The organism is Odoribacter laneus YIT 12061, from assembly GCF_000243215.1.
In the GTDB taxonomy this organism is placed as follows: Bacteria; Bacteroidota; Bacteroidia; order Bacteroidales; family Marinifilaceae; genus Culturomica; species Culturomica lanea.
In genome coordinates, this window is record NZ_JH594596.1 from 453543 (window position 1) to 511213 (window position 57671).

The 57671-nt window shown below is 42.1% G+C and carries 47 protein-coding genes (2 of these 47 cut by a window edge); 33 read left to right on the forward strand and 14 right to left on the reverse strand.

The features are described from left to right. Window positions 1-288, forward strand: partial view of a chaperone modulator CbpM gene (locus HMPREF9449_RS01890; RefSeq protein ID WP_009135534.1) — the 3' portion only. Its footprint begins 24 nt before the window's first position; 288 of the gene's 312 nt are visible here — the last part of the coding sequence; its start codon lies beyond the left edge, outside the window; it ends in the stop codon at window positions 286-288. A gap of 131 nt (window positions 289-419) precedes the next feature. Beyond that, window positions 420-971, forward strand: a complete 552-nt coding sequence (locus tag HMPREF9449_RS01895; RefSeq protein WP_009135535.1) for a DJ-1 family glyoxalase III — start codon at window positions 420-422, stop codon at window positions 969-971. A 165-nt stretch (window positions 972-1136) separates the two neighbouring features. On the opposite strand, the gene HMPREF9449_RS01900 is transcribed toward HMPREF9449_RS01895, so the two are convergent. After that, a complete protein-coding gene (locus HMPREF9449_RS01900) occupies window positions 1137-4331 on the reverse strand; it encodes an ATP-binding protein (protein WP_009135536.1) in 3195 nt (1064 codons plus the stop codon). Between the two features lie 284 nt (window positions 4332-4615). Beyond that, complete coding sequence (locus HMPREF9449_RS01905; RefSeq protein ID WP_040611530.1) at window positions 4616-5320, reverse strand: peroxiredoxin; 705 nt, start codon at window positions 5318-5320, stop codon at window positions 4616-4618. A 272-nt stretch (window positions 5321-5592) separates the two neighbouring features. Between HMPREF9449_RS01905 and HMPREF9449_RS01910 the strand changes: the two genes are divergently transcribed. From HMPREF9449_RS01910 to HMPREF9449_RS01925, 4 genes are all read left to right on the forward strand, one after another. Then, on the forward strand, window positions 5593-6198 hold the full coding sequence (locus tag HMPREF9449_RS01910; RefSeq protein ID WP_009135538.1) for a MarC family protein: 606 nt from the start codon (window positions 5593-5595) through the stop codon (window positions 6196-6198). Between the two features lie 85 nt (window positions 6199-6283). After that, a complete protein-coding gene (locus tag HMPREF9449_RS01915; protein ID WP_009135539.1) occupies window positions 6284-7438 on the forward strand; it encodes a M20 metallopeptidase family protein in 1155 nt (384 codons plus the stop codon). Between the two features lie 227 nt (window positions 7439-7665). Continuing rightward, entirely contained in the window at window positions 7666-8037 is a 372-nt protein-coding gene (locus tag HMPREF9449_RS01920) for an MmcQ/YjbR family DNA-binding protein (protein WP_009135540.1), read from the forward strand. A 170-nt stretch (window positions 8038-8207) separates the two neighbouring features. Next, window positions 8208-10241: a M13 family metallopeptidase gene (locus tag HMPREF9449_RS01925; protein WP_009135541.1), complete on the forward strand. Its 2034-nt coding sequence runs from the start codon at window positions 8208-8210 to the stop codon at window positions 10239-10241. A gap of 233 nt (window positions 10242-10474) precedes the next feature. On the opposite strand, the gene HMPREF9449_RS01930 is transcribed toward HMPREF9449_RS01925, so the two are convergent. Then, window positions 10475-11842: an MATE family efflux transporter gene (locus HMPREF9449_RS01930; RefSeq protein ID WP_040611531.1), complete on the reverse strand. Its 1368-nt coding sequence runs from the start codon at window positions 11840-11842 to the stop codon at window positions 10475-10477. 379 nt (window positions 11843-12221) lie between these two features. Here HMPREF9449_RS01930 and HMPREF9449_RS01935 point away from each other — a divergent pair, with 379 nt between their 5' ends. Further along, window positions 12222-13412: an OmpA family protein gene (locus HMPREF9449_RS01935; protein WP_009135543.1), complete on the forward strand. Its 1191-nt coding sequence runs from the start codon at window positions 12222-12224 to the stop codon at window positions 13410-13412. A gap of 134 nt (window positions 13413-13546) precedes the next feature. Here the strand turns inward: HMPREF9449_RS01935 and HMPREF9449_RS01940 are convergent, their stop codons facing one another. The 4 genes from HMPREF9449_RS01940 to HMPREF9449_RS01955 all read right to left on the reverse strand — a co-directional run bounded on the left by HMPREF9449_RS01940 (window position 13547) and on the right by HMPREF9449_RS01955 (window position 16385). Continuing rightward, window positions 13547-14530 (reverse strand): PCMD domain-containing protein, encoded by a 984-nt coding sequence (locus tag HMPREF9449_RS01940; protein ID WP_009135544.1) that lies wholly within the window; start codon window positions 14528-14530, stop codon window positions 13547-13549. Between the two features lie 79 nt (window positions 14531-14609). Beyond that, on the reverse strand, window positions 14610-15806 hold the full coding sequence (locus tag HMPREF9449_RS01945) for a dicarboxylate/amino acid:cation symporter (RefSeq protein WP_009135545.1): 1197 nt from the start codon (window positions 15804-15806) through the stop codon (window positions 14610-14612). A gap of 49 nt (window positions 15807-15855) precedes the next feature. After that, the gene (locus HMPREF9449_RS01950; RefSeq protein WP_009135546.1) at window positions 15856-16062 is read right to left on the reverse strand and encodes a hypothetical protein; all 207 of its coding nucleotides are present in this window, start codon (window positions 16060-16062) and stop codon (window positions 15856-15858) included. Window positions 16063-16070: 8 nt separating this feature from the next. Beyond that, window positions 16071-16385 (reverse strand): cupin domain-containing protein, encoded by a 315-nt coding sequence (locus HMPREF9449_RS01955; RefSeq protein ID WP_009135547.1) that lies wholly within the window; start codon window positions 16383-16385, stop codon window positions 16071-16073. A 250-nt stretch (window positions 16386-16635) separates the two neighbouring features. On the opposite strand from HMPREF9449_RS01955, the gene HMPREF9449_RS01960 reads away from it, so the two are divergent. The 23 genes from HMPREF9449_RS01960 to HMPREF9449_RS15720 all read left to right on the forward strand — a co-directional run bounded on the left by HMPREF9449_RS01960 (window position 16636) and on the right by HMPREF9449_RS15720 (window position 45156). Next, window positions 16636-17250, forward strand: coding sequence for a TetR/AcrR family transcriptional regulator (locus HMPREF9449_RS01960; RefSeq protein ID WP_009135548.1), 615 nt, complete (start codon window positions 16636-16638; stop codon window positions 17248-17250). 43 nt (window positions 17251-17293) lie between these two features. Next, window positions 17294-18343 carry an efflux RND transporter periplasmic adaptor subunit gene (locus tag HMPREF9449_RS01965; protein WP_009135549.1) on the forward strand — a complete coding sequence of 350 codons (1050 nt, stop codon included), beginning with the start codon at window positions 17294-17296 and terminating at the stop codon, window positions 18341-18343. Between the two features lie 9 nt (window positions 18344-18352). Beyond that, window positions 18353-21397 carry an efflux RND transporter permease subunit gene (locus HMPREF9449_RS01970; RefSeq protein ID WP_009135550.1) on the forward strand — a complete coding sequence of 1015 codons (3045 nt, stop codon included), beginning with the start codon at window positions 18353-18355 and terminating at the stop codon, window positions 21395-21397. A gap of 73 nt (window positions 21398-21470) precedes the next feature. After that, window positions 21471-22748 carry a TolC family protein gene (locus HMPREF9449_RS01975; RefSeq protein WP_009135551.1) on the forward strand — a complete coding sequence of 426 codons (1278 nt, stop codon included), beginning with the start codon at window positions 21471-21473 and terminating at the stop codon, window positions 22746-22748. Window positions 22749-22918: 170 nt separating this feature from the next. Then, window positions 22919-25102 carry a patatin-like phospholipase family protein gene (locus HMPREF9449_RS01980; protein ID WP_009135552.1) on the forward strand — a complete coding sequence of 728 codons (2184 nt, stop codon included), beginning with the start codon at window positions 22919-22921 and terminating at the stop codon, window positions 25100-25102. Window positions 25103-25798: 696 nt separating this feature from the next. Next, window positions 25799-26209: a type IV pilin protein gene (locus HMPREF9449_RS01985; protein WP_009135553.1), complete on the forward strand. Its 411-nt coding sequence runs from the start codon at window positions 25799-25801 to the stop codon at window positions 26207-26209. Window positions 26210-26212: 3 nt separating this feature from the next. Continuing rightward, the gene (locus HMPREF9449_RS01990) at window positions 26213-26665 is read left to right on the forward strand and encodes a hypothetical protein (protein WP_009135554.1); all 453 of its coding nucleotides are present in this window, start codon (window positions 26213-26215) and stop codon (window positions 26663-26665) included. Window positions 26666-26669: 4 nt separating this feature from the next. Further along, on the forward strand, window positions 26670-28088 hold the full coding sequence (locus HMPREF9449_RS01995) for a GspE/PulE family protein (RefSeq protein ID WP_009135555.1): 1419 nt from the start codon (window positions 26670-26672) through the stop codon (window positions 28086-28088). A gap of 70 nt (window positions 28089-28158) precedes the next feature. Then, window positions 28159-30045: a type II secretion system protein GspD gene (locus HMPREF9449_RS02000; RefSeq protein ID WP_009135556.1), complete on the forward strand. Its 1887-nt coding sequence runs from the start codon at window positions 28159-28161 to the stop codon at window positions 30043-30045. 57 nt (window positions 30046-30102) lie between these two features. After that, on the forward strand, window positions 30103-31101 hold the full coding sequence (locus HMPREF9449_RS02005; RefSeq protein WP_009135557.1) for a PilN domain-containing protein: 999 nt from the start codon (window positions 30103-30105) through the stop codon (window positions 31099-31101). After that, window positions 31094-31594: a hypothetical protein gene (locus tag HMPREF9449_RS02010; protein ID WP_009135558.1), complete on the forward strand. Its 501-nt coding sequence runs from the start codon at window positions 31094-31096 to the stop codon at window positions 31592-31594. The genes HMPREF9449_RS02005 and HMPREF9449_RS02010 overlap by 8 nt, the downstream gene beginning before the upstream one ends. 26 nt (window positions 31595-31620) lie before the next feature. Further along, a complete protein-coding gene (locus HMPREF9449_RS02015; RefSeq protein WP_009135559.1) occupies window positions 31621-31998 on the forward strand; it encodes a hypothetical protein in 378 nt (125 codons plus the stop codon). Window positions 31999-32033: 35 nt separating this feature from the next. Further along, window positions 32034-32459 carry a hypothetical protein gene (locus HMPREF9449_RS02020; protein WP_147640003.1) on the forward strand — a complete coding sequence of 142 codons (426 nt, stop codon included), beginning with the start codon at window positions 32034-32036 and terminating at the stop codon, window positions 32457-32459. A 25-nt stretch (window positions 32460-32484) separates the two neighbouring features. After that, window positions 32485-33711: a hypothetical protein gene (locus tag HMPREF9449_RS02025; RefSeq protein WP_147640005.1), complete on the forward strand. Its 1227-nt coding sequence runs from the start codon at window positions 32485-32487 to the stop codon at window positions 33709-33711. Continuing rightward, complete coding sequence (locus tag HMPREF9449_RS02030; RefSeq protein WP_147640007.1) at window positions 33699-34046, forward strand: hypothetical protein; 348 nt, start codon at window positions 33699-33701, stop codon at window positions 34044-34046. The genes HMPREF9449_RS02025 and HMPREF9449_RS02030 overlap by 13 nt, the downstream gene beginning before the upstream one ends. Continuing rightward, window positions 34043-34597, forward strand: coding sequence for a type II secretion system protein (locus tag HMPREF9449_RS02035; protein ID WP_009135563.1), 555 nt, complete (start codon window positions 34043-34045; stop codon window positions 34595-34597). Before HMPREF9449_RS02030 ends, HMPREF9449_RS02035 begins: the two co-directional genes overlap by 4 nt. Window positions 34598-34609: 12 nt before the next feature. After that, window positions 34610-35656 (forward strand): type II secretion system F family protein, encoded by a 1047-nt coding sequence (locus HMPREF9449_RS02040; protein ID WP_009135564.1) that lies wholly within the window; start codon window positions 34610-34612, stop codon window positions 35654-35656. Window positions 35657-35771: 115 nt separating this feature from the next. Continuing rightward, window positions 35772-38687, forward strand: a complete 2916-nt coding sequence (locus tag HMPREF9449_RS02045) for a YD repeat (two copies) (RefSeq protein ID WP_009135565.1) — start codon at window positions 35772-35774, stop codon at window positions 38685-38687. A gap of 11 nt (window positions 38688-38698) precedes the next feature. Then, window positions 38699-42835 (forward strand): DUF6443 domain-containing protein, encoded by a 4137-nt coding sequence (locus HMPREF9449_RS15715; protein ID WP_009135566.1) that lies wholly within the window; start codon window positions 38699-38701, stop codon window positions 42833-42835. 9 nt (window positions 42836-42844) lie between these two features. Continuing rightward, window positions 42845-43159 (forward strand): hypothetical protein, encoded by a 315-nt coding sequence (locus HMPREF9449_RS02055; RefSeq protein WP_009135567.1) that lies wholly within the window; start codon window positions 42845-42847, stop codon window positions 43157-43159. A 243-nt stretch (window positions 43160-43402) separates the two neighbouring features. Then, window positions 43403-43981: a hypothetical protein gene (locus HMPREF9449_RS02060; RefSeq protein WP_040611166.1), complete on the forward strand. Its 579-nt coding sequence runs from the start codon at window positions 43403-43405 to the stop codon at window positions 43979-43981. A gap of 391 nt (window positions 43982-44372) precedes the next feature. Further along, entirely contained in the window at window positions 44373-44723 is a 351-nt protein-coding gene (locus tag HMPREF9449_RS02065; RefSeq protein WP_009135569.1) for a hypothetical protein, read from the forward strand. A gap of 55 nt (window positions 44724-44778) precedes the next feature. Continuing rightward, window positions 44779-45156 carry a hypothetical protein gene (locus HMPREF9449_RS15720; protein WP_009135570.1) on the forward strand — a complete coding sequence of 126 codons (378 nt, stop codon included), beginning with the start codon at window positions 44779-44781 and terminating at the stop codon, window positions 45154-45156. A 415-nt stretch (window positions 45157-45571) separates the two neighbouring features. On the opposite strand, the gene tpiA is transcribed toward HMPREF9449_RS15720, so the two are convergent. The 3 genes from tpiA to HMPREF9449_RS02085 form a co-directional block, all read right to left on the reverse strand. Then, on the reverse strand, window positions 45572-46339 hold the full coding sequence (tpiA, locus tag HMPREF9449_RS02075; RefSeq protein WP_009135571.1) for a triose-phosphate isomerase: 768 nt from the start codon (window positions 46337-46339) through the stop codon (window positions 45572-45574). Window positions 46340-46466: 127 nt separating this feature from the next. After that, a complete protein-coding gene (locus HMPREF9449_RS02080) occupies window positions 46467-47714 on the reverse strand; it encodes a BT_3928 family protein (protein WP_009135572.1) in 1248 nt (415 codons plus the stop codon). A gap of 102 nt (window positions 47715-47816) precedes the next feature. Then, window positions 47817-48392: a DUF1599 domain-containing protein gene (locus HMPREF9449_RS02085; RefSeq protein ID WP_009135573.1), complete on the reverse strand. Its 576-nt coding sequence runs from the start codon at window positions 48390-48392 to the stop codon at window positions 47817-47819. A 114-nt stretch (window positions 48393-48506) separates the two neighbouring features. Here HMPREF9449_RS02085 and folP point away from each other — a divergent pair, with 114 nt between their 5' ends. After that, window positions 48507-49349: a dihydropteroate synthase gene (gene folP, locus HMPREF9449_RS02090; protein ID WP_009135574.1), complete on the forward strand. Its 843-nt coding sequence runs from the start codon at window positions 48507-48509 to the stop codon at window positions 49347-49349. Window positions 49350-49423: 74 nt separating this feature from the next. Here folP and HMPREF9449_RS02095 read toward each other — a convergent pair whose 3' ends face one another. The 4 genes from HMPREF9449_RS02095 to HMPREF9449_RS02110 form a co-directional block, all read right to left on the reverse strand. Continuing rightward, on the reverse strand, window positions 49424-49984 hold the full coding sequence (locus HMPREF9449_RS02095) for an RNA methyltransferase (RefSeq protein ID WP_009135575.1): 561 nt from the start codon (window positions 49982-49984) through the stop codon (window positions 49424-49426). Between the two features lie 9 nt (window positions 49985-49993). Further along, window positions 49994-51316, reverse strand: a complete 1323-nt coding sequence (gene miaB, locus HMPREF9449_RS02100) for a tRNA (N6-isopentenyl adenosine(37)-C2)-methylthiotransferase MiaB (RefSeq protein WP_009135576.1) — start codon at window positions 51314-51316, stop codon at window positions 49994-49996. Window positions 51317-51470: 154 nt separating this feature from the next. Further along, window positions 51471-52979 carry an OmpP1/FadL family transporter gene (locus HMPREF9449_RS02105; protein ID WP_009135577.1) on the reverse strand — a complete coding sequence of 503 codons (1509 nt, stop codon included), beginning with the start codon at window positions 52977-52979 and terminating at the stop codon, window positions 51471-51473. 27 nt (window positions 52980-53006) lie between these two features. Continuing rightward, window positions 53007-54497, reverse strand: a complete 1491-nt coding sequence (locus HMPREF9449_RS02110) for a hypothetical protein (protein WP_009135578.1) — start codon at window positions 54495-54497, stop codon at window positions 53007-53009. 387 nt (window positions 54498-54884) lie between these two features. On the opposite strand from HMPREF9449_RS02110, the gene proS reads away from it, so the two are divergent. Next, complete coding sequence (gene proS / locus HMPREF9449_RS02115; RefSeq protein WP_009135579.1) at window positions 54885-56360, forward strand: proline--tRNA ligase; 1476 nt, start codon at window positions 54885-54887, stop codon at window positions 56358-56360. Window positions 56361-56479: 119 nt separating this feature from the next. Next, a protein-coding gene (gene pepT, locus HMPREF9449_RS02120; RefSeq protein ID WP_040611167.1) for a peptidase T crosses the window boundary here: on the forward strand, window positions 56480-57671 show its 5' portion. Its footprint extends 29 nt past the window's final position; only the first 1192 of its 1221 coding nucleotides appear in the window; it begins with the start codon at window positions 56480-56482; its stop codon lies off the right edge, out of view.

Consider the following 57671-nt stretch of genomic DNA (forward strand, 5'->3'; position numbering starts at 1 on the left):
AGTGATTATTGCCGGGAAAGTCATATCGAACAGTCGTTTGTCGTTTTATTGTGGCAGGAAGGATTGATAGACATCAAGCAAGAAGAAGGCCGGGAATATTTATTCGTTTCCCAACTGAGGGATTTGGAACGGTATTCGCGGATGTATTATGACTTATCCATTAATATTGAAGGTATCGATGCCATACGGCATTTGTTGAGTCGTATAGAAGATATGCAGCATGAACTCCATCGGCTCAGGGGAAGGTTGAGGAGATTCGAGGTGGGGGAAGAATATCCGGAATATTAGAATAATTTGCTCTGGGAAAAGAAAGAGACCGCTGAGGTTATTTTTTTGTAGAAATCGGGGGCGGTGTCGGTTTCATTTTCAAAAATATGAAGTAGAATAGGGTTATTATTTACTTACTTAATTTAAGCTTTATGGAAAAACTATTTTTATTTCTGGCTGACGGCTTTGAAGAAATCGAAGCTTTAGGTACGATAGATGTTTTGCGCCGGGGAGGTGCAGAAGTTAAGACCGTTTCTATCTATAACCGCAGAGAAGTAAAAGGAGCTCATGAGGTGATGGTTATAGCGGATTCTTTATTGAAAGAGATAAAGGGAGAGGAAGCAGAAGTTCTTATTTTTCCGGGTGGTATGCCGGGAGCTTTGAATCTATCCGAATGCGAACCCTTGATGGAAATGCTGAGAAGACATTTTGAGCGGCAAAAGCCGATTGCTGCTATTTGTGCGGCTCCGGCACTGGTATTGGGAAAATTACCTTTGAAAAAAGATATTCACATGACCTGTTATCCCGGTTTTGAAAAATATTTACCCGGAATTCAGGTTTCGGAAGAGGGAGTTGTTGTTGATGGAAATATAATTACCGGAAAGGGACCTGGTTTTGCTTTGGCTTTCGGACTGAAGATTTTGGCTTATCTGAAAGGATCTGAATGTGCAGCTGATGAGGTGGCTGAAGGGATGTTGTTGTAAAAGATAAAAGAAAGAAAAAATAACAAGGGCTTGAAAATTTATTTCTAATCCTTGTATGTCGTACGAACCAATACTTTTTCCCTTACCCGCTGATTAATGAACATGGCAGAGGCTGAAGAATACATCCTCAGGAGTTTGCGTCTCATTAATCAGCGAATCTTTTCCCTAATTCATATACTTTTTTAATGTTTCCCTCAATAACTGGGGAGAAATGGGTTTTGTGAGGTAATCGCTGCAACCGGCTTGTAAAGAGTTTTGCCGGTCACTGTCAAAGGCAAAAGCTGTAATGGCAATAATAGGGATTTGAGGGTTGAGAGCCCGGATTTGCCGGGTAGCTTCTAAGCCGTCCATCAGGGGCATTTTGATATCCATGAGAATAAGGGCAGGAGAAAGAGTTTTATATTTTTCCACGGCTTCGATACCGTTGCAGGCCCGAACAATTTCATAATCTTTTTTCAATATAGTGGAAATCAGGAGAAAATTGCTGTCTGTATCTTCTGCTACTAAGATAAGGGAACGGCCTTGAGCGTTTTCTGGATTCATTTCAGAATTATTCATAAGATTAACTGAATTATTGTCGTTTTTATAATGAATATAGGGCAAACAGAACCAAAAACAGGAACCCTTGCCTTCTTCCGATTCAACACCGATTTGTCCCCCCATCTGTTCTACCAGATTTTTGCAGATAGAGAGTCCTAATCCCGTACCGGGTACAAAGGTATTAAGTTTTACAAATCGTTCAAAAATATTTTTTTGTTTTTCCGGAGGAATGCCGATACCGGTATCGGTGACGGAAAATTTTATAAAATTGTGAGAAACGGTATAACTCAGCGTAATACTACCGGAAGAAGTAAATTTTAAAGCATTATTGATAAAATTTGTAATAATCTGGGTTAAACGGTTCTTATCACTTTCTATAATACATACCGGTAGATGCGAACCAAATATTAATTCCACTTCCGTATTCGCTTTTACTGAAATCGTTTGGATAATTTCTGCACATAAATTGTTAACATCGATTTTTCCGTATGTAAATTCAAAGGTACCGGATTCTATTTTAGAAAGATCCAATATATCGGAAATGAGTTGTAACAGTAAATCGCTATTTTTTTGTATAATAGAAAGGTATTCCTGTTGCTCTTGGGTGTCTTGGGTATCTACCAATAAGCTGGAAAATCCGACAATTGCATTGAGAGGAGTACGTATTTCGTGACTCATATTGGCTAAAAAAGCAGATTTCAGTTTATCTAAGGTTTCCGCTTTGTTTTTAGCTTCTATTAATTCGGTTTCGATTGCCTTTGTTTCGGTGATATCGAAGTTTACGCCTATCAATTCGATGTTGTTTTTAGCGGGATCATACTCTTTGACTGTAATATTACAACGTAGCCATTTCAGATTGCCGGGAGAAGTGATAACGCGGATTTGTTTTTTTAGACTGGTAATTTTTCCGGCTATCATATCTTTATATCCCTGTATCAGCATTTGAGCGTCTTCCGGATGGAGGTGGGCATAAATTCCTATAATATTTTCCATAGGAGTATCCTCGTTTTCGTTCAGATTTTTATACCATTGACTGATGGCAAATCCGTCTTTTGTCAGAGGATTCCACTTGAAATAGCCTATTTTAGCAAATCCGGCTATAAGGGAAAAAAAGTTTTCAAAATTCTGAATCCGGTTGTGTGCACTCAGCGTATCTGTATTGTCGATGATGATTAAAATATAATTTTCGAAATTTCCTTCTTCATCGTATAAAGGTTTTGCTCTAACCAACAGATTTTTGATCCCTTTTTGCACGGAAGTGTAATAGTGGTTTACTTTGGAAAAGTCGTATTTTAATTCAAAATTCATGTCTTCTTTATTCCTGAATTGTTGTTTCAATTCAGGAGAGAAGTTCGGATTTTCAAATAGCGTAACCCCTAAAGCTTCTTTTTTTTCTTTCAGCCCGAAGATACTCATATCTTTCTCGTTCAAATCCTTCAGGACTCCATTCCGATCGTAAATTTCAATCCCTACGGGTATATTTGCGAAGAGATTCCGAAGTGTTTTTTCGCTGTGGTCAAGAGCTTTATGGGCTTTAAATGTTTCGGTAATATCGGAAAAAAAGCAAATGACTTCGTCAGCGGAGGCAGCATAGAGAATGACCCGGAAATATACGGTTTCCGCTTTATTCTGATAAGTCATTTGTGTATATCCACCTTCTTCGAAAATTTTTTTCAGATGGGAGAGCTGAGTATCAAAAGGTATCGTTGAAATGCATTCGCTCCCTTTCCGGTTTAAATATTCTTGAATCGGTTTGCCTGTCAGTTTTTCAAAGGCCGGATTCAAGTCAATAAACCGATAATCTACCAGTTGATGATTTTGATCGTAGAGAATTTTAAAGCGAATATAGGCAATTGGCATATGTATATAGAGATCCCGGAAATATTCCCTTTCTATCTGGGCTTCTTTTTCGGATTCCAATAGCTTCAGACAAAGGCTGATAATATTGGCTAGTGAGGCCAACCATTGATAGTCTTCATTTTGCCAGTTCCGGTATCGGTCTACAATGTCTATACCCAGGTATCCATGGGTTTTATTCCCGGAGGCCATCGGCACAATCATGAGGGATTTTATACCCTGGCGGACGAGGATTTCTTTTTCCTGTTGGGCCGCTGCCGGCATCTCATTCAAGGAATAAAGTATAATGGGGCGCTGAGCCTTTAAGGTTGCCGTAGCCCAAGGAGTATCCTTTAGTTTAAGATCCTGCAGCCACTCTTGTTGAGCGGAAACCTCAGGTGCAACGACTTCGTAAGTGCATTTCTGACTTGTCCCTTCCTTGTTGTATTGAAAAATATACACCCGGCTTCCTTGAAATTGTATCAAAATGTCCTCCAATATTTTCCGGATCACTTTTCCGATATCTTTTGTTTGCATAAAAGAAAGAAGAGAACGGGAAATACTGTGTTGCCTGTAGAGCAATTCATTTATTTGCTGGACGGTAGAATGTTGAGTTTCAGGATTATCTATGCATTGAATAAAACCGTAAGCGATAATCTGTCCGTTTTCAGTTTTTTCTTTATGATACATTTTGGAATGTATCCATTTTTCCCCGTAACGGGAAAAGATAGGGAAAGTCTGTTCGTAAACTTCCTGGTTTTTGATGGTAGCGAATTCACTGCTAATTCGGTTTTTATAGTCATCTCTTATGAGATTATAAAAGTCCCAAAAGGGAAGGAGATCCGATTTTAATCCCAATAAGTCCTGTAAAAAATCGGAACATATATATACTTCCTGTTTAAAATCTGCTTTCCACCATCCGATATTTGCTGCTTTGAGGAGTTTTTGTATTTCGTTTTGCTCAAATTCGTTTTTCACTACCATTTTGGTGTTGTATTTTACTGATCAAGCCAGTGGCTTATTTATTTCCTGACGCTCAAGCCGTTCAACGTATTCGATTTATAATAGCAAAAGTAATAATTATTTTGAGAGAGAAGGCGAATTTCTGAAGTTTAGAGAGAATTTGCCTAAAAGCTGTGAGGAGCATTGAAAAATCCCCTTTTTCAAGCTTCTTAACTTGAAAAAGGGGATTTTTTCGGGTAAGCTAAAATTTTATTTTCTTTAGGAGAATTGGGTTTATGAGCGGGAAGAAATTGCTGGGAGTTTGTTTATTTCCGGAGGGCTTTGTTTATCTTTTCCAAAGGCAAAGGTTTGGTGCATAGAAACCACTCATAGCATTTTATACCTTCGCTTTCATCGTTCACTCTTTCTTCTGCTTTTTCCATAGAAGCGGGTATGGGGGCGATGACCTCATCTCCTGGCTGCCAATCGGCAGGAAGAGCTACTCCGAAATGATCGATCGTCTGTAAACCGATTAAAATCCGTTTCATTTCTTCAAAATTACGTCCTAATGTCATCGGATAATAGAGGATCGTCCGGATGGTACCTTCGGGGTCAATAAAAAATACGGCTCTTACCGCTTGGGTCTTGCTTTCACCGGGCTGTAACATACCATAAGCTTTTGCAACATTCATGCCTATATCGTCGATTAAGGGAAAACAAATCGTGATATTTTTCATGCCTTTATAATCGATTTTTTCCTGAATGGTTCTCAGCCAGGCGATATGGCTGTAGAGTCCGCCGATAGAAAGCCCTACCAGTTGACAGTTGAGCTTTTCAAATTCTTCTGCCATGCTGCCGAAAGTGATGAATTCGGTGGTGCAAACCGGAGTAAAATCGCCCGGATGACTAAATAGAATGATCCATTTTCCTTGGTAATCGTCCGGAAAGTTAATTTCCCCGCGGGTGGTCATTGCTTTAAAAACAGGGGCATCATCCCCGATACGGGGCATTACGTGTGTGTCATTTTCCATAATCTGCATATTAAATAAGTTAAATAGTCAAGAATAAAAATCTTTCTTTGTGATCGAAAGGATATTTTCCTTTTTCGTTTTTATTGTTTACGCGGAAATAACAGAATGGTTTACTACTTCGCCGGGAAGATAAAAGAGTCGAACGATAAAAAGGGAGAAGAAGAAGCTAAATAAAAAGCCGTTTTTTTATACTTTTTTTCGGTTAAATCATTTACCTTTGTACATAAAGCGGGTAAGATGGGTGGGTAAATAAAGATCGAATCCAGATTAAAATGAATCTGAAAATTATTGTAGGATGTATCGTAGCTTTGTTAGCCTTGGTAAATCCCCTACAGAAAATATTAATTGTTACTTCTTTGCAAGAACGGTTTACACGCGAGGAATTGCGGTATATTTCAGTAAAGTCAACGATTACTGCCGCCCTTATTTTGATCTTTTTTTTATTTTTGGGAGAGTTGACTTTTTCTTATGTGTTTCGCGTAGAACTTTATTCTTTTCAGATAACCTGTGGGGCTGTATTGATTTATAACGGTTTATCCGGTTTGTTAAAAGGATTTTTCCTGAAAGTTGATGAGCATATTAAATTAGCTGATTTGACGACTGTGCCCATTGCCATTCCTATGATTGCGGGACCGGCAACCATTACGGCGGCTGTTACTTTTCCGGTTCAGTATGGACGGGAGATTACAATTATTGCTATATTAATTGCATTGGTTATCAATTTGTTTTGCATGTTACAGGCCCGGAGAATCGGAAATTTTCTGATAAAATACAATTTTATGAATCCTTTGATCCGGATCATCGGATTGATTGTAGCTACTATCGGTTTACAAATGGTGTTTGACGGCATTACCTTGTTTATCCGCTCTTTGGCATAAATCGTTAAGTTTTTTCAGCAGTTTAAATGTGTTCCGCCTATTTGGGAAAAGAAAAAATATTGCATACGAAAATCAGTATAGTATTATGATTTTTCAGGTAGATAAAGAGGAGATTTATCAGTTAGCTGTAGAATTCCGGCGACATTTCCATCGTTGGCCTGAAGTTTCCGGACAGGAAGTTGCGACCCAGGCTTTTGTGACAGCACAACTGGAGCGCTATGGGATTGGGTATCGTAAGATTGGTACGGGGGTTATAGCCGAAGTGGGAGTTGGAAATAGATGTGTGGCCATCCGGGGAGAGATGGACGCCTTACCGGTAAGGGAAGAAACCGGTCTGGCTTATGCCTCTGCTCGGGAAGGTGTCATGCATGCTTGTGGGCATGATATGCATTTAGCTATCGTATTAGCTGTAGCCATCGCTTTGAAAAAGCAGGAGGATCGATTGAATAAGATCGTAAAAATTTTATTCCAACCGAGTGAGGAGAAGCGGCCGGGAGGTGCCCGTTTACTATTATCCGAATTATTAAAAGATCCTGTGCCGGAAGCTATTTTTGCCCAGCATGTTTATCCGGAGCTTCCAACAGGAAGCGTAGGGATACGTCCGGGGGCTTTTTTTGCCTCTTCGGATAATATTATTTTTTCGGTAGAGGGTCAGGGCACGCATGCGGCTATGCCTCAAAATGGTTCTGATCCCATATTAGCAACCGCTTGTTTAATTCAGTTTTATCAGACTTTAATTACTAAATTCAGGAATCCTTTTATTCCGGCCGTGCTCTCCATTACTGCTATACAGGGAGGAGGTGCTAATAATGTTATTCCTGACCGGGTAGAGGTCAGGGGAACGATGCGAACTCACGATAATGCTTTGCGGGATCGTTTATTTGTTTATCTGGATGAAAAATCAGAAGACATCTGCAGTTTATATGCTTGTCAGTTTAAACGGGACAAAACAGCCAATGGCTTACCTGTACTTGTAAATCATAAAGATTTGACGGCGGATTTTGTCAAACGGGTTTCTGGTTTGCTTGGGGAAGAATGTGTGCGGTTTATGGACCCTCTTATGTTGGGGGAAGATTTTGCCATTTATTTGCAGCATATTCCCGGTATTATGTGGTTGCTTGGGGTACGTCCTCCGCAGGAAAAAACAATGTTTCCTTTGCATAGCCCGAAATTCGCCCCGGATGAAAATGCTATGCGTACGGGAATAGAGGTGTTGTGGGAATCCGTTATACAGGCTTAATTGTTCAAAAGGTTAATTTTACGATTGCTTTTGTGCCCCTTGGTTGCGGATATAGTGTCCGAAAGGTCTATCCTCTGGCTGTAGACCTTTGTGTCTAGAGGTGTGTCCCCATAGGAAATATACCTGAATGACCGCAAAAATATAAAGATCGGTTGAGAATTTGAGTAGAAATTTTGTTTCTGAGGGAAAAAATCATGCTTATTTTTATAACTTAAAATACTGTGGATATGAATATTGAAGAACTTCGGGAATATTGTCTTTCTTTGAAAAATGTAACAGAATCTTTTCCCTTCCGGAATTTTTCTCCTAATGATGTATTGGTATTTAAGGTAGAAAATAAGATGTTTTTGCTTACCGATCTGAATGCTGGAGAATTAGCTGTTACCTTAAAATGCGGAACGGAGTCCGTAGCAGATTTAGCAGAATATTGGAGGGCAGTTGAAAGGGCTCGTATGCCGGGGTGGATGGTCCTCTACCTGAATCGGGATATGTCCGGAAAGGAAATAAAACAATGGATATTTCGTTCGTATCAGGAAGTCATTCAGGCTTTACCGTTGAAAGTACGGATAAAGTATAAAGATAATATAGATCGGGGTTAAATAAATTTATTTTCAGTGCGTTAATGGGATGTTTAAAGTTTGCTATAACTTTATAGAAAAGACTTTTTTGTTGGATAATTCGATAGGGATTAGGTAAAATATGCCTGTTTAATACTTATATTTGCGTTATTTCTGTAGGGAATTCGATAAAATTAATAAGGATAATTAGTATGAATAAAAAATTGTATTTGTCAATGATGGCTTTTGCATTGGCTTTGGCTGCTTGTAGCGGAAAGAAAGAGGCTGTCCGCACTACAGGTATTAAAATCTCAAATCTGGATACGACGGCTTTGCCGGGTACGGATTTCTATCAGTATGCATGTGGGGGCTGGATGAAAGCCAATCCGCTGAGTCCGGAATATGCTCGTTTTGGAACCTTCGATCAGTTGGCTGAAAATAACAGGCAGCAATTAAAAGAATTAATTGAGGGACTGGCTGCTCAGAAGTCAGAACCGGGAACGATAGCCCAGAAAATAGGCGATATTTATAATATGGCTATGGATGCTGGGAAATTGAACGCGGAAGGGGCTGCTCCCATACGTGCGGAACTGGAAAAAATTGCGGCCTTGAAAAATACCGAAAATATGTCCGGTATGGTGGCCGAAATGCGCAGAAAGGGTTTTGATCCTTATTTTGCCGTCTATGTGGGGCCCGATGACAAGAACAGTAAGATGAATATTGCGATGACGATGCAGAGTGGATTGAGTTTGGGAGAACGGGAGTACTATCTGGAGGAAGATGAGCATATGAAAGAAATTCGGGATAAGTTTAAAATCCATATTGTGAAAATGTTTCAGTTGGCCGGAGCTTTAGAAGCAGAGGCACAGAAAGCTGCTGCGGATGTGATGGAAATCGAGACCCGTTTGGCTAAGGCTGCTTATGACAATGTAAAACTTCGGAATCCACAGCTGAATTATCATAAAATGACGTTGGTCGATGTAAAGAAAGAATTCCCGGGTATTGATTGGGAAACTTATTTTGATACGATGGGATTAAAGGGGTTGCAGGAGTTGAATGTCGGGCAACCGGAATCTTTAAAAGAAGTAGCTGATATTTGGAAAACAGTACCTTTGGATATACAGAAGTCTTATTTGCAATGGAAGGTGCTGGACGCTGCTGCTCCTTATTTGAGTGATGATTTTGTAAACCAGAATTTTGATTTTTACGGAAAAACGTTGTCGGGTACACCGGAGTTAAAAGCTCGTTGGAAACGGGCCGTAGGTACAGTGAATGGTGTGTTGGGAGAAGCTGTAGGACAGCTGTATGTGGAGAAGTATTTTCCGGCTGCTGCCAAAGAGAGAATGGTAGCTCTTGTACATAATTTGCAAACGGCTTTGGGAGAAAGAATTAAAAATTTGGATTGGATGAGCGAAGAAACCAAAACAAAAGCTTTGGAAAAACTCTCTACCATATATATAAAAGTGGGATATCCTGATAAATGGCGGGATTATTCCGGTTTGGAGATTCAAAACGATTCTTATTGGAATAATATCGTCCGCTCTAATGAATTCGATTTCGATTATATGATTGCCGATGCCGGCAAACCGGTGGACAGGGACAGATGGTATATGACTCCTCAAACGGTAAATGCTTATTACAGTCCGACGACAAATGAAATTTGTTTCCCCGCAGGTATTCTGCAGTATCCTTTTTTCGATATGAATGCTGACGATGCATTCAATTACGGAGCTATCGGAGTTGTAATCGGACACGAGATGACTCATGGCTTTGATGATCAGGGGAGACAATACGATAAAGAAGGAAACTTGTCCGATTGGTGGACAGCAGAGGATGCAAAAATTTTCGTCGACCGGGCTCAGGTGATGGTGAATCATTTCGACAGTATTGAAGTATTACCGGGATTACACGGAAACGGCAGACTGACATTGGGTGAGAATATTGCAGATCACGGCGGATTGCAGGTGGCTTACACAGCTTTTCAGGAGGCTACAGCCGGACAACCTTTAGATAGGGTTGACGGGTTTACTCCCGAACAACGTTTTTTCCTGGCTTATGCCAATGTGTGGGCTGGCAATATCCGGGATGAACAAATTCGTTTGTTGACAAAATCGGATCCTCATTCTTTGGGACGCTGGCGGGTAAACGGAGCTTTACCCCATATCACTGCCTGGTATGAAGCTTTTAATATACAGGAAAACGATCCGTTGTATCTGGCTCCTGAAAAGAGAGTTGCGATTTGGTAAAACGGTTGAATGTTTAAGTATTTTTGAATTTTTCAAAGAATATCTCGTTCTGAAAAATTTACTAGTGAGTGGTTAAGGGATGTTCCACCACTCATTAATATCGGCCGAACTAACTCGAAAGGAGTTAGTTCGGTTTTGAATGGATTTTAACATTCCGGTTTTATCTGTCACCAAGTTCCGCCAATCAGGCCTGAAGGAAGACGATCGGCAGGGCGCCCATCACAAAGGCTGATCTAGTTAAATTTTTCCGTTCCTCCCTTTAATTTTTTTAAGGCTTTTACCAAAAAGAGGGCAGAAATGATACCTGCTAGTAAATCGGAAATCGGATTGGCGAACCAAACTCCTTCCAGTTGGGTGAAAGGAGGAAGAATATAGAGCATGGGAATAAGGATAATCACCTGGCGCAATAGGGAGAGAAAGGCTGCAATACCGGCTTTGCCTATCGATTGGTAATAGTTACCGGTGATAATCTGAAAGCCTACGATGGGGAAAAATAAGGTAAAAATTCGTAATCCCTTTCGGCCGAGTTCAAATAATTCCGGATTGTCGTTATTAAAAATGCGTACGATAGCTCCCGGGAAAAGTTGTGTAAGGAGAAAACCGCCTATGGCAATAGAGGTCGCAGCCCAAATACACGTGATCAGGGTATCGCGCACGCGAGCGTATTGTTTTGCACCGAAGTTAAAACCGATAATGGGTTGAGAAGCCATATTTATGGCTATAATACTCATCACCAATAATTGGGCGACGCTATTGATAATCCCCATCGCTCCGACGGCCAATTCTCCTCCGTAACGAATCAATTGTGTATTCAATACTGCTTGTACGGCACTGGCTGCCAGTTGCATGGAAAAGGGAGCAAATCCGATGGTCAGGATATAATAAATAATTTGTCCATTCAATTTTAAATTGGCCAAATGCAATTTCAGAACCGATCTTTTGCTGTAGAAATGAGCGACGACCCAAATGCAAAGTATAAATTGAGAGATAATCGTGGCAATAGCAGCTCCTTTTACGCCCATGTCGAATCCAAAAATGAAAATAGGGTCCAATATCGTATTGGTGCCGGCTGAAATAAAGAGCGAATACATTGCTATTTTAGGATTTCCTTCAGCCCGGCAGGCATTATTCAAAATAAATCCGATAGTAGCAAATACATTGGCAAAAAGAATATATTCGAAATATTCCAGCGCATAGGGTAAAGCTCCCTGACCGGCTCCGAACATTTTCAGTAGAGGATATCGGTAAATATAACCGAATAACGTCAGTAAAGCTGAAATGATGATTCCCAAAGTGACGGCATTTCCCAAAACCCATTCGGCCCGTTTGTAGTCTTTTTTCCCCATGTTGATAGAAATACGGACATTGGCACCGATAGCAACCAGCATTCCGAATGCAAAAATAATCAGCATAAGGGGAAATACGGCACTTAAGCCCGACAGGGCAAGGGCATCTACCCCCCGCCCAATAAATATCCGGTCTACAATGTTATATAATGCGTTCACGACTACGCCTGTAAAAGCCGGAAGAAAATACTTCCATAACAGGCGTTTAATATTCATATCCTCTAGTTCCTTTATATTTTGTATAGCCTTTTCCATGGTCTGTAAAAGTAAGGATAAATATCGAGAGATACGCAGGTATGCAAAGATAGTTATGAACAGCTGATTGCCTTTCGGCCGGAAGGAGATTCGAAACCGGTAGCGGCGAATCTGTTCCACGAAGAGTTCCTTCGGGAAGGAAAGGTTTATCGCTTTTTACTAAAGCCAGAAAAACGGGATCATCCCTGGAGGATACATATATTTAAGTATTTTCCCTTTAAAATATTTTCCCTTTTAGACAAATTAAATGTTTTTCTCAAGTCGATAAACCAAACAAATCTTTTTTTCACTCGTACTATAACTGTAAAAAATATTCTTTGGAAGGAAACCATTGATTCGGAACTAACGTTATAATTGAAAACTAAATTAAAGAAGAGAGATGAAAAAAACATTCGTAATGCTGTTAATTATTGCGTCGACACCGTTATTGTCGTTCGCACAGGAAAGAACAGAAATAGTCGTACAGGAGAAAAACACCGGCTGGAGTGGATATGTGACCAATCGTTTTTGGGATAATTGGTTTATTTCCGTAGGAGCTGGTGCTCAAGTGTATTTTGGACAGAGTGACTCAAAAGGAAAATTTGGTAAGCGTATTGCACCTGCCTTTGACTTTTCTGTAGGTAAGTGGTTTATGCCCTCTTTAGGATTACGGGCACAAGCAAGTGGGTTCAGGTTAAAAGGTTTTACTTACGACCCGAATAATATGTACGTAAAAGGAGGACCGAACCACAAGGGGTTATACAAACAAAGCTGGCAACAGTTTAATGTTCATGGGGATATTTTGATCAATTTATCCAACTGGATAGGGGGGTATCGTGTAGATCGTTTTTACGAAGCCGTGCCTTATATCGGTTTTGGTATTATGCATGCCTGCCGGGCTGCCGACAATAACGTGTTTACAGCCAATGCCGGTTTGATCAACAAAATGCGTTTGTCTGATGCCTTTGACCTGAATATCGAAATCCGGGGATCTGTTTTTGAGAAAAAATTTGCAGGAGAACAAGGCGGTAAAAGAGCTAACGGTATCCTGACCGTGACGGCTGGTTTTACTTACAAATTCAACCAACGTCATTTCCAACGCAGCGTAGCTCCCGTGGTAATGGCTGAAGATATCGCTTTGGCTGCAACAGCTCAGCAGTTAGAAGATACCCGTGCTGCCTTAGCACAACAACAAGCTTACAACCGCGAATTGCAGACGGAGTTGAATCAGGTTAAAAATATGAAACAGGAAGTGAAGGTAGAAAAAGAGGTGTTGGTAGCCCCCCGCGCAATCTTCTTCACCATTAACCGGGCAAATATTACGGCTAAAGATAAAATTAACCTGAAATATTTAGCTGATCAGATTAAGCAGAATCCGGATAAACAATATACCATTGTGGGTTATGCAGATAAAGCTACTGGCACTCCGGAATTCAATATGCAGTTGAGCCGGAAACGGGCAGAGAATGTATATAATGTTTTGACGAAAGATTTCGGAGTAAACCCGAGTCAGTTGAAAGTGGAAGCTAAAGGAGGTGTATCCGACCTGTTTGACAGCAATCCACTTAACCGTGTAACCATCATAGAATAATCTTTTCGGAATTTCTTGATCATTATTTTGCCGGAAATAAACTGTAAAAAGTCTGTTTCCGGCAAAGTATTTTTGGGAATATCGTACAATCTTTTTAGTATCTCTCCGGGTGTTCTGTGTGTACGATGGATGTCCTAATTTTCTTTTTCATATATTAATCCAACGTTGTCAACCCAGAATTTACTGTCAATGCTACCGATATAGGCTCCTCCATTACTGGAAGAAATACGGAGGACGATGTGGGTTACTTCTTCCTGAGGGGCTGCCCAACCGATTTCCTGGATAGGAACCATTTTTCCCTGACTATTCCGTGTGTAATAAGCATCTTTTCCATTTATCAGTCCCATATAAGATTTGTAGAAAGACTCGTTGGAAATGTCACCGTAGTAAATCGGCAACCGATGTCCGTTTTGCCATTCCGTTACAGACTGGTCGAAACATTCCCAGGCTGTACCTACTCTTTTCGCGTATACATTTCCTTCCGCATCTTCCCAACGATGTTGTAATAACAGACAGGTTTCAGCCATATCGCGGTCTGTACGGGGTTCCGGTTTGCCGAAACCGGAAGCATAAGTACGCAATCCTCCTGTAACGACTTTATAATCGTATGTCAAGGCTTTCGGACGTTTGGTAAAAGGAATACCGCTGATGAGTTTGCTCTGGGGATTTTTGGTGTCTGTGATCGGTTCTACCATTTCTCCTAAAAAAATGGTTCCGCCGGCAACGACGCGAATATTGAATAATCCCAATACTTTACAATGTTCCATGCGGGTTTCCAAACGGGCACAATATCCTTCTCCCCGGGGTTCCGGAAAAACGGTAATACTGGTTTTTACGACACCACTTACCCGGGCCATTACGGAAGAAGTTCCCCAAGGAGAATCCGTATTTTTATAGGGCGTATTGTTTTTTAAAGTGTCACCTGTCGTCAGCTCGTATAAATATTTTGTATTTCCTCCGATGATAAAGGATTCCTTTACTTCCCTTACCATCCAACGATCCATATCTCCGTATTCTATCGGTTCTACGATTTCTGTTTGAGCGATTACCGGAAACATAAAACAAAGTCCGATACCTGAGGTCAGAATAAATTTCAAGTTAAAAGGAAATAAATTCATATCTTCAATATTTTAATTTTATTAAAAATACTTCAGATATGCAAAAATAGTGCCAAACAAAGAATTGATGGAAAGAAAGTCACGGCAGCATTGCGGTTTCCTTTTTTTGTGTAGGACTTTCCAGTTTGCTTTCAATTTTTGTCAGCATAAGGGTTAAAGCTCCGTCGCCGGTGATATTACAAGCGGTCCCGAAACTATCCTGTAAAGCGAAAATTGTGAGTAATAAAGCTGTACCGGCTTCATTAAAGCCCACTATGGAAATAACGATTCCCAAAGAAGCGATGACCGTGCCTCCGGGTACTCCCGGGGCTCCTATGGCGAATATGCCCAACAATAAAATGAATAAAACCATTACCGACATGGTAGGTAAAGTTCCGTACAACAGAAGAGAAACCGTCATGACAAAGAAAACTTCGGTCAAGATGGAACCGCATAAATGTACATTAGAGAACAGGGGGATAGCGAAATCGACGACTTCGTCCTTTAATACCGGACTTTTTCGGGCACATCTGAGGGCTACCGCCAGTGTGGCAGCCGACGACATCGTACCTACGGCTGTAAGATAAGCAGGCCCGTAATATTTTAAAACCAACCAGGGATTTTTACGACTAAAAACTCCTGCTGTAAGATAGAGGAAAGTCAGCCAGATAAAATGGGCCACCAGTACGATTCCCATAACCCCTATAAATATAGGTAATTGCCGGGTAATGGCGCCTTCATAACTCAATGCACAAAAATTGGCAGCAATAAAGAAAGGCAGAATGGGAATGAGTATACGGGTGATCAGTAATAATACCATTTTCTGAAAATGCTCCAATAAGGTTCCGAACAATCTGGATTTCGTCCACACCGTTGCTAGCCCCAGCATGACTGAAAGTACTAAAGCTGTCATTACGCTCATCACAGGCGGGATATCCAGCCGGAATACCAAGGGCGGGATCTCCTTTAAACCTTCCGTTGCCGGTTCAATGGAAAGCTGAGGAATGAGCCAGTAACCCAGGAACATAGCGAGAAAAGCAGCCCCTATGGAAGACAGATAAGCTAATCCCAGGGCACTTCCCAGCATACTGGAAGCATTTCCCTTCATCTTAGCAATGGAAGAAGAAACAAATCCCAGAATAATTAATGGAACCATAAAAAAGATGAGTTGTCCCAGAATGTATTTTACGGTCACTACTACATTCATAAAACCTTCTCCCACCACAAATCCCAAGAGAATACCGATCAGGACCGCCAGTAATAATTTGAAAATTGTACTTTTCAGAAAATGGATCATTTCGCTAAAATTCTTTGATTATTTTGTAATATACGTAGTAAAAATAAATTTAGGTCGGAAGTTCGGGAAAAAAATAAGGCAGCTCCTTATTCAGATCTGCCTTTCTCTTTTTACGGTTATATACTTTTTTCGATGCATGCACTTTCCTATGCGGAACGGGACGCCCGTGTTGTGCAATCTCTTCCTCCCGGCTTAATTTCCGGTTTATCCGGATAATGTCCTGAAGCGTAATTTTTTTTATTCCTTTTTTCTTCATAAGAACATTTATTCGATCGAAAAGAAACAGAGCCAGATACAAATCGGTTCTACACTTGTTTTTTCGATGCGATGTTTACAATTTTTGGGTAAAAACATATAATCACCCGCTTTCATGTCGATAAATTTCCCTTCCACTTCCAGTGTAGCTTTTCCCTGCACTAGCAGAATCCATTCGTCATCCTCCTGATCGTACCAGAATCCCTGAGGAGAACTGTGGCCGGAAGAAACGATACGGTCAATACGGTAGTGAGTACCTTTCATCAATAAATCAAATTGCTCCTCTTCCCCAACTGCTGTTATTCCGTCGAATATATTTTTCATTTTAGCTTTTGTTTAGTGTAAATCATAATGCAAAATTATAAAAAAACTTCCGGATTGAAAGAATAAATTCTTGATTACTTTAAGAATAGTATATAAAAGAAGGTTTTTATATAAAATAAACAGGTGATTTTAAACTTTTTGCCTGAAAAGAAAAGTTCGGCTGATAATTTAAATTTATTCGATAAAAATTTGAAAACTTTTTTGGTTTTTAAAGTTTTCAGTCTATCTTTGTCGCGCTAAAAAAATAGGTATGTATACAGCGTTAGAACAAAGAATTATAGCAAAAGCTTCCGAATTGTTTCTTTTACATGGGATTAAGGCCGTGACTATGGATTTTCTGGCGACCGAAATGGGAATTTCCAAGCGTACTTTGTATGAAAGATTTAAAGATAAAGAGACGTTGTTACGAAAGACGCTGGAGTATCAGGATGAAAAGAGTCGGCAAGAACGTGAAAAGTTAGCGAGGGAATGTACAAATCCTCTGGAATTGAATCTAATGGAATATAAAGTTATTTCCGATTCTTTGAGAAGAATAAACCGGAATTACATAAGGGATTTACAAAAATATCATCCCCAAATTGCCGATTATTTTACTAAAAAACGGGAAACCGATATGGAAAAAGTGGTGTCGGTGATGGAGAAGAGCATTCAGGAAGGATATATCCGTGCGGAATTGAATCCCCGGATTTTGGCTTTGTTATTGCGGGTACAGTTGGAAACCTTAATCTATTCGGAAGAGATTGAAAAGAATCATTTTTCTTATCCGGAAGTATTTGAAACCATTGTGTTGAATTATGCCCGTGGAATTGCCACCCCGAAAGGGTTGAAACTGATCGAAGATTTTATGGAGAAAATGAATCATTGAGGGTGTATTTATAATTAGAAAGAGTCGTATATAAATTTGAATTATGTGTGCTAAAATTTTGTTGGTGTTTATAGGTGTTGTTGGTATGATATCCTGTAAACAACCGGAAGTGAAGGAAACTGGTCCCCGTTCGGTAAAAGTAGCGAAGGCCGTTCCGTTAAATGTGGTGGAAAAGTCGTTTAGTGGAGTGGTATCTCCGGATCAGTTTAGTGACTTGGCTTTTAAAATGTCGGGTCCGTTGATTGTATTGAATGTGGAGGAAGGACAACGGGTAAAGAAGGGACAAGTAGTGGCTGAGATTGATCCTTTGGATTATCGTTTACAATACGAAGCCAAGAAGTCTTCCTATCTGACGGCAAAATCTCAGATGGAACGGTCTGAAAAGCTGATCCGGAAACAGGCGATTTCCCGTCAGGATTACGAGTCCACCCAAGCCAGTTACGCTAATGCGAAAGCGGCATACGAAAATGCTGTAAATACGCTTGAAGAGACAAAACTGCTGGCTCCTTTTGATGGGTTTATCCAAAAGAAGTACGTGGAAAATTATCAGAAAGTACAAGCCGGAGAAGGAATTGTTTGTCTGATTAATCCGGATAAGTTGTTGGTAAGGTTTACACTTCCCGAAAATAATATGCAATATTTGCTTTCTGAACCTCAGATTTATATCGAATTCGAAAATTACAAAGGGAAATTGTTTCGAGCCAGAATTAAGGAATACGTAGAGGCTTCTCAGGACGGTTCGGGTGTTCCGGTTTCTTTATACGTGGAGGATTCTGCTTTTAACCTGAATGATTATAAGGTGGCTACCGGTTTTTCTTGCCGGATTATTCTGAAGATTACCCGGGAAGGTTTTGAAAATTATGTATTGGTTCCTTTAACAGCTCTGTTTCCCGATCCCCATACGGAGGAATTGAATGTCTTTGTATACGACGAAACTACCCAAAAACTGGAAAAACGTACGGTGAAAGAAGGAGGATTGATTGGCAGGGATCAGGTGGTGGTGCAGGAGGGACTCCGGGCAGGGGAAACGGTTGTAAGTGCCGGTACTACCCGTTTAGTAGACGGACAGACCGTGAATGTGTTAACAGAATAAAAGGAGCGTATGAATTTACCCAAGTATTCTTTAGAGCATACGAAAGTGATTTACTTCTTTTTGGCTATTATGCTGATAGGAGGTATCATTTCTTTTTTCAAATTGCCTAAAAAGGAGGATGCGCCGTTTGTCATCAAACAGGCTGTGCTGATTACCCAATATCCCGGAGCAACTTCCCGGGAAGTAGAAAAGTTGGTGACGGAACCGATAGAGCGGGAGATCCAATCCATGTCGGAAGTCAAGCAGATTAAATCGGAATCTTACTTCGGTCTGTCTAAAATTACCATAGAATTAAAGCCTACCATTAAAGGAGTCCGTATGCCCGTAAAATGGGATGAACTCCGGCGGAAAGTGTTGAATATACAATCTAAGTTACCCCAGGGAGCTTCTTCCATTACCGTAAATGACGATTTCGGAGACGTATACGGTATTTATTATGCCTTGACGATAGAGGAAGGTTTTTCTTATAAAGAATTACGGGATTGGGCTCAGAAAATAAAAACCGAGCTGACTCCCATTGAAGGTGTTCAGAAAGTACAGCTTTTCGGAGAACAGACAGAGGTCGTGAATGTATTGTTTTCCGTACCTAAATTGTCCGCCCTCGGGATTGATCCCAATACGATCGCCCAAGTATTGCAGACTCAGAATTTGCAGGTAAATACGGGTGAAATCAATGCTGGTAGTTATCAGTTGAAAGTGTTGGCCGACGGTACTTATAAAAGTCTGGACGACATCCGGAATCAGTTGATTATAACGAAAGGGGGGAATGAGGTGCGCTTGGGGGATATTGCTGCCGTAGAACGGGGTTATTTGGATCCGCCTTCCAATTTAATGCGGGTAGATGGAAAAAAAGCCATCGGTATAGGCGTCGCCTCTGGAGCAGAGGATGATGTGGTGGCCGTGGGAAATTTGGTAGCTGAACGTTTACAGGAGATTAAAAAACTGATCCCGGTAGGGATGGATCTGGTCTCTATTTATCCGGAAAATATAATTGCCCAGGAGGCCAATAACGGATTTATTCTGAATTTAATAGAATCTCTCCTTATTGTGATTGCTATTATTTTTATCGTCATGGGAGCCCGGGCAGGCATGTTGATCGGAAGTTCTCTGTTGTTTTCCGTAACCGGTACTTTACTGATTATGTTGTTTCTGGGAGTAGGATTGAACCGGACGTCCCTGGCGGCTTTTATCATCGCTATGGGGATGTTGGTAGACAATGCCATCGTGGTGACGGACAATGCTCAGATCGGAATTAAGAAAGGTATGCACCGCTTTCAGGCTCTGATTATGGGGGCTACTCTTCCACAATGGGGATTGCTGGGAGCTACTTTTATTGCAGTGTGTTCGTTTCTGCCTATGTTTCTGGCCCCCGATTCAATGGCGGAGATTGTAAAACCTTTGTTTATAGTCTTGGCTGTTTCTTTGGGATTGAGTTGGGTGTTGGCATTGACACAGACTACTACTTTCGGAAATTTTATCCTGAAAGAAAATACTTCTGCTGTGGCGACAGATCCTTATGATACGAAGTTATATCATAAGTTCGAACGGATGCTGACGAAATTAATTCATCACCGTTATATTACCTTGTTTTCGGTAATCGGCATTTTGATATTTTCTTTGGTGGTGATGGCCTTGATGCCCCAGAGTTTCTTTCCTTTGATGAATAAGCCTTATATGCGTGCCGATCTGATTTTTCCGAATGGATATGGGATTCGGGATGTGGAACAGAATGTATTTCAAATCGAGGAGTACCTGAAACAAAATCCCAAGGTAAAGTCTTTTTCGGTTACTATGGGGGGATCTCCTATACGTTATTATCTGGCCAGTTCCTCTTTCGGTCCGTTGCCTAATTTTGCCAATGTATTGGTGGAAACTCACGATCCGAAAGATTCTCCCGCTATGGAGGAGGAGTTTTATAATTATATGTTGAAAAATTATCCCAATGTGTTGACCCGTTCTTCTCTGTTTATGCTTTCGCCTGTGCCGGATGCTACTATCGAAATCGGATTTATCGGAGAGAATGCGGATACTCTGATCGCTCTAACCGAACGGGCAAAAGAGATTGCCCGGAAATGCGATCTGGTGATGGAAGTACGGAGCAGTTGGGGCACCCCTGTTCCGGTTTGGAAACCTATGTTTTCACAGGAAAAAGGCTTGAGACTGGGGATTACCCGACAACAGGTAGCTTATTCCTTAAAAGCGGCTACTAACGGAATTGCTTTGGGGGAATATCGGGAAGGGGATTTGTTTATGCCTATTCTGATGAAGGTAGCGGATGAAAATGCGATACATCCGCAGGATATCCGTACTTTGCCGGTATTTAGTTCGAAAGGGAAATCCGTAAAGGTCGAACAGGTAACCGACGATTTTAAATTGGAATACGATTACGATGTAATCAAGCGTTACAACCGGGAACGTTGTCTGATGATGCAATGTGAGCCCAAGCGGGGAGCGAATGCTATAGCTGCTTTTAAACAAGTGCTGTCCGCTGTAAAAGCGGAGGTGAAAGTACCGGAAGGCTATAAAATGAAATATTTCGGTGACCAGGATCAACATGACACTTCTATGGCTGCCTTGGGAAAAAATATTCCGTTGATGTTTTTGCTGATTTATTTGACTCTTTTGTTGTTATTCCCTCAGAATTATCGCAGTCCGGTGGTGATTATGTTGATGTTACCTTTGATTTTTATCGGTGTGGTATGGGGCTTGATCGGATTTGGAAAATCGATGGATTTTTTTGCGATGTTGGGAATGTTGGGCTTGATCGGTATGAATATTAAGAATGCTATTGTGCTGGTAGATCAGATCGGTATGGATATGAATAGCGGAATTACTCCTTTACAGGCTGTAATTCAGGCTACTAAAAGTAGGATTGTACCGGTGACAATGGCTTCCGGGACGACTATACTTGGTATGCTGCCTTTGTTGTGGGATGCTATGTTTGCCGGGATGGCGGCAACGATTATGGGAGGACTGTTTGTCGCGACGATGTTGACGTTGTTTGTACTGCCGGTTACTTATTGTATTTTTTATAAAATCCGGTCGGACAGATAAGAAGAAACGGAATGTGCACAGAATTTTCTGTAGTGCCGGGAAGGAAGAGAGAAACGTATATAAAAAGGAAGGTATGAAAAAATTAATAGTATATGTGGGTTGGTTGCTGGTGGCTTTGCCGTTAGCAGCTCAGCCTGCTCCGCTGACAGTTACCGAATATAAGCAAAAAGTATTGGATTATAGTCGGCAGATTAAACAGAGCGCCGAGCAGCGTATGGCCATGCAGGAAGCGATGAGGACGGCTAAGACAGGGTATTTCCCGAAGTTGGATTTTTCCGGGAGTGCCCAATATCGGATCAATGATTATAATATGGATTTCGGAGGGACTAAGATTCCGATGGAAAATGAAACGTATAGCCTGGAGGCCGGATTGACGCAGAATTTATATAGCGGGAGAGCAGTACATCATAGCTATAAGGCTGCTGAAATACAAAAAGATATTGCCGTTAAAGCAGAAGAGCTGACTGTCGATAATATTATCTATTCCGCCGATGTAAATTATTGGTCGACAGTGGCTAAAAAAGATCTTTATTTGGTGATGAGGCAGTATGTAAAAATTATTCGGGAATTGGAAAAAGTTTTGACCGATCGTTTTAGAGACGGTTATATCAGTAAGACGGATCTGTTACAGGTACAGGCCCGTTTAAAAGATGCTGAATTGCAGAAAAGTAATGCTTTTAAACAATATCAGATCGCCCTCCAGAATTTGAATGTATTGATGGGAATGCCTCCCGCCGCTCCTGTGGAAGTGACAGACTCCATCAATATGATGCAGGCTTTGCCTCCGGAGATCGGTATGGAAGCTGCTTTTGCAAGCCGTCCGGATTATGCAATGGCCGGTTTGAATGTCGAGTATCAGAAACGTCAGGTAAAGTTGACCCGGAGCAAATATTTACCCTCTTTGTCGGTAGGATTGAAGGAAAACTGGGGAACGCAGATGCTGAATTTGGATGGTTCCACCCTGTGGAATACCATTGCCTTTGCTTCCCTCAATATCCCGGTTTTTCATTGGGGATCCCGGACTAAAGATGTAAACCGGCAAAAAGCTGTGTTGAGGAGTACCGAATACGATTTACAACTTACGAAGGATCAGATCGTCCAGGAAATTAGTAATGCCTGGACAAGCCTGACAGAGAATACCAAACAGATTACGGTGGCAGAGGAAGCTTGTAAAATTGCGGAGGAAAATCTGGATTTAAATACTTTTAGTTATACGGAGGGAAAATTACCGATTATTGATGTCCTGTCTGCTCAGGTGACCTGGATCCAGTCCTATAGTAGTTTGATTCAGACCTGGTTGCAGCAAAAGGTGTCTTTGGCTGATTATAATAAAGCTATCGGTAAACAATAGACCGGTTAAATCCGGAGGTTGTCTGAAAAACCGTTTTGGACAATTCGGTGTAGGATTTCAGACCTTTCCCTCTCCTCGTATGTGAAATTTTTATTATTTTGTTCCCGGTTTTCGGAAAGAAATTGGCATAATTTTTGTCCATTTCTGAAATTAAAAGTGGATTTTATGCTATGAAAAGGTGTCTGGTTTGGCTATTTTTATGTATATTTTTGTGCCCCTCCGGGATGGCAGAGCGGAAAAAGGTCGGATTGGTGTTGAGTGGCGGTGGTGCCAAGGGAATTGCTCACATCGGGGTGATCGAGGTGCTGGAAAAGGCGGGGATACCTGTGGATTATGTCGTCGGGACCAGCATGGGATCGATTGTGGGAGGATTGTATGCGATCGGGTATGATATACAAGTGTTGGATAGCATGGTGCGCAATCAGAACTGGTCTTTTCTATTGAGTGATAAAGTCTATCGGGACAATTTGTCTTTCCCCGAAAAAGAAATGACGGAAAAATATATTCTTTCATTCCCTTTCGGCCGGGGGAAGGAGAATCGTATGCCTGCGGGTTTTGTGAGCGGTCAGAATGTATATCATCTGTTTTCTGATTTGACAGTAGGATATCATGATTCTTTAAATTTTGAGGAGTTGCCTATTCCTTTTGCTTGTGTTGCTGCTAATATTATAGATGGGAAGGAAGTCGTTTTAAAACAAGGAGATTTGGTGCAAGCTATGCGGGCCAGTATGGCTATTCCCGGGGTTTTTACGCCGGTGCATCTGGATAGCCTGATTTTGGTAGACGGAGGGATTGTAAATAATTTCCCTGTGGATGTTGCCAAGGCAATGGGGGCGGATATTATCATCGGAGTGGATGTACAGTCCGATCTGAAAAAGGCCGAGCAGTTGAATTCGTTACCGGGAGTGATGGGACAGTTGATTCATTTGCTCTGTATGAATAAATTTGAGGAAAATCTGAAATTGACGGATTTGTATATTAAACCGGACCTCAATGAATATTCGGCAGCTAGTTTTAATCAGGAAGCTATCGATACGATGATTTACCGGGGAAAGCAAGCCGCTGAAGCCCAGTGGGAGCAATTGATCGCCTTAAAAGAGCGGATCGGTGTGGAGGAGGAACTCACAAAAACGAGGGAAAAAAAGGTTTTTGCGGATACTTTTTTTGTACGCCGGATTTATTTGAAGGGAGTTTCCAAAGATGAAGAGAAATGGCTGAGGCGTACGATCCGTTTGAAGGAGAATGGTCCCATCACGAAGGAAGAGATTCACCGGGCTATTGCTTCCCTATATGGAACAAAATCTTTTGCCAATGTCAGTTATCGATTGCTGGGAGGACCGGAATACGATTTGGAATTGAATTTGAAGGAAAATGACAGAAGTATTATTAATCTGGGCTTTCGTTTTGATTCGGAGGAAATGGCAGCTATTCTGTTAAATCTGAAGTTGAATTACCGGCCTTTAAAGGGTTTCCGTTCCGGTTTTACAGCCCGTTTGAGCAAGAATCCGTTTGTCCGTTTGGACTATTCTCTGGAGAATCCTTTGATCCGGAAACTCAATTTGAGTTATATGTTCAAATACAACGATTTTAATATTTATGACAGAGGGGATAAAATCAACGCTGTTACTTATCGTTATCATCTGGGGGAACTGAGTTTAACGGACATTTATTTACGGAATTTTAAGTTCCAGGTTGGATTGCGCTACGAGTATTTTGATTATGATCCTTTTCTTTTTAAAGACGACAATCAGACGATACATGTAAAATCGGAAGGTTTTATCAGCTATTATGCCGTGGCAGAAGTGGAAACTTTCGACCGGCGCTATTATCCTTCCCGCGGTTTATCTTTTTCCGCCGCCTATTCGGTATATACGGATAATTTTACTCAATATAACGGGCAACTCCCTTTTTCTGCTTTAAGTGCCAATTTTACCGGAGTGATTCCGATAACAAACCGTTTTAAAATGCTGCCTTCCGTATATGGACGGGTACTGATCGGAAAGAATGTCCCTTACCCTTATCTGAATTATATGGGAGGTCAGGTTTTCGGTCGTTATATGCAACAGCAGTTGCCTTTTGAGGGGATTAGCCGGGTGGAAGTATTCGAGAATTCGCTGCTGGTGGCCCGCCTGCATTTACGGCAACGCATGGGTAGCCGGCATTATCTGTCTTTTATCGGAAATTATGCTTTGCAGGACGATAATTTTTTCGATATTTTGGGAAATCGGGGTATTTGGGGAGGAAGCGTCGGATATTCCTACGATACCGCCCTGGGACCTATTGATCTTATCTTTCATATGTCTGATTGGACTAAAAAACTAGGCTTCTACTTTAATCTGGGCTTCTGTTTTTAAAATTTAGAAGATTCGAGAACAGTTAAAATCTGAAATGGGAAAAATGATGAATGGCACTTCATGCCGCGTTCAGGCTCATCTCCGATGCGCTGATGAAGGGAATTAATATTCCCGGTATATTCTTTCGTTACAACCGAAAGTTCGTTCACCAGTTTTCCAAAGAAGCTTTCATCCTTTTCCCATTTAAATTTTTGCCCTTTTCCGCATTCAGTCCTTTCCCTTTTTTGGGAAAAATACGCTTTTTTTTACCCCTGAAATTTGGCAAAAAAAGGCCAAAAATGGCCTTGTTCAAATTTTTTTTTTAATGGGTATTGATTATCAATGTCTTGAAAATAGCTTGTTCAAATTTTTTTTTGGCCAAGTATTGGATTTTTCGAAATTTATGCTATAATTTTATTAACAGAAAACCTGAAAACATAAAATGGCAAATAAGAGTTTCATATACAAGAGAAAAAAGATGAATTTTTGAAGTCCGTTTTTTTGATCTGTTTATTTTTCCCATCCCGGGTAGGGAAAATAACAAAATAGAATTCGGGGATATATAAATCTATTTAATTGATTATTAGTGTTTTATTGAACGATGAGGAATCGTATAGGGGGATTTGTGTGCCTATTGGTAACCTAAAAGGTTTGAAAATACACCTTATCATCATTAACCATTTGAATTGTTAAACATTTAACATAAATAGACAGCGTATGAAAAAAAGAGTGAAGACAAGCGTAAAGGCGTTTTCGTTGCCGGAATTATTGGTAGTATTGGTGATCATCGGAATTTTGGTGTTGATTGCCTTACCGAACTTGATGCCTTTGATCTCGCGGGCCAAAAGTACAGAGGCCCAACAACAGTTAGTGTTTCTCCACACCCTGGAAAAAAGTCATTTTTATATGCATTCCCGGTATTCGGTTTCTTTGGAAGAATTGGGGTTTGAACAACAGAAACTGGTGACGGAAGGGGGAAATGCCAATTATCAGATTAGCATTACGGAAGCGAATGAAAAGGGATTTAGGGCAACGGCAACGGCTGTGGTTGATTTTGATGGGGATGGAATTTTCAATGTGTGGGAAATCAATCAGGATAAAGAATTGAGGGAAATAACCAAAGATTAGCCTATGGAATTTCTCCTTTTCATTCCTTTAGTCCGCCTGATTCGATCGGATTTTAGGAAAAGGCGGGTGAAAATAACAGATTTGTTGTTATTCGGGTGTTTACAGCTTTTTGTTTCCTGGTGGGGAGTGGGTTGGAAGGAATTGGTTTTTCGTTTGAAAGGGAATGGGTGGGTGTTTCTGTTTATGGTAACCGGAGTGGTTTTATATGTTTTTATACGCTATGGACAAGGAAGACGGGTGATGAGACGGCTGGGGGGAATCGGGGACGGCTGGTTTTGTCTGATGTTGGCTCCTGCTTTTACCCTAAGGACATATGTATATTTTCTGATACTGGCTTTTCTGCTGACGTTTTGTGGTTGGGAAATATATAGGCGGGTAAGCGGGCGGCGGGTGACCATTCCTTTAGTGAGTGGGATGGGTGTAATGTATATGGTATTTCTGACGATTCGTTTTTAGGATTATGGATGAACTAAGGATTCCTGCCGAGATTATCGGTTTTTTCACTCCGGAAGAGGCCCGGAATTATGGATTGCTGCCTTTTGAGAAGCGGGAGAAAGAGCTTTGTTGTTATGGAGAAGAAGGGCGGGATTATGGGGATGCTTTGCAGGAAATTGAAATTATCCGGGGTATAAAGGTTCGGATAGACCCTCTCGAACAGGGAGAGTTCAGGCGATGGATGAGGCAGTATTATCGGGATGGGACCGGCGGTTTTGCAAGGAAGACACAAACGGCGGTGTCTGCCGGAGAAGAACGGGATTTTTTGAGTCGTCTGATAGAGGAAGCTTACCGGACGTATGCGAGTGATATTCATTTTGAAGCCTATGAGGAACGGTGTAGGGTACGTTTCCGGATAGATGGCCGTTTGCTGGAAAGGTATGTGATCGAGAAAGAAAATTATGCTGCTCTGGTCAATCAGATTAAGATTCTGGCGAATTTGGATATATCCGAAAAGCGTTTGCCTCAGGACGGTCGTATTTTTTTCCACCGGGGCGATTGTAAATTCGACGTACGGGTGTCCTGTTTGCCGGCCATACATGGAGAAAAAATCGTGTTGCGGCTGCTTACCCGGCATGCAGAATTACTGGAATTGGGAAATCTGGGGTTCAGTGAGCGACAGTTAAACGATTACCGTCAGGCGGTGGCTAAGCCGCATGGTTTAGTGTTGATCAGCGGTCCGACGGGTTCGGGGAAAAGTACAACCTTGTATGCTACTTTACGTTTGCTGAACCGGGAAGACAATAATATACTGACGATTGAGGATCCCGTCGAGTATACCTTGGAGGGAGTTAATCAGCTACAGTTGAAAGAAGAAATCGGTTTGACATTCGGAAGTGCTTTGCGGACTTTTTTGCGTCAGGATCCGGATATTATCATGTTGGGGGAAATTCGGGATACGGAGACAGCTCATATGGCTGTCAGGAGTTCGCTGACGGGGCATCTGATATTTTCCACTATACATACCAATAGTGCCTGGGGATGTGTAGCCCGCCTGGCAGATATGGGATTGCATCCTTACTTGATTGCTGATACCTTGTTGTTGTGTATGGCTCAACGTCTGGTAAGAGTTTTATGTCCGCATTGTAAGAGAGAAATAGAAGAAGGGGATAGTTGCAGTGTCCCTTGGGGAGAACCTGTTCGCTTTTTCCGGGCCGAGGGTTGTGAAGCCTGTTATTATACAGGGTATAGTGGACGGAAAGCGATTTATGAAGTGATCCCTATCGATGCGCGTTTGGCGGCGGCTGTCCGAAACCAAGAAGCGGATGTAAGTGCTTTGTTGAAAGAGAGAGGCATACAGACTTTGCGGGAGACAGCTTTGGAATTGTTGCGGGAAGGCCTTACTTCCCCAGAAGAGATATTGCCTTTATTAAATGAATCCTGAATAAGTCGATAGCTGTTTGCACCTGCAGAAGTATAGAAAGTGTGTGTACAGAAAATAAAATAATAAAAATATGAAATTGGCCTATATCGTCCTGTGTGTATTCTTATTGCCCTATTGTTTAAAGGCTGAGTCTGCCGATTCTCTTCGTCTTATGCGGACGAAGGAATTGAAGGCTGTTTTTGACAGCCTGGGAGTAGCAGATCCTGTTTATCTTCAGAAGACCGATCTTTCGGTGGGGAATGTGCGGCTTTCGGAATTATTGCGGAGCATTGCTACTGTCAATCAGGTTAATTTGTGCGTTAAGACCACGCAGGATCCTTTGGTCGCCTGTAATTTTAGCCGGGCCAGGATAACCGATTTATTATATTTCCTATGCCGGGAATACGGGCTGGAAGCGGATATATGCGGGAATATCGTCACCTTGAGTTCTCCGCCACAGCCAGAGCCACTACTTCCGGAGCCTTTTGTCGGTTACGATTCGGTGCGTTCTGCCCTTTCTTTTGATTTTCGGGAGGTTCCTTTGGCAGATATTGCCCGTCGGATTACGCGTCTATCGGGAATCAATGTTATTGTGCCTCAGTCGATGTATACGTTTAAGGTTTCTGCCTACCTGGAGAAGTTGCCTTTTCCGGAAGCTCTGGAAGCTTTGGCTTCTGCTAACGGCTTGGTGGTAAACAGAGGAGAGGGGGGAGTATGGGGATTTGAAGTCTCAGGGGAACAGGGAACGGCTTCGGCTACTTTGGGAACTGGATTTCGCAGGCGGTCGTTTCCGGCCGATCATTTGTCTATAGATAGCTTAAAGCGGGTGAGTGCGCGGATTACATCCGGGAAATTGGAAGATATTCTGGTTGAAACCTGCGAATTATTGGGAGAGGACTATTTCTTTGCTACTCCGGTCAAAGGACAAACCTCTGTCTATGTAAAGAATATCGACAGCCGGACTTTTTTTGATGTCATTCTGGGAGGGACAGGGGTAAGTTGTGGAGAATACGAGGGCGTTTATGTATTTGGCAGTAGTGGGAAAGAGGGAGCAATGGTGACGACCCGGGTAGTGCCTTTGCGCTATCGAGCAGCGGCGGCTTTACCGGATTTGATTCCGGAAGCTTTGAAAAAAGAGGTGCAGGTACAGCTTTTCCCGGATTTGAATAGTTTGATTATCAGTGGCGAAAGCCGGAAAGTATCGGCCATCTGTCGTTTCTTGGAGACGATAGACAAACGGATTCCTTTGATTACCATCGATGTGATTATTGCCGACGTAACTAAAAGCACTATCCGGGAAGCCGGTATCGAAGCCGGATTGGGAAATGCTCCGGCCTCTACTAGCGGAACTCTTTCAGCGGGTATTGATATGAAACTGAATGCCGCTTCAATCAATCAATTGATCAATAGTTTCAACGGATTTGGTTCTGTCAATTTGGGAAGGGTAACACCGGATTTTTATATGAACCTGAAATTTTTGGAAGAATCCGGAGATATCGAATTGCGTTCTACTCCTAAGCTTTCCACTTTGAATGGACATGAAGCTACTTTAAAAAGTGGAGAAACGCGTTATTACAAAGAAGTGGCCAGCAACATTATCGGTACCCAAAATCCCATTCAGAGCGATTCCTATACCTGGAAAAGTATAGATGCGAATTTAAGTTTGCGGATCGTGCCTTATGTGGGGCAGGACAATCATATTACACTGGAAATAGAGATCGAGCAAAGTGAATTTACAGGCAAGGAGGAGAAAGATGCACCGCCTACGACGGCTACCCGGAGTTTTAAGTCGCTGATCCGGGTCAAAGACGGAGAAATGGTTCTGTTGGGAGGGATCGAACGAAACAGTCGCGATAGAAGTAGCCGGGGCTTGCCTTTTATCAGTCGGATTCCAGTTTTAAAGTGGCTGTTCGGATCAACCAAAAACAACAAGGTCAGCCAGAAACTGAATATTTTTATTAAGCCTGCTGTACTTTGAGCAGTTTGAAAAAATAGAAGCAAAGAAATCCTTAAAGTGCAATAATTGTGATTCGAGATGAGATTACCTGAAATGTTGACTGGAAAGATACAGATCGTCTGGGTATGGACCGGACCGGACGAGTGTTTCCGGACTATTTTATTTATCCGGAAGAAAGGATACTATATGCCTGTAGCAACGGAGCGAATCCGGGCAGATTTGCCGTTGTTTGTTTTGGTAAGCGGGGAAGGGATACTGACCAAGGAATACCGGACGGGTGAAGAAGGCATAGGACGTATTACCGAAAATCCGGATTTGTGGTATGAACGGGAAAAGTTGGAGGGGGACCGCCTCCTCCTGAGGTTTATGAGGAGGGAGAAACTGGATTGGTTTTTACAGGCACAAATAGGGGTACAGGTAGACGGTCTCCGTTTTTTTGAAGGAAAGGAGGCTGATTTCCTTTCTTCGGCCCCTGTGTTTTCAGCTTTTGTGGAAGCTTTGTTGGAACAGGAATTCGGTCTGAAGCGGTTGTTGCAACCGGATGAAGGAGGAGTACGACTGGTGAACCGTATATTCCGGCGTTTGCGATTGCCTGTTTTGGGAATTTGGCTGGGAATCTTGTTGCTGAATTTTGGAGCTACTTCCTGGTTGGAGGAGCGTAGCCAAGAGCAGCAACGTTTATGGGCTGAACAGCAACGTTTACAAAAAGGGAGAAGTCGGGAAAATGAAAGGATCCGAGAGTTGACGGCAAAAATCAGGGAAAGGGAAATTGTAGGCTGTGCCTTGCTGCTCGACCGACTGGCTCATTGTGTACCAGAAGCTGTCAGTTTATCTGCTTTGACCTTGGCTCCTCTTACAGAAAAAGTGAAGAGCGGAAAACTGCCTCAAACGGATTCAGGCATTGTCTTACTGGAAGGAGAAACCCTTCAGCCGGTGCAAATCAATCGATTTTGTGAACGGCTGGCGGCGGAGTCTTTTTGTAAGGAAGTGAGGCTTACCGGGATGAAGCAGATAAAAGAAAGTAAAAATTATCGCTTTGAGATAGAAGTTGAATTGAAAAGAAGAGAAAATGGATAAAAAGTATACCGCTATAGGGAAACTAGGGGCATTAATTTTTGTCGTACCCGTGGTGGTGTGGGGCTTCAGTTTACGAAAGACGGTGGATTTATGGCATAATTATGTTTCTGTACGAGAGAGACTGGAACAGATGCAAGTAGAGGAGTGGGGGCAACGATCCCCGGACTTTTCCGATACCTGCCGCGAGTTGTTGTTACCGGATGGACGTTTGCTGGAAAAAATGGCCACTGATTTCCGGAAAGAGAAAGTTGTGGTCGTTGGATTTACACCTTTCCTTTCGCAGGAGGAAAGCGGATTTACTTTGCATACAGGGGAACTTTTGCTGTCGGGAGGATATATTTCTTTGGTCCGGTCGGTGTATGAGCTGGAAAAACGGTTTTCTGCCGTGAAAATTATCTCAGCTGATTTTCGGTTGTACCGGGAAAATCGCAATGCTCCTTTGCAGCTGCGGGCGAATTTAACTGTCATGCAATGGGGTAAAAAGGATAAATAGAGAATAAGGTTTGAAAAAATAGAGAGATGAAAAAGAAATGCTTGTTGTTAATTTGCCTGGGGATTTGGGCCTGCGAGGATATTTTTGAAAAAGATATCCGTCACAAACAAGTGGACGTACTAGCGCCTCCTTCCGGTTTGGAGACTACTCGTACCACTCTCACCTTTGTATGGAATCCTCTGAAAGGCGCTTCGGATTATCGTTTGATCGTCGTATCGCCTGCTTTTAAATGGATAGAGAGTTATCTGCTCGATACAGTAGTAGAAACCTGTCGTTTTACGTTGGATTTACCGGAAGGCGAATATGAATGGACTGTCAGAGGACTTAATTCTGCCTATGAATCCCGGGATACGATTTCATTTTTCCGGGTTATCTCTCCGGAGGAAGGAGGGACAGAGCCGTGAAAAATAAGAAGTTTACTTTGTTTTTAATTGGAGTTGTGCTACTAGTCTGGGGAATAGTTATCTGGAGGTTATTACTTCCCATGCGGTCTGTACCGGACAAAAAGCTGCGGTCGCTTCCTGCTGTCTCTATGCCGTTTAACGCTACTGACAGCCTTTTGGTAAACTACCCCGATCCTTTTTTAGGAAAACAGCTTTTGGAACAAAAGGAAAAACCGGAAAAGCTTGTAAATCCGGCTACTTTTTTCAAGGATCCGAAGTCGTCAGCTTCTGTAGAGCCCCCCCCTTTTTTGTTTCGCGGGCGGCTTCGGCAGGGAAAAAAGGAATTTGTTCTGTTGGAAGTTGCCGGCTGTCAGAATATAGTGGCTGTTGGCTCTCAAATCGAAGGGTACCGGGTAAAAAAGAGTACCGACGATTCCGTGGTATTGTGGAAAAAACAGAAAAGCTATGTTTTGTATAAATAAAAAACTTTTTTGTCGGCGCATAAGGATGAGTTATTCTGAAAAGACGTGTAAGGCCTCTGTGCTGGCTTCCGTCATGATTGTAGCTGTCTTGATGTTGCTGGTTGTCAGTGGCTTGATATTGGTAAGGGAGCATTACGATTCAGCTTTTTATCGTTTGCAGGAACAAAAGCAGCAACAGATGTGGCTGGATTCCGGTTTTTTGTTTTACTGCCGGGATACGGCCGGACAACTGAGAGATACGGCTGGTTATGTGCTTTTTCCGGAAGATAAGCGTTCCCGGATACGGGTGGAAGCGAAACCTTGGGGTTTGTACGAAGCCGTTACGGTGATGGTGGGGCGGACTTCTTCGGTACGGCTGTTGGGAATGGCACAGTCTGCCCGTCTGCCGGTTCTGTTGTATGCTTGCGACCGGGGAGGAATTTTTTCTTTAGCCGGTCGTACTCAGATAGAAGGAAAGGCATGCCTTCCTGCTGCGGGCGTTAGCTATACGGCCGTACGTTCTGAATTTTTTGACGGGACGCCTTTGCCGGTTTCCCAGATCAGCCGGAGCGGAAAGGAACTGCCTGCTTTGCAGGAAGAGGTAAGACAAAGAGTTACGGATTGCTATCGTCTGGAAGAAGGAGTTGTCTGGACCGCCCCCTTACCGGAATACTGGAAGCAGCCTTTCGGAGAATCTACTCTTATTTTCCCGGTAGGAGGAGAAATAAAAGGGAAATATAGCGGTAACGTGATTCTATACAGTGAAACACCGGTATACCTAGGGGAGGAATGTCGTTTGGATGCTGTATTGATGGTTGCTCCTTCAGTGGTGATCGGTCCCGGTTTTCAAGGGTCTTTGCAGGTGTTTGCCCGGGATACGGTGGTCGTGAGGGAAGGGGCGGAACTGGAATATCCTTCCGGGATTTATTTGTTGTCCGCCAATCCACAAAGACGGGTGGAAATAAAAGAGCATGCCTGGGTAAATGGGTATGTCATTGTGGACGGAGAGAGGAGAATAACGCAGAAAAGGGAAATAAATTACAGACAGGCTCTTACCGCCCGGGTGAGGGGATTGGTATATGTCGATGGGATAGCACAAGTACAAGGCATCATTGCCGGTGCTTTGTATGTAAAGGATAGCTATTATTTTTCTGAAAGCGGGTATTATTCCGGATTGTTGTACAATGCTGTTCTGTTAGAGAATCCGGAGATGATATGGCCTTTTTGGTTAGAAGGCTGCCCGGAAAGGAGGGTGATCCGATGGCTCGAATGAAAAATAGTGTCAAAGCTTCTTCTTTGACGGAAACGATAGTGGCTGCCCTCATCCTATTGATCACTTTTATGGTGACGATGGAGACATTGGGACGGTTGATGGTCAGGGCGGGGATCGAAGGGCGGGAGATCGTTTGTATCTCTGCCTTACAGCAATGTTGCCGGATAAATCGGGACGATTTTCTTTCCGGGCAGCCGGAAATACAGGAATACGAATGGGGTGAATTGCAAATAAAGAGGGAACCTTATGCTTACGGTTTGTATCAGGTGACCTTAAGGGCAAAGATACGGGAAGGAGAAAGAGAGATTGTATTTACTTATCTCAGGGAAGAATGAAAAAGAAAGGAAACTTACAAAAAGAGCTGAAAGCGATGACATTACCGGAATTGTTAATTGTCCTGGTTGTAGGAGGGCTTCTGTTTATCGCTCTTTTTGAAGGTTGGAACACGGTAAGGCGATGTAGTATTGATTTACTGAAAAGAGGAGAGAGAGGCTATACCACTTTTTCCGGTATAGAAAAACTGGACGCTTTGTTTTTCGTTTCCGATAGTATTGTTCCGACAGACCGGACGATTGTTTTTTTTCGAAGAGATTCGGTGGCGGGTGTATTGGACTATTCCCGTTCATCGGTGATTTTCGAATGGCACAGAGGAGGAGAAGCGGTAAAAGATACATTGTTGCGGAATGTACAGGCTGTGGTTCCGGTCGTCTCCGGATACGGTAAATTTCGGAAAGACAGCCTGTATGTAACTTTGAAAGAAGGGAATAAATCCTGGTGTTTGGGGTTTGGAAGGCGACCCTTGGAAGAGGAAGAACGGGTACGGAAATTTGAACTTTTGGAAAAAGAAAAGGAACCCGTCGGTAAAATGCGTTTTCAGGTGGATTAAAATAAGTAACTCATGAAAGATGTGAAATGGAAAGATGTTAAAAAGGAGACTTTTTTCTCAGAGCTGTCTTCTCTTTTGGCTTCTGGTTTGGATTTTAGTCGTTCTTTCCGGCTTTTAACGGAAGGAGAGACGAATAAACGGATTAAATTTGTATTAGAGGAAATCCATCGTTCTGTCATCGGAGGAAATGCACTTTGGCAGAGTCTGGCTCAAAGCGGTCATTTTACACCTTTGGATTACGGCGTGGTGCGTATTGGGGAAGAAACCGGCCAATTAAGCCGTTCCCTTTCCTTCTTGTCGGAGTATTACCGGAAACGAATAGCCCGTCGTCGGATGATTTCCGGAGCAGTCAGTTATCCTTTGATTGTATTGGCAACGGCAGTTATTGTATTGGTGTTTATGATACTGGTGGTCGTGCCGATGTTTGAACAGGTTTACACCCGTATGGGTGGGGATTTACCGGCTATGACCCGTTATATGATTGCTTTTTCTCAGGATTTTCCTGCTTGGCTGACAGGGATGGGGATTGGATTGTTTGCCGGTATTTTGTTTTTTCGTTATTATGGTAAACGTCCTTCCGTACAGCGTGTGACGGCGGCCCTCTTACTTCGGATTCCTCTTGTAGGCAATCTCATTCGCCGGAATTGCCAGGCCCGGTTTTGCAGTTTACTCTGGCTATTATACACTTCCGGAGTTCCCTTGTTGCGGAGTATCGGATTATTGGACGGAATTATTTCTTTTTATCCTTATCGGATGTCTTTTGCGGCTGTGTGTGAAGGCTTGAGGAGGGGGGATTTATTTGCAGCCTGCCTGGGACGTTTCCCTTCCCTTTATGACAGAAAATTAGTCACTCTTTTACAAGTCGGAGAAGAAACCAATCGTTTGGGGGAGATGCTTGCCCGCCAGGGCGAAGAACTGAGTTTGCGTCTCGAGCACGACCTGAAACAGACCGGAAATTTACTGGAGCCCCTGTTGGTTTTGGGGGTAGGAGCACTGGTAGCGGTGGTGTTGATATCGATGTATTTGCCGATGTTTAAGCTTGGTACGACAATTCACTGAGTTCTAACCTTAAATGTATTTGCCTATGAGAATGGAAAATTGAAATTCGGATCCGAACCTGCCGGAGAATGCAGGAAAACAGCTTTATAAAATTTTTAATTTAAAATTTTACACGATGAAAAAAATATCAATCTTCAGCTTTAGTCTAAAAACAATGGGAGTGCTCTGGGGATTTTTAGGAATGGGGATGTCTGGATATGCGCAACCGGAAGAGACCGCTGCTCGTCCTTCTGCGGACGTATGGGAATTTATCAAATATGGAAACGTACCGGTAAATTTATATTCCGGTATGTTAAACCTGACAATACCGCTTTACCAATACAAAGATAAAGATTTTAATGTGCCCGTCACTCTGGGCTATGCTTCCGGCGGATGGCTGCCTAACCGCTTGCAGGGAAGTTTGAGTCCGGGTTGGTATCTTACTGGAGGTGGATGTATCACCCGTCAAATCCGGGGTGTCCCGGATGAAGAAGACGGGGTGGAACGGCGGAGATATACGGAATATTTCCGGGAAAGTACGAACGAGAGTTTGCCGACTTATTTTCAGTATTTCCCTGGGAAGGGGTGTATCCGCACTTATTCCCTTTATCTTTCCCCTTCTTCTTATACCGGATACGATCCGCAGCCCGATATATTCTATTTTAATTTTCTGGGGTATAGCGGATCTTTTCAATTGGGACGAAACAATCAGATTCATGTCTACAATACCAATGTGCCTGCAGGAGAAATTAAAATAAATATCAGGCCCGGCGAACAGTACAGCGATATGAGTGCTTTTTCTATCACTACCGGAGAAGGTACGGTCTATTATTTCGGGGAGTTTCAGGATGAAAATGACGTTGCTACCCGGGAATATACCGAGATCTTAAAACGGTCGGATGCAAGTACCGAAAGGCAGACGACTTCCTGGATGCTTACCCGTATTGTGGCTCCTGACGGACGAGAAATAAAATTCAAATACCGGGAAGGAGGCATACAAATGGATCCGATTTTGACGGCTAATGTGGAGCGGAATAGAGTCAGTTCTCCGTTGACAAGTCTCAATTGGAACGCTTCTTATCAGACAACCTCGGGGAGTAATGAGTTCTTCTTTGAGACGGCCCGCGTATTTCCTTTGATTTTGGAGGAAATGGTGGTTGATAATCAGTTGCGGATAAAATATTTCCATTCGGACCATCCCGGCGATTATTGTCTGGATTCTTTAAAAGTAACAAATCTGAAAACCGGCCGGGAGTTGAAAAAATGCCGTTTTTTTTATCTCTGGAAAGGGAGTACATCCCGATTTCTTCAACAGGTGGAAATTTCCGGAGAGGGAAACTATCGAATGGAATATTACAATGAGGATCAGACACCTCCTTACCGCAGCTTTAGCGTAGACCATTGGGGTTTTTATAACGGCAAATCCGGAGCTTCTTTTAGTTTTTTACCGGAAGTCAGCGTAAATGCCGACTTTGAGGAAACAATCGTCGGAAGTAGCCGCAATCCGGATGCAACTTATGGAGGATTCGGAATGCTGAAAAAGATTACCTATCCAACAGGAGGCTGTTCTGAATTCGACTACCAGGGGAACGATTATGCCCAGGCTGTCCGGCGGGATAAATCCTCTCGTTTTCTGCCCTATTTAAAGCCAGAGAATACGGCTCAGCCCGCCGGAGGAGTACGCGTCTGGAAAATCCGGGATATGACTCCCGAAGGACAGGTGATCAGCCGGGAGTTTACCTATAAAACGGCAAATAATTTGAGTAGTGGTATCCTTTTGAAATATCCCCGTTATTATACACATTACAAAGGAATAAGTACAGACGGGAATTATTATTATCTGCGGGAATGTTCCAGTTACTCCTCTTTACACAATAGTGTATATACGTTGGATGAAGGACATTTGGGATATAGCCGGGTTGTGGAAAAAAGAGAGGATAATTCTACTATTGAATACGAATACAGTGATTATGCGACCTGCCCGGATGATGAGGCCGGAATTGTAAATTATGGGAATGGAGGCGGTTATCAAATTGAACTTTCACTGCGTGATTATGTCAATAATTTGTACAGTAGTCTCAATTCCAGGCATAGGGACAGGGGGAAATTACTCCGGAAAAGAATGAGGGATAGTGCCGGAAAACTGGTTTATCAGGAGACTTATGTTTACGATACAACTCCGCTTCCTTACTTTGAAGATATCAATCTGTGCGGGGATACTTTCCGGAAAACCCGTATTTATACTGCCGATCATTTATTGAGGCAGGAAGTGAAAACCAGTTATTACGGAAATGATTCGGTGGTATCGGCTACTGCTTATGCTTATAATACTTTAGGGGAAAAAATTTCTACGGAGACCAAAGATAGTAGAGGTGTAGTTTACAAAGAGCAAATCCAGTACGTGGGCGATATCATCGCCGGGGACCGGACAAGTGTAGAAACTGCAATGGTCGACCGGAATATTTTGGCTCCTCCTTTGAAAACCGAGAAACGTTTTCGTCCTGAAAACGGCACGGAAAAACTTTTCGGAGGGGAACAAACGGAGTTTGGGTTATTCAATAACCTGATATTGCCGGCTGCTTTCCGCAAAGCTTGTCTCGATCAACCCACTAGCGCTCCTTTGTTTCAGTCCTCTCTTTATACGGATACTGAATTAACTTATGACTTGTACGATAAAAAGGGGAATATTTTACAAACTACGGCAAAGGATGGAAAAAAGACGATTTATATCTGGGGATATGGCGGTTTATACTTGATCGGAAAGGTGGAGAATACAACCTTGGCGAAAGTAAAGGGCATTTCAGGTTTGTCTTCCATAGAAAATGCACCTTTGACCGGAGCTCTTTCGGGTACTCAGGAAACAGAACTCCGGAAATTGTCGGGAGCTTTGGTGACCGCTTATGATTACCTTCCTTACGTCGGTGTGGTTTCCATTACGGATGCTGCTGGTATAAAAGTACAGTACGAATACGATAGCTACGGACGCTTGAAGAATGTAATGGATGGGGAAGGCTGTCTGAAAGAAAACTACGAATATCATGTCCAACAATAAACAGATGCGTCATGAAAAAATTAATTGTTCTTATCGTTTTATTTTGTTGCAGGATCGGTATAGTTTATTCCGATTCGGTCATTTTTTTAGGTGAATTTTACCTGTTTTTTCCGTCTGCACATACTTCTGCCATAGAGCCTAAGATTACGGTCGGATTTGACGATACGTATTGCTCTTTTCAGATTAAAGCCTTTTCGGACTATACGGTGGTGAAAGAAAAATATGAGATCGCCGATACGTGTGTAGCTGCGGAAGAAGATACCCTGTATGTATCTGCCGGAGAAACAGAGCCGGTAATAAATGCTTCAGCCAGATTGCTTTCGGATCCGATTCCGGTGGAACCAGTCGATCCCATAGAACCGGAAAAATTGATCCGTTTTGAATTTGTCAGTTTTGAGGATAGCGGGGGACAAATTAACTCTATTTCCTGTTATTACGAGCATAGTAGCATCAGCTTTAAACCTAATTCTACTGCTGCCGTTATCGAAGGGAATGTGGTCATTCATTATAATACGGTGTACCTGAATGAAAACGGGCAAATACACGCAGACGGAAGTTATACGGAGACCCGTTACGGCCGTACAATGAAATTCTCTTACGCACAGCAACCCCGGGTAGCCTTGGAGGCTGGAAATATACCTGCTGTCCGGTATTTTCCGGAGGGAGCTTCTTCCTGTCGACTGGAAGGTTGTGAAGCAAAAGGAGGAAAGGAAAGTTATTCTTATACCTGGCAGCAGTATACGGCTTCGGGTTGGCAGAATATATTGGGGGCTTATGCAAAAGATTATACCGTCAGTCAACCCGCCGAAAATATGTATTTCCGAAGAATGGTCAGAAGTGGGAGTCAGACAGCTTATAGCAATGTATGTGTCTTGAAAAAAGACGAGTTGGGGAACCGGAATTATATTTTGAAGACGACTGCCTTAAAGAAAGGAGATGCCGATCCGGAGGATTATTATCGTTCTACAGTCACTTATTACGACGGCTTGGGACGGAAAACCCAGGTAATCGGGATAGAAGCCTCTCCGGAGGGCAGCGATTTGATTACGTCTTTTTATTACGATGCTGTGGGAAGGGAAGATGCCCGGACTTATTTACCCTATGCTCTTTCCGGTAATAAAGGAAAATACGATGCTCAGGCATTTAATCATCAGACTTCTTTTTATGACGTTCTGTATCCGGGCGAAGGGACGTATGCTTATGCGGAAAAAGTGTATGAGGCTTCTCCCTTGGATCGGGTGTTGAATGCTTATAATACGGGAAAAATTTTCCGGGAAAAAGATAAAAAGACCACCTATCAGTATACGACAAATACGGCGACAGAAGTTTTCCGTTTTCTCGTCAATAGTGACGGAAGTTTTAAAGTGGAGGGTTATTACCCGGCTCATTCCTTACACAAAACAGTGGTCATAGACGAAGACGGGCATACTTCGGAAAGCTTTACCGATATTTCGGGGAAGGCTATATTGCAGCGGCAAAGGGGAGAAGGGAATGAGAAAGCGGACACTTATTCGGTATACGACGACCGGGGCCGTATAGTGGCTGTTATTTCACCGGAGGGGGCTGCCCTGCTGAGCAGCGGATTGACGGTGAGCCGGACTCATACCGTGGCCAGCCGGTATAGTTATCTTTATACTTATGATAAATACGATCGTCTGATTGGCAGAAAATTGCCCGGGCTGGCAGAAGAATATTCTGTCTATGATAAAGGCGACCGGGTCGCCATGTGGCAGAACGGAAATTTACGGGCTTCTAATCAATGGAAGTTAAATCGATATGATGCTTTGGGACGATTGACGGAAGTAAAACTCATTTCTCATACTTCTACGCGTGCTGCTTTGCAATCTCTTTTTGATGCTGGGAATACTTCCTCCCTTTACCTGGCAAGCGGGGTTTTGTTACAAGAGTGTGCTTATGACAGTTATCATTTGTTATCTCCTTTTCTCTTCTCTTCAAATGATATTTCCCTACCTCTTGTTCCGGACGATGGCTCCGTTATCATAAAAGAAGATGCTCATCAGCTGGCTGTGCCGAAAGGTTTATTAACCTGGGAAAAGTTGGCTATTATGGAGAACGATAATACCGTTTCTCATTATATTGAAAAAGCTTATACATACGATAAAGAAGGACGGATTTTAGAGGTAAAAGAAAAGAATCCGGAAGGATTGATTCATGTGCTGTCTAAAGTATATGATTTCGTCGGTAATGAGATGCAGATTCAGGAACAATCTGCTGTGACTGCCAACGCTACTTCTACTTTATTGACTACAAATACTTACGATCTTCAGGGGAGATTGTTGCGTACGGAGGCTGTTTTAAATGGAGATGGAAAGGGAGAAATGGAGTATGAGTACGATCGCCTGGGGCAACTTTCAAAACGGATTTACGGTCAGGCCGCCTGTACGGAATCCCTTACATATACTCTTCAAGGCTGGTTAAGCAGCCGGACGTCGGTTCCCTTCTCCATGCATCTGCGTTATCAACAACCGGTGCAGAACAGTACGACAGCTGCTTATACGGGAAATATCAGCGAATGGGAATGGACACAGGGAAGCGGGACCCCTTCTACTTACGCCATCGACTACGATGTTTACGGACGCTTTAAAGGAGCTCGTTCCTTTACCGGTAATACTTTGGATAACCGGAACACGGAACAAGGTATCAGCTATGATTTGAACGGAAATATTAAAACATTACAGCGGACCGGGACTACGGCAACTATCGTAGATAATCTGGTGTATACTTATACCGGGAATCAACTGACCGCATTGACCGAAAATGCGGCTCCGGTTTCCGGGGACATCTATATACGGGGGAACACTGCGGCAGGTTCCTATACCTACGATGCGGACGGAAATTTACTGACGGACAGTCGCCAGGGCTTGAATTATCAATATAATTACTTAAATTTGTTGAGACAAGTCACTTCCGGAAACACCTTAAAAGCTGCTTATCGCTATGCTTATAACGGCGTGAAGATTGGTGTAAAAGGGGCGGATAACCGGGGATATGATAACCGGGGGAGTTTTATTTATACCCGTAATGGAAGTTCTTTGACACTGGAAAGTGCTCTTTTCGGAGGAGGACGTATCGTCGCCGGCACGAATGGATATGAAGTCTATTACTACCTGACGGATCATTTAGGGAGCGTACGTGCTGTTGTCGATGCTGGGGGAAACGTCAAGGAACGCAATGATTACTACCTTTTCGGAGCCCGTCAGTTAAAAGGGGATTATCCTCAGCTTACCGTAAACCGTGAGAAATTCAATGGGAAAGAAAGCCAGACGGTCGGAGGACTGGGATTTTTGGATTATGGAGCGAGAATGTACGATGCTGCTTTGGGAAAATGGATGACTTTCGATCCGATGGCAGAGAAAAACTATGCGTTGACCCCCTATCAATATTGCGGCAACAATCCCATCATCCGGATCGATCCGGACGGTATGCTGGACGATTGGTATGCATCAGCTAGCGGAGCCTTGGTATGGCTGGATAGACAGGATAAACAAGTGGTGCTCAACGGAGAGACTTTTTCAAATATCGGGACTTCGGTTTCTGTGGGGCAGATAGATGGCTCTTACATAAACTACTACCAGAATGTGCCTATTTCCATATCTAACGTACCGGTAAGTGCCAGTTCCAGAGTACTGAATAACCCTGCTTTATCGGCTCAGTTGTTGAATAGGAGAAGTCCCCTTTCCCTCAATAGTCAGGTGGGGTTAATGCAATCCGTGGTCAATAAAGGCCGTGAAGATTTCATTCGACATCCCATGACTCAAGGGGTTATTAATGGAGCTGTCTTTCTCATGACGGGTGGCATAGAAGGGATAGGAGCTTTGGCTGGAGGTATTAAAACATTGTTCCGAGGCGGAACAACTGTGTATCGGGCCGTTAGTCAAACTGAAGCTGCGGCTATTAGAAGTAGCGGTCGGTTTGCTTTACAGGAAGGAGGAGTAGAAGTTAAATATTTTGCTAAATCCTTACAAGATGTTAAATGGTATGGAAATACCATTTATAAAGGAGAATATACAATTATAAAAGGAGTAGTTGACAAAAGTGTAAATGTAAATCAGTATTGGTTTCCGAATATTGATATAGGAGCTTATGTCTTCCCACAAGAAATTTTGCCGTTCATTACTCCTCGTTAAAAATAGATTATGTTTACAGAAAAACGCAAATACGATTATTGGGGGGAATTGATTCTAAAAAAGAGCCGCATTTTAAAAGAAGCATGTCGCCCTCAAGAGGATAAAGTCAATTGGTTATTTATGAAAGCAGGTGAGAATTTGTATAGTTTCGTATACAAAATAGAATCACCTTCGGAAGCTATTTATGGAAAACCTTTTAAAGCAAAGTTTGCTTTTACGATGAGTGATAAAATAAGAAAAATCGTAAAAATGAATCAAGTGTATGAAGTATTTAGAGGTCCTGAACCAATAGGAGAAATTATTTTAAAGAGAATAATAGATTAATTTTTAAGAAGGAAACAATAAAGAAGAATATTTTTCACTTAAAAAATGAAGTGTTAAATATATCCTTTAATTGTTTCCTTTCTTTCTTTATTTTCAATTAATTAACAAAATATATGTATAAATTTTTTTAGTATCATTTATGTAGGTAAAAGTAAATTTAAATAAATTAAACTATTATTTTGAAATGTAAATGTAAAGTTTTGTATTTTCATATTATAATTTATGAAAATTAACTTACATAATATGAAAAAATGTTTAATTAACACTTTTAATTTGGGAATTTACCGAAAAAATGAAATTTCTAAATTATTTAAAAAGAGATGGAAGAAATACTATGATTCTCCTCCGTTTTCTTTAAAAGAGAAACGAATTGGAAAAGAGCTAAAAGAGGAAAATTCCAGAGTACTTTTAACTTTTTTCCGGAAACTATTGGATATTTTGATAATTTACAAAGGGGATAAAAAGGAATGTTTGTACAGGGTTTTTACTATTCTGGAGCAAAATCTGGTTTCAGAGATCGGTCGGAAATTATGGTGTGATTTAATTAACTACTGTTATTATGGAATTATAGAGGAATTGCAACATTGTCATCCCGATTTAAAAGAGGAAGAGATTGAATTTGTTTGTTTGATGGGGATCGGTTTATCTATAGAGGAATTGGGATTTCTCTACAATATGTCGAATAAAGGTTCGGTTTATACCAAATCTTATCGTATTCGTAAGCAAATGGGTTTAACCTGTTCGATTGATATATACGTTCGAAAAAAAATAGAAAGTTTAAAGAATACAGCTGAAAATAAATCGGAGAGTATTTTTCCCTAAAAATCTGAGGAAAAGATAAATCAGAAAAAGATAGTCGTATTTTCTTTCTTTTCTTCTGTTTGAGTTTTAATAAATCTCATTTTTAGAGAATGTTTAACAAAAGTCAGATGTCCTCTTTTTATTCCTGTCTCTATGGAGAACTTGTCAGAGGCTGGGGAACTTTCATTTCTTTTTAGACCTCTCTGAATCTATAAACAAAAGCTGATAATATTTTTTATATTTACAGTATTTTAGGTGAAAATTGACATAGAATACAAGAATTCCTTTGAAGTCTTATCGTTTAATAATAGTAGTAAATGAGGAAAATGCTATTTCAGGTTTATAAATTCTTTAAAGAGTGGTGGGGAGAAAGTTTTTTGTCATCTTATAAATTATTAAATTCTCTATAAAAATGAAAAAGAAAGAATTAAGAAAGAGATTGAGAAAATTAGGATTTAGGTGGGATGATTATAATTTGAATGGTGTGTTTTTTTATGTTTATACGGGTTATGTTTTAAAGCATAAGAATGGAAGATGGGAAGTATATTATATTGAAAGAACTATAAGGAATTTGGTAGGGATTTTTGAAAAAGAAGAAGATGCTTGTGATTTTTTTTATAAGTCTTATATACAAGTTTTTGGAAATTCAAAATATAGAAATTCTGCTTTTCAAATTAAGTTTATAGCTTTTCTTCGTGTGTTTAATATAGTATTAGCAGGTGCTGTTATTTTATATTTCGTTTATTCATTTTTTAATGGATGATTTTATGATTTATATAAATTATTACTATTCTAATAAAATAACCTAAGTATAGAGAATGAATAAGAAAATGTTAAAGAAAAAATTGATAGAATATAGGACTTCTGTGTATCATTATAATTTGAAGGGTAATTTTAATTTTGTTTATAAAGGCTTTGTTTTAAATCATAAAAACAATCAGTGGGAAGTTTATTATGCAGAAAAGGGGCATAAATGGTTATTAAATATTTTTGATTCAGAAGAAGAAGCCTGTGACTTTTATTTTGAAAGATTTAGGGTATATTTTAATGATCGATATAAAGATCAGGGTCCCCTTACTGTAAGGGAAAAAACTCGAAATTTTTTTCGACTGTTTTTTTCTATAATCTTTCTGATTGCTGGACTTATCAGTGTGATTATTCTGATTTATATTTCTATAGAAAAGATTTTTTTATGATCTTATTGATGCATATCTGAAATGAAAATGAAGAATTTATTCTGATTTAAGAATTATGAAAAAATAAAATTACTTATCAACGATATTTATGTAGTAGAGGAAAAATCAAAAAAATCTTCTAATTGTCGATGAATTTTAAAAACGAACCGAAAGTGTTTCAACAGATTGAATGGATAAATTTATCTGGTTGTGAGGAGAGATGAAAAGATAGTTGTTCATCGGAGAGGGAGTAGCCGAAGGGTAGGACATGGGAAAATGGGGATGTATTTGGAAAACAGAAGGAAAGACATTTAATAAATAAATCGCTGATTAATGAATTTTCAGTTCTGAGAACAATATTTCCTCGAAAAGACGGTTCATTAGTCAGCGAAGCGTTGATCTGCTCCTCGACAGAAGCAGGGGAGCGCTAGTCGTTTTAGTGTTTAGCGCGGGCGGCTATGATAAGGGAGAAATCTTCGGCTTTCAGAGAAGCTCCGCCGATAAGACCTCCGTCTACATCCGGGTTGGAGAACAATTCGTCGGCATTTTTAGCATTACAGCTTCCTCCGTAAAGGATGGAAGTGTTTTCCGCTATTTCTTTGCCGTATTTTTCAGTCAGGACTTTGCGGATAAAAGCATGCATTTCCTGGGCTTGGGCCGATGTTGCCGTTTTTCCGGTCCCGATGGCCCATACCGGTTCGTATGCCAGGATGATGTGGGAAAATTCTTCCGGAGAAAGTTGGAAGAGTCCGTTTTCCAATTGGGATTTTACTACTTCGAAGTGTTTTCCAGCTTCCCGTTCGGCTAACACTTCTCCGATGCAGAAGATAATCTCCAACTGGTTGGCCAGGGCCTGAGCCACTTTTTTCACCAGTATGGCATCGGTCTCCCCATAATAACTTCTCCTTTCGGAATGTCCCAGAATAACGTGAGTGCTACCCGTAGAAGCTACCATAGCGGCAGATATTTCTCCCGTATAAGCTCCGGAAGCTTCTGTGGCACAGTTTTGAGCAGAAATGGATATAATGGCGGGATCGACGATTTTACTTACTTCAGCCAGATGGATAAAAGGAGTTCCGAGGATAACTTTTACTTCCGGAACCTGTAATGCTTTTACTTTTTCGTTTACTTCTTCAGCCAGCTGAATACCCTCAGGAAGCGTTTTATTCATTTTCCAGTTACCTGCTACAATTTTTTTTCTCATGTCAGTAATTTATTAAATAATTGTTCAAAGTTAATTATACATTCAATATTTTAATTATCTGTAGACAAGGAGTCTATCAAAATGTTCAATAAATCCGTGGACTTATGGTGGTTTAAAAATTCGTTTTTTATTTCCCTCCTCTTTTATACTTCTTCAGGGTATAGAAAGTTAGAAGAAGCAGAAATAATAAACCGAGGGAATAGAGTATATAACGGTTTGTAATATTTTGTTGTTCCGTCAGGCAATAAGCAAGAGGATCTTTTCCTGCCAGATCCTCTACGGCTGGAATGTCGCGATGTCCCCATTTATCGATAATCGTCCCTTTCTTCAGTAAGAGTAGCCCCGGATTCGAACGGATCATGGTTTTTAGTTGTATTTCATCCGTTGTACAAAAATCAAAATGCAGGGGATGAATAGACTGAAGCTGCCGGATTTCCTCCGCACTGGAGGCGGTCAATCCGTAAAACCGATAACCTTTGGCCTGAGCGTAATCAGCCAGTTGATTCAGTTGTTCCAGGGCTTCGGGAACAAGTTTGTCTATTCGGTAAGAAACGACTAAAAAAGTATAGTTGTCGTCCTGTAAAACTTCTTCCGTGATGTCTCCCCACTGGGGATGTTCGATTACAAAATCATGTATGGGGGCTTGATAACCTTTTTGGAGCAGTTGCTGCTCGGAACTATGGAATTCCCAGTTCACTGTATCCTGCCAGGGATAATTTTGCTCGTTAAATTCCCGGATCTCTCCCGTATTTTTATTCTTATAATTCAGTAGAATCCGGTATTCGTCCTGAGGGGCGTCTGCCGGAATTTCCATCCCTGCAGAGATGTTAGAACCAATGGCATAGGGACGGAAATCGATGATAGGGAGGTGGCGGTAGCTATAGCCTTCCACACAACCGATAAAAATGATGGAACCGAATAGCAAGACGGTTTGTTCCAAAAAATTGTAAATCGATTTAAACTGTTTTCTCCGGTAAAAGACCAGATAAGCCATGAAGAAGAGAAAGACATTTTTTCCAAAAGTCTGCCAGTTCGTCAAAGTGAAAGCATCTCCGAAACAGCCGCAATCGGTGACCGGATTCCGGATAGCCAGAATCAGAGTGAGTGGAGTGAAAACCAACATAAACAACCAGGCTCCCCAAGCGGCTCCTTTTATCTTGATATTCAAAAAGAGGCATATACCGATCAAAAATTCCAGGCCGGATAGGAGGAAGGAAAAGAAGAGGGCGGAGGCATTCAGACCTCCCAATCCGAAAGCGTTGAAATACTCGATAAATTTATATTCGGATCCCAGCGGATCGATTCCTTTCACAAAGCCTGAGCCAATAAATACCAGGCCTAAGAGTATCCGGAAAAGGTTGGCAATAAATTTCATAAGTGTATCGTTTTATAGGATGTAGTGTGTCGTTTGAAGTAAGGGTACACTTGCTTCTTTGGATTTCCGTACAGGCTTGCTGTTTCTGTCGGAATATACAGCTCATTTGCCTTTCTTTTCAGGTACAGCTGTTCCCGGATTTTCCTTTTCTATGAGGAGCCGTATCAAAGCAAAGACGGCATAATTGATCATATCGTAATAATTTGCGTCAATTCCTTCGGAAATCCAAGTGTCACCCTGATGGTCTTCAATTTGTTTGGTCCGTTTTATTTTCATCAGAATCAGGTCGGTATAAGAACTGATCCGCATATATCGCCAGGCTTCGTCGTAATCGTGATTTTTATCCAACATCAATTGTTTCGCTTTTTGAAAATAAGAATCGTATAATTCTGTGATTTTCTCCGGAGGTAATTCAACTTCGCTTTTTTGTTCCAATTGAATCAATCCCATAAGGGCGTAATTGACGATGCCGATAAATTCAGAACTAATCCCTTCGTGTATTTTAGAAATGCCTTTTTCTTCTATACAACGAATGCGGTTGGCTTTGATGAATATCTGATCCGTCAGGGAAGTTGGTCGTAAAATCCGCCAGGCCGTCCCGTAATCGTGCATTTTTTTTATAAAAATATCGCGGCATGTATGAATCACGCTATCATATTCTTGTGCTGTGTTCGCCATAAATTTGTCCGATTACATTATGAAATGTAAAAAACTCGTTGTTACTTTGAAAGTGTAAAATTAATAAATAGAATTGATAATCTTTCATTTTCAATTCTCAAATTTAACAGTACTATGTTGAAATTTCCTTTGTTAGGAGGGTGTTCCCTCGATATGACCCGTCCTCAGGTGATGGGTATCTTAAATGTAACGCCGGATTCTTTTTACGATGGAGGAAAATATGTCAGTGAGTTAAAAGTAATCGAACGTATTCATCAAATTGTGGAAGAGGGAGCGGATATTATTGATGTAGGAGCTTATTCGACCCGTCCCGGAGCTGCTTTTGTCGATGAAAAGGAAGAGACGGCCCGCTTGATGCCTGCGGTGGAATTGATCCGGAAATATTATCCGGAAGCTGTTATTTCCATCGATACCTTCCGGGCTGGTGTGGCGGAGGAGGTGAATACCTGTATGGGGCCAGTGATCGTGAACGATATTTCCGGAGGAACGATGGATGAAGAGATGTTCGATTTTGTAGCAGAGGCAGGCATTCCTTATATCTTGATGCATATTCAGGGAACTCCCCAGACGATGCAGAAAAATCCGGTATACCGGGATGTAGTGGAAGAGGTGGGAGCATTTTTTGCCGAACGTATCGATCAGTTAAATCGCAAAGGATTTGACAATCTGATACTGGATCCGGGTTTCGGTTTTGGCAAAACTGTACAGCATAATTTCCAGCTTCTGAACGGAATGGAACGCTATAAGAAGTTCGGATATCCGCTGTTGGTGGGAATTTCCCGGAAAACGACAATATGGAAAACGTTGGGAATTACGCCGGCTGAAGCTTTAAATGGAACGACGGTATTGAATACTATTTCCTTGCTGAAAGGAGCGGATATTTTACGGGTACACGATGTCAAAGAAGCTGTAGAAGCCGTAAAATTAGTCGGCCGGCTGAAAGAAGCTTCAGTTTAAAATTTAGTTATCCAACAACGTAACGTTTTGCCTGGAGCCTGACAGCCGTCAATCTGTTCCGGGACGTCCCCGGTTTATTCCTCGGGCAGCCTGCAGATTCCTTTTATGTGGGGGTGGAGCAATTCCCAAAGCACGATACCGGCGCTGACAGAAATGTTGAACGAATGTTTGGTCCCGTATTGGGGGATTTCGATGCATCCTTCGGTTTCCTCTATTACTTCCTGTTGAACTCCTTTTACTTCGTTGCCGAATATCAGGGCGTATTTTTCTCCCGGGAGGAGGGAAAAGTTTTCCAAGGATACGCTGTTTTCCGCCTGTTCCACTGCGTAAATTTTATAGCCTTGTGCTTTTAAGGCGTTGACCACGGGGAGGGTTTCTTTGCTGTATTCCCAGGCCACGCTGTCTTCGGCCCCCAAGGCCGTTTTATGGATTTCCCGGTTGGGCGGAGTGGCGGTGATACCGCATAGGTAGATTTTTTCTATCCGGAAAGCGTCGGATGTGCGAAAAACTGAACCCACATTGTTCAGGCTGCGAACATTGTCCAGGAGGAGAATAACAGGCATCTTAGACGCTTTCTTAAAAGCTTCCGGACTTATCCGGTGGAGTTCTTCATTCTGAAGTTTTTTGTTTTTCATAAAAAATTTTTAAACGAGTTCTCCGATTAAAGTGGCCGAGGTGCAATCTTTGACTTTCACCTGTACAAATTCGCCTATCCGGGTACTGGTGGAAGGGAATACGATCACTTTGTTCTGGCTACTGCGTCCGAACATCTCGTCCGGACTTTTTTTGGAAACTCCTTCTACCAGAACTTCGAATGTCTTTCCGATGTCTTTGCGGTTGCTTTCGAGCGACCAGCCAATTTGCAAATCGATCAGTTCCTGAAGCCGACGTCCTTTGGTCTCTTCGTCGATATTATCCGGTAGCCGTTTGGAAGCCACTGTTCCGGGACGTTCGGAATATTTGAACATATAGGCCAGATCGAATTTCACTTCTTCCATCAGGGAAAGAGTCTCCCGGAAGTCGGTTTCATTTTCGTTATGGAATCCGACGAATACGTCGGTAGAAATACCGCAGTCCGGAACAATTCTCCGGATCGCTGCAATCCGGTCGAGATACCATTCCCGGGTATATTTCCGGTTCATATTTTTTAATACCGAATTACTTCCCGATTGTACGGGTAAGTGAATGGCTTTACAGATATTGGAATGACGGGCTATTGTTTCCAGTGTTTGATCGCTCATGTCTTTGGGGTGGGAAGTGGCGAAACGGATACGCATAGAAGGTACGGTACGGGCAACCAGCGCCAGTAAGGCCGGAAAATCTACGGTCGTACTTTCGTCTTTATAGCAATAAGAATTGACATTTTGTCCCAGAAGGGTCACTTCTTTATATCCCCGTTTCTGCAAATCCATGACTTCACTCACGATACTGTGAGGGCTGCGACTGCGTTCTCTTCCCCGGGTATAGGGGACGATGCAATAAGTACAAAAATTATTGCATCCGCGCATGATAGAGACAAAGCCGGAAATCGACGTTTCGTCTATGCGGGAAGGGCAGATGTCTTTGTAAGTTTCGGTTTCGGAAAGTTGAATATTGATGGCTTTTTCCCCCCGGCTTGCTTTTTCGATTAATAGCGGTAAGTCCATATAAGCATCCGGTCCTACGATGATATTGACATTTTTCTCCTGTTCGAACAGTTTTTCTCCCAATCGTTCTGCCATACATCCCATTACGCCGATTAACAGATGGGGATTTTGTTTTCGGACTTCAGAAAATCCCTGTACCCGTCCCCTCACTCTTTGTTCTGCATTTTCACGTACGGAACAGGTGTTTACCAGGATAATGTCTGCTTCGTTTCTGTCTTTTATATGTTCGTATCCCTTGGCGGTCAGAATGGCGGCTACCACTTCACTATCCGCTACATTCATCTGGCAACCGTATGTCTCGATATAGAATTTTTTCCCCATAAAAAATATTACTTTTGAAAGAACAAAAGTAATATTTTCAAAAGGATATATTTTTAAAAACGGTAAACTTTAGCTGCTTTTTTGCAAAATATTCATTTTAAATGTTTAGAAAACCCATTTTTAGCGGTAAACTTGTAAAGAGTCGTCCCTATGCTTAAAATTTCATACCGACGGATACTTTTGCGATGTGATTGTTGTATTTGTTGTCGATGGGTTCTGCAAGGACGTCGTATTCCGGATCCACATCGTAATAACTGTAAAAACGGGTGATGTCTTTGGAAAATTTATAAACATAAGCTGCATCACAGTAGAATTGACCGAAATTTAAGCCAAAGCCGCAGGATAGCGTCTGTATTTTGTTCAAATCTTTATTATCTTTGTAAGGACTGGCATAGAAAGAGTACCCGCCCCTTACGCTGACCATACTATTTATCCGGTATTCCGCCCCTAATCTGAAATTGTGGGTAGAACGCAGATATTCTTTAATCAGGTTGTTTACACCACTGCCATCGGGTTCATAATAATCATATCCGTCTATTCCGTTTTTTAAGCGGGCAGAGCTGTAATTCACATATTCGTAGTCGAAGCTGAGAATCGCTTTTTGCTGAATTACGCCGGCAACACTCAAAATGGCTTTCCAGGGTGTTTTAAGATCGTAATCGTATTTATAGGAGGTTGAACTGGGATATTCTGTCACTCCATTTACGGGGAATTTGTATTTGGTAAGCATTCCGCTATCATACGTATCGGTCATGGAATAGTAGGTTGGGGTGTGTATCGTTGCCCCCAGACGTAATTCGGGAATCGGACGGTAAATAACTCCGAATTTAAAGTTTGTTCCTACTCCGGTTGTTTTCAGGCGTTCCTCAAAATTGAAATATTCCAGTTCATAAGGATTATCTTGGTCCGGGGTTTCAGTATACAAAGATCTCATTTTGTAATAAATATTCTGCAGCCCGATAGTGATTCCCAGGTACAGTTTATCTTTATAGTTCGTACCAAAAGAAAAAGCGTATTCTCCTTGATAACCGTCTTCTTTTATGATTTTTGTCTGATTTGCTCCGATGATGGCGGGTTCGTAATAAGGATTGTCCTTATTTTCATTATCGGAAAGGATATAATTACTTTGGATTCCCATCCATTGCAGGTCGTTGAAGTAATCTTCCAGATTTGCTGTCGGGTTTTGGTTGAGGACGTAGGCTATCAATCCGTTTATATCCTGTGCCAGATACTGGGAAAAAGAGTTCGGGGCATTGGGAATAGCTTGTGTCGTATGCCGGTTAAAATTGTTCATATTGGTGTAGTTGATCCCAAAGTTGATACCTTTCCAATCGAAATTGGGATTGTATAAAGAAATAACGAATCCGATATCCCCCAATTGGAAGGAATTATCATGTGCCGTTTGTCCGCCGGATTTGGTATTTCCGAAATCCGGGGAAAGGGTCATACTGACTTCCGATTTCCGGAACACACCTATGCCCGCTGGGTTTACGTTTAAAGTCGATATATCGCCTCCCAGAGCTCCGAACGCTCCACTCATGGCTGCCGAACGGGCTGTGCCAAGGGGAAGGGTTCTGGAAAATCTCAATACGTCGGCATCGCTCTGTGCAAATGCAATGCCGGAAGTTAAAAATAAAGCAATAAAGATATATAACTTTTTCATGGCATTAGGACTGTTTCATTATACTTATTATCTTCTTCCTCCCGAACGTTGGGTCGATCTGGATGGGCTAACCGATCTGTTGGTTCCGGTAGAACGGGAAGGAGAAACGGATGTACTTCGTGTCGGCGTTCTTTGGTAACTGCCACTGCTTCTGGAAGGTGAAGTGGAGCGGTTACCGTTATAACTCGGCCGGTAGTTGTTATACGAACGGTTATAAGTCCGGGTTGTACTGCGATTGATACTGTTATTCGTATTCGGTCTTACATTTGGCCGGGTGTAGCGGTTCGTTCCGGTAGAACTGTTACTTGGGCGTGTATACCGGTTGGTACCTGTGGAAGAATTCCCTGGACGGGTATATTTGTTTGTCGGCCGGCTGATGTTATTTGTCGGTCGGGTAGTACCGGGCCTTGTCGTGACAGACGGTCGCGTTGACGTACCTGTCGAAGGCCGTACATTTACTCCTGTGGAAGGTCTGGACGTACTGTAGTTCGGCCGGTTTTGTATTCCTTCGGGACGGGTTGTCACGTTTGGTCGGTTTATGGAAGTATTGGGACGTCCTGTCACATTTGGCCGTGTACTCGTTCCCGGCCGATGGTTCGGCCGTAAACCAATGGAACCGCCTCCGTAATTGGGCCGTAAATTGCCGGGTCGTTGTGCAGGAGGATTCCAGCCCGGATGATTTCCGCCTCCCCAGTGTGGTGGGTGATGCCAATGCGGATGTCCCCAACCCGGGTAGTATCCCCACCATGGATCGTACCAGCCGCTCCAATAAGGATTGTACCAGCCATTGTACCAAGGACGGTAAAAACCAGAATTCCAGCCTAAACCAAAGCTCCAACCCGGACTTCCCCAGCCGATATTCAATCCGAAATTAAACTGACTGTCGAACGCGATGACGTCGTAGCTCGGATTATCCCATACAACTGTCCAGATGTATTGGGGATAAGTCCCGAATAAAAGAGAGGAGTAGAGTTTAACATTTGTATAGGACGGGAACCACCAGTAACGGCCGTTATCCGTGTACACATTCCAATCCGGACTAAAGGATAAGTTCAGAGCAATTTCTTCTCCGTTCGCGATATAACCGAATCCATCCGGATAACGGGCGATAATCCGGGCTGCTTCCCTTAAATCGCTGTCGCTTCCTTTGAAACCTCCAATCCAATAACCGGTATTTTCATAGAGCACTTCATTGACTTCTTCCGATTCGGCTAACCGTTGTTGAGCCCGGGAGGTCAGGGAGCCTGTCGTGATTTCTTCTGTTGTGCCTTGCTGACGATTGATGATAACCGCACTATTCTCCGTGGTAAAATTACCCGAAGCGGGAGCGTACTGACGATTGCCCGAAGATAAGGGAATATTCTGTCCGGTAATATTTTCTACTTCTTGCATCATAAGCGGTTTACTGCCGGGAACAAAATATATATCGTCTTCTATCGTGCTGTTCAAGCTACGGGTTGAAGAACACGATGAAAATAGGATAGTCGAAACTAAAATGATATAGAAAATGATTTTCATGTCATATTTGTTTAGTTGTTTTTATAAATCTATCAAAAAGCGTACCAAATTCCCGAGAATTGGTCTTTCTCCTTTTAGAATTAGACTGTCTCTAGCCTAAAAGGTTTAGCAGGAACTGAGGTAAAACATGACAATTCTGTCTGCCGGAATTTATAAAATCTGCCGAAAGTGATCTGGGCATTTATTGCGTACAGACTGTTTTTATAATGTGTTTTATCCTCTCCTTTTTTTACGGAAGAGGAAGAATATAGGGGGAACGTTGTTTTCCGTGTTTTATAAACTCCTCAGCTGAATATTTTATTCTCAGCTCTGTAAAAATAGTCATTTCCGATCATATATCTTAGTTTTTTGCTTAAATTTGCAGCTGTTTTATCAAAAAATAAGAAGATGGCCAAGTTTTTAACATCAAGAAATGAAGATTATTCTCAATGGTATAACGAATTAGTGACCAAGGCAGGTTTGGCAGAGCCGGCTGCTGTAAGAGGATGTATGGTAATTAAACCATACGGATATGCAATTTGGGAAAAGATGCAGCATCAATTGGATCAAATGTTTAAGGATACCGGGCATGTAAATGCTTATTTCCCCTTGCTGATACCGAAATCATTCTTTTCGAAAGAAGCTGACCATGTAGAAGGATTTGCTAAGGAATGTGCTGTGGTGACCCATTATCGGTTGAAAAACGATCCCAATGGAAAAGGAATCGTGGTGGATCCGGAAGCAAAATTGGAAGAAGAATACATTATCCGGCCGACGTCGGAGACTATTATATGGAATACCTATCGCAATTGGATTCAGTCCTACCGGGATCTGCCGATCCTTTGTAACCAGTGGGCTAATGTCATGCGTTGGGAAATGAGGACCCGGATGTTTTTGCGTACGGCGGAATTTTTATGGCAGGAAGGTCATACCGCCCATGCTACGAAAGAGGAAGCGATTGCAGAAGCCAATAAAATGGTAAGGGTATATGCTGAGTTTGCAGAGAAATGGATGGCTGTGCCGGTAATTATGGGCTCTAAAAGTGAAAGCGAACGTTTTGCGGGAGCCTTGGATACCTATACCATTGAAGCTCTGATGCAGGATGGAAAGGCTTTACAAGCTGGAACGTCTCATTTCCTGGGACAAAATTTTGCAAAAGCCTTTGACGTATTGTTTACCAATCCAGCCGGAGAGCGGGAGTATGTGTGGGCTACCTCTTGGGGTGTTTCTACCCGTTTGATGGGGGCTTTGATTATGGCTCATTCGGATGATAACGGTTTGGTGTTGCCGCCGAAGTTAGCTCCTTTACAGGTGGTGATTGTACCGATTTATAAGAGTGCTGAAGGATTGGAACAAATCACTAAACAGGTAAGCAGTATTGTCGAAGCTTTGAAAGCCAAAGGTATTACAGTTAAATACGATGACCGGGATACTCAGAAGCCGGGCTGGAAGTTTGCCGACTACGAATTGAAAGGTGTTCCTGTACGTTTGGCAATGGGGGAACGGGATTTAGCCAATTGTACCATAGAAGTGGCCCGGCGGGATACCCTCACCAAAGAAACTTTACCTCTGGAAGGAATTGTGGAATATGTAGAGAAATTACTGAATGATATTCAAGAAAATATTTATCGGAAGGCATTGAGTTTCCGCGATAATATGATCACGAAGGTCGATACCTACGAAGAGTTTAAAGAATTGTTGGAAACGAAAGGGGGATTTTTCCTTTGCCATTGGGATGGAACGCCTGAGACAGAGGAGAAGATCAAGGCCGAGACGAAGGCGACGATCCGCTGTATTCCTTTTGACAGTCCCGAGGAAGAGGGAAAATGCATGGTGACAGGAAAGCCTTCTCACCGCAGAGTTTTAATCGCAAAAGCGTATTAATTGATAAAAATCCGGCTATCGTTTTCCGGCTGAATATTTTTTCGGCTGGAAAGCAGGCCGGAATACTTGTCCTTTTCAATGCCTCTGGCATTATCAGCAGAAACAGAATCATTCTTTTTATGTCGGTTACTGAACGTTTTTTGAAATATGTCCGATACGACACTCAGTCGGATCCGGCTTCGGAGACATTTCCTAGTACTCCGGGACAATTGTCATTTGCGCGTGTACTGGCTACGGAGATGAAGGAGCTGGGACTACAGGAAGTCCGGATTGACGAATACGGTTATCTGAGCGCTTATCTGCCGTCGAATGCCGATCGGGAGGCTCCCGCTATCGGATTTATTGCACACTTGGATACAAGTCCGGATCTGAGCGGAAAAAATGTAAATGCTCAGTTGATCAGGGAATATACGGGAAATAATATTGTTTTGGATAAAAAGGACGATATTGTTTTAACACTGGAGGATTCCCCGGAATTATCCAATTATGTGGGGCAGGACCTGATTGTAACGGACGGACATACGCTGCTGGGAGCGGACGATAAAGCGGGAATTGCCGAAATACTGACGGCCGTTGAATATTTGCAGGATCATCCGGAAATAAAGCACGGAAAAGTTTGTATTTGCTTTACGCCGGATGAAGAAATCGGAAGGGGTACCGATCATTTCGATGTCCGAGGCTTCGGAGCACGCTTTGCTTATACTTTGGATGGAGGAGAAATAGGAGGATTGGAATACGAAAATTTCAATGCTGCACAAGTCGAATTGGTTTTTAAAGGGAGGAATACTCATCCGGGCTATGCTAAAAATAAAATGGTAAATTCTATTGCCATTGCCAATGATTTTTTAAACAGTCTTCCTAAAAAAGAAATTCCGGAACTTACTTCCGGATACGACGGTTTTTTCCATGTGGTTTCGATAAAGGGGAATGTGGAAGAAACGATAATGAAGATATTGATCCGGGATTTTGACCGGGAACGTTTTGAATGGAGAAAAAGTACTGTAGAAAACGGAGTAAGAGATTTTTCTAAAAAATATGGCTTGAATATTGAGTTGGAAATAACCGATCAGTATTACAATATGAGGGAAAGAATTGAGCCCGTCCGGTTCATTGTAGATATTGCCCGGCAAGCCATGGAGGAGGTAAAAGTGAAACCGCGTATTTCTCCTATCCGGGGAGGAACAGACGGGGCTAATTTGTCGTATATGGGATTGCCGACCCCTAATTTGTTTACGGGAGGCCATAATTCCCATAGCCGATATGAATATATTCCGGTTCCTTCTATGGAACGGGCTGTGGACGTGATCGTGA

Coding starts and splice junctions, on each gene's coding strand:
- HMPREF9449_RS01975 (WP_009135551.1), top strand. CDS start 21,471: ATGAAAAAATTAATAGTATATGTGGGTTGGTTGCTGGTGGCTTTGCCG.
- HMPREF9449_RS02030 (WP_147640007.1), top strand. CDS start 33,699: ATGGCTCGAATGAAAAATAGTGTCAAAGCTTCTTCTTTGACGGAAACG.
- HMPREF9449_RS01995 (WP_009135555.1), top strand. CDS start 26,670: ATGGATGAACTAAGGATTCCTGCCGAGATTATCGGTTTTTTCACTCCG.
- HMPREF9449_RS02080 (WP_009135572.1), bottom strand. CDS start 47,714: ATGAAATTTATTGCCAACCTTTTCCGGATACTCTTAGGCCTGGTATTT.
- HMPREF9449_RS01960 (WP_009135548.1), top strand. CDS start 16,636: ATGTATACAGCGTTAGAACAAAGAATTATAGCAAAAGCTTCCGAATTG.
- HMPREF9449_RS01905 (WP_040611530.1), bottom strand. CDS start 5,320: ATGGAAAATGACACACACGTAATGCCCCGTATCGGGGATGATGCCCCT.
- HMPREF9449_RS01920 (WP_009135540.1), top strand. CDS start 7,666: ATGAATATTGAAGAACTTCGGGAATATTGTCTTTCTTTGAAAAATGTA.
- HMPREF9449_RS02060 (WP_040611166.1), top strand. CDS start 43,403: ATGAAAAAATGTTTAATTAACACTTTTAATTTGGGAATTTACCGAAAA.
- HMPREF9449_RS02110 (WP_009135578.1), bottom strand. CDS start 54,497: ATGAAAATCATTTTCTATATCATTTTAGTTTCGACTATCCTATTTTCA.
- HMPREF9449_RS01945 (WP_009135545.1), bottom strand. CDS start 15,806: ATGATCCATTTTCTGAAAAGTACAATTTTCAAATTATTACTGGCGGTC.
- HMPREF9449_RS01990 (WP_009135554.1), top strand. CDS start 26,213: ATGGAATTTCTCCTTTTCATTCCTTTAGTCCGCCTGATTCGATCGGAT.
- HMPREF9449_RS02015 (WP_009135559.1), top strand. CDS start 31,621: ATGAAAAAGAAATGCTTGTTGTTAATTTGCCTGGGGATTTGGGCCTGC.
- HMPREF9449_RS01900 (WP_009135536.1), bottom strand. CDS start 4,331: ATGGTAGTGAAAAACGAATTTGAGCAAAACGAAATACAAAAACTCCTC.
- HMPREF9449_RS01915 (WP_009135539.1), top strand. CDS start 6,284: ATGATTTTTCAGGTAGATAAAGAGGAGATTTATCAGTTAGCTGTAGAA.
- HMPREF9449_RS01930 (WP_040611531.1), bottom strand. CDS start 11,842: ATGGAAAAGGCTATACAAAATATAAAGGAACTAGAGGATATGAATATT.
- HMPREF9449_RS01925 (WP_009135541.1), top strand. CDS start 8,208: ATGAATAAAAAATTGTATTTGTCAATGATGGCTTTTGCATTGGCTTTG.
- proS (WP_009135579.1), top strand. CDS start 54,885: ATGGCCAAGTTTTTAACATCAAGAAATGAAGATTATTCTCAATGGTAT.
- HMPREF9449_RS01980 (WP_009135552.1), top strand. CDS start 22,919: ATGAAAAGGTGTCTGGTTTGGCTATTTTTATGTATATTTTTGTGCCCC.
- HMPREF9449_RS02005 (WP_009135557.1), top strand. CDS start 30,103: ATGAGATTACCTGAAATGTTGACTGGAAAGATACAGATCGTCTGGGTA.
- HMPREF9449_RS02105 (WP_009135577.1), bottom strand. CDS start 52,979: ATGAAAAAGTTATATATCTTTATTGCTTTATTTTTAACTTCCGGCATT.
- HMPREF9449_RS02095 (WP_009135575.1), bottom strand. CDS start 49,984: ATGAAAAACAAAAAACTTCAGAATGAAGAACTCCACCGGATAAGTCCG.
- HMPREF9449_RS02010 (WP_009135558.1), top strand. CDS start 31,094: ATGGATAAAAAGTATACCGCTATAGGGAAACTAGGGGCATTAATTTTT.
- HMPREF9449_RS01965 (WP_009135549.1), top strand. CDS start 17,294: ATGTGTGCTAAAATTTTGTTGGTGTTTATAGGTGTTGTTGGTATGATA.
- HMPREF9449_RS01940 (WP_009135544.1), bottom strand. CDS start 14,530: ATGAATTTATTTCCTTTTAACTTGAAATTTATTCTGACCTCAGGTATC.
- HMPREF9449_RS15720 (WP_009135570.1), top strand. CDS start 44,779: ATGAATAAGAAAATGTTAAAGAAAAAATTGATAGAATATAGGACTTCT.
- HMPREF9449_RS02035 (WP_009135563.1), top strand. CDS start 34,043: ATGAAAAAGAAAGGAAACTTACAAAAAGAGCTGAAAGCGATGACATTA.
- HMPREF9449_RS01895 (WP_009135535.1), top strand. CDS start 420: ATGGAAAAACTATTTTTATTTCTGGCTGACGGCTTTGAAGAAATCGAA.
- HMPREF9449_RS01970 (WP_009135550.1), top strand. CDS start 18,353: ATGAATTTACCCAAGTATTCTTTAGAGCATACGAAAGTGATTTACTTC.
- HMPREF9449_RS02045 (WP_009135565.1), top strand. CDS start 35,772: ATGAAAAAAATATCAATCTTCAGCTTTAGTCTAAAAACAATGGGAGTG.
- miaB (WP_009135576.1), bottom strand. CDS start 51,316: ATGGGGAAAAAATTCTATATCGAGACATACGGTTGCCAGATGAATGTA.
- HMPREF9449_RS01955 (WP_009135547.1), bottom strand. CDS start 16,385: ATGAAAAATATATTCGACGGAATAACAGCAGTTGGGGAAGAGGAGCAA.
- HMPREF9449_RS15715 (WP_009135566.1), top strand. CDS start 38,699: ATGAAAAAATTAATTGTTCTTATCGTTTTATTTTGTTGCAGGATCGGT.
- HMPREF9449_RS01950 (WP_009135546.1), bottom strand. CDS start 16,062: ATGAAGAAAAAAGGAATAAAAAAAATTACGCTTCAGGACATTATCCGG.
- folP (WP_009135574.1), top strand. CDS start 48,507: ATGTTGAAATTTCCTTTGTTAGGAGGGTGTTCCCTCGATATGACCCGT.
- HMPREF9449_RS01935 (WP_009135543.1), top strand. CDS start 12,222: ATGAAAAAAACATTCGTAATGCTGTTAATTATTGCGTCGACACCGTTA.
- HMPREF9449_RS02085 (WP_009135573.1), bottom strand. CDS start 48,392: ATGGCGAACACAGCACAAGAATATGATAGCGTGATTCATACATGCCGC.
- HMPREF9449_RS02065 (WP_009135569.1), top strand. CDS start 44,373: ATGAAAAAGAAAGAATTAAGAAAGAGATTGAGAAAATTAGGATTTAGG.
- HMPREF9449_RS02040 (WP_009135564.1), top strand. CDS start 34,610: ATGAAAGATGTGAAATGGAAAGATGTTAAAAAGGAGACTTTTTTCTCA.
- HMPREF9449_RS01985 (WP_009135553.1), top strand. CDS start 25,799: ATGAAAAAAAGAGTGAAGACAAGCGTAAAGGCGTTTTCGTTGCCGGAA.
- HMPREF9449_RS02025 (WP_147640005.1), top strand. CDS start 32,485: ATGAGTTATTCTGAAAAGACGTGTAAGGCCTCTGTGCTGGCTTCCGTC.
- tpiA (WP_009135571.1), bottom strand. CDS start 46,339: ATGAGAAAAAAAATTGTAGCAGGTAACTGGAAAATGAATAAAACGCTT.
- HMPREF9449_RS02000 (WP_009135556.1), top strand. CDS start 28,159: ATGAAATTGGCCTATATCGTCCTGTGTGTATTCTTATTGCCCTATTGT.
- HMPREF9449_RS01910 (WP_009135538.1), top strand. CDS start 5,593: ATGAATCTGAAAATTATTGTAGGATGTATCGTAGCTTTGTTAGCCTTG.
- HMPREF9449_RS02055 (WP_009135567.1), top strand. CDS start 42,845: ATGTTTACAGAAAAACGCAAATACGATTATTGGGGGGAATTGATTCTA.